At 50.1% G+C, this 57671-nt stretch carries 47 protein-coding genes, 2 tRNA genes, 3 rRNA genes, 1 other RNA gene, 1 pseudogene and 1 other annotated feature (1 of these 55 only partly in view); of the genes and pseudogenes, 33 read left to right on the forward strand and 21 right to left on the reverse strand.

The window, feature by feature from the left end; all coding sequences use genetic code 11:
* The 3 genes in view from cobU to cobT are tightly spaced (at most 31 nt apart) and all read left to right on the forward strand, a layout consistent with a single transcriptional unit that may run on beyond the window.
* Positions 1-90, forward strand: partial view of a bifunctional adenosylcobinamide kinase/adenosylcobinamide-phosphate guanylyltransferase gene (gene cobU / locus OH773_RS04810; RefSeq protein ID WP_270143515.1) — the 3' portion only. 462 nt of this gene lie to the left of the window's left edge; only the last 90 of its 552 coding nucleotides appear in the window; its start codon lies beyond the left edge, outside the window; its stop codon occupies positions 88-90.
* Complete coding sequence (gene cobS, locus OH773_RS04815) at positions 81-839, forward strand: adenosylcobinamide-GDP ribazoletransferase (protein ID WP_270143517.1); 759 nt, start codon at positions 81-83, stop codon at positions 837-839. Before cobU ends, cobS begins: the two co-directional genes overlap by 10 nt.
* A 31-nt stretch (positions 840-870) precedes the next feature.
* Positions 871-1929, forward strand: coding sequence for a nicotinate-nucleotide--dimethylbenzimidazole phosphoribosyltransferase (cobT, locus tag OH773_RS04820; RefSeq protein WP_270143519.1), 1059 nt, complete (start codon positions 871-873; stop codon positions 1927-1929).
* 23 nt (positions 1930-1952) lie between these two features.
* Here cobT and OH773_RS04825 read toward each other — a convergent pair whose 3' ends face one another.
* Together OH773_RS04825 and OH773_RS04830 are read right to left on the reverse strand one after the other, a co-directional pair.
* Positions 1953-2555 (reverse strand): helix-turn-helix transcriptional regulator, encoded by a 603-nt coding sequence (locus OH773_RS04825; protein WP_270143521.1) that lies wholly within the window; start codon positions 2553-2555, stop codon positions 1953-1955.
* A gap of 41 nt (positions 2556-2596) precedes the next feature.
* A complete protein-coding gene (locus OH773_RS04830) occupies positions 2597-3298 on the reverse strand; it encodes a flagellar brake protein (RefSeq protein ID WP_270143523.1) in 702 nt (233 codons plus the stop codon).
* Between the two features lie 634 nt (positions 3299-3932).
* On the opposite strand from OH773_RS04830, the gene OH773_RS04835 reads away from it, so the two are divergent.
* The 5 genes from OH773_RS04835 (at position 3933) to OH773_RS04855 (ending at position 9685) form a co-directional block, all read left to right on the forward strand.
* Positions 3933-4463: a fimbrial protein gene (locus OH773_RS04835; RefSeq protein ID WP_270143525.1), complete on the forward strand. Its 531-nt coding sequence runs from the start codon at positions 3933-3935 to the stop codon at positions 4461-4463.
* A gap of 58 nt (positions 4464-4521) precedes the next feature.
* Complete coding sequence (locus OH773_RS04840) at positions 4522-5208, forward strand: fimbrial biogenesis chaperone (protein ID WP_270143527.1); 687 nt, start codon at positions 4522-4524, stop codon at positions 5206-5208.
* 99 nt (positions 5209-5307) lie between these two features.
* A complete protein-coding gene (locus tag OH773_RS04845) occupies positions 5308-7833 on the forward strand; it encodes a fimbria/pilus outer membrane usher protein (protein WP_442865671.1) in 2526 nt (841 codons plus the stop codon).
* A 12-nt stretch (positions 7834-7845) separates the two neighbouring features.
* A complete protein-coding gene (locus tag OH773_RS04850) occupies positions 7846-8886 on the forward strand; it encodes a fimbrial protein (protein ID WP_270143534.1) in 1041 nt (346 codons plus the stop codon).
* 22 nt (positions 8887-8908) lie between these two features.
* Entirely contained in the window at positions 8909-9685 is a 777-nt protein-coding gene (locus OH773_RS04855; protein ID WP_270143536.1) for an EAL domain-containing protein, read from the forward strand.
* Positions 9686-9730: 45 nt separating this feature from the next.
* On the opposite strand, the gene OH773_RS04860 is transcribed toward OH773_RS04855, so the two are convergent.
* Both OH773_RS04860 and OH773_RS22400 read right to left on the reverse strand, forming a co-directional pair.
* Positions 9731-10036, reverse strand: coding sequence for a helix-turn-helix domain-containing protein (locus OH773_RS04860; RefSeq protein WP_270143538.1), 306 nt, complete (start codon positions 10034-10036; stop codon positions 9731-9733).
* Positions 10037-10103: 67 nt separating this feature from the next.
* Positions 10104-10175 carry an ash family protein gene (locus tag OH773_RS22400; RefSeq protein WP_120066499.1) on the reverse strand — a complete coding sequence of 24 codons (72 nt, stop codon included), beginning with the start codon at positions 10173-10175 and terminating at the stop codon, positions 10104-10106.
* Positions 10176-10870: 695 nt separating this feature from the next.
* On the opposite strand from OH773_RS22400, the gene OH773_RS04865 reads away from it, so the two are divergent.
* Positions 10871-12289, forward strand: coding sequence for a DUF2786 domain-containing protein (locus OH773_RS04865; RefSeq protein WP_270143540.1), 1419 nt, complete (start codon positions 10871-10873; stop codon positions 12287-12289).
* Between the two features lie 184 nt (positions 12290-12473).
* On the opposite strand, the gene ssrA is transcribed toward OH773_RS04865, so the two are convergent.
* Positions 12474-12837: a transfer-messenger RNA gene (gene ssrA, locus OH773_RS04870) on the reverse strand.
* A gap of 648 nt (positions 12838-13485) precedes the next feature.
* Between ssrA and OH773_RS04875 the strand changes: the two genes are divergently transcribed.
* Genes OH773_RS04875 through OH773_RS04890 form a run of 4 tightly spaced genes read left to right on the forward strand, consistent with a single transcriptional unit; the run spans position 13486 to position 22252 of the window.
* Positions 13486-17556: an Ig-like domain-containing protein gene (locus tag OH773_RS04875; protein WP_270143542.1), complete on the forward strand. Its 4071-nt coding sequence runs from the start codon at positions 13486-13488 to the stop codon at positions 17554-17556.
* 12 nt (positions 17557-17568) lie between these two features.
* Positions 17569-18921 carry a TolC family outer membrane protein gene (locus OH773_RS04880; RefSeq protein WP_270143544.1) on the forward strand — a complete coding sequence of 451 codons (1353 nt, stop codon included), beginning with the start codon at positions 17569-17571 and terminating at the stop codon, positions 18919-18921.
* A gap of 15 nt (positions 18922-18936) precedes the next feature.
* On the forward strand, positions 18937-21072 hold the full coding sequence (locus OH773_RS04885) for a type I secretion system permease/ATPase (protein ID WP_270143546.1): 2136 nt from the start codon (positions 18937-18939) through the stop codon (positions 21070-21072).
* 10 nt (positions 21073-21082) lie between these two features.
* A complete protein-coding gene (locus tag OH773_RS04890; protein WP_270143547.1) occupies positions 21083-22252 on the forward strand; it encodes an HlyD family efflux transporter periplasmic adaptor subunit in 1170 nt (389 codons plus the stop codon).
* A 187-nt stretch (positions 22253-22439) separates the two neighbouring features.
* Here OH773_RS04890 and smpB read toward each other — a convergent pair whose 3' ends face one another.
* Positions 22440-22922, reverse strand: a complete 483-nt coding sequence (gene smpB, locus OH773_RS04895; RefSeq protein WP_183270330.1) for an SsrA-binding protein SmpB — start codon at positions 22920-22922, stop codon at positions 22440-22442.
* A 154-nt stretch (positions 22923-23076) separates the two neighbouring features.
* Here smpB and OH773_RS04900 point away from each other — a divergent pair, with 154 nt between their 5' ends.
* Both OH773_RS04900 and OH773_RS04905 read left to right on the forward strand, forming a co-directional pair.
* Positions 23077-23514 (forward strand): type II toxin-antitoxin system RatA family toxin, encoded by a 438-nt coding sequence (locus tag OH773_RS04900; protein WP_183270329.1) that lies wholly within the window; start codon positions 23077-23079, stop codon positions 23512-23514.
* Positions 23504-23794: an RnfH family protein gene (locus OH773_RS04905; RefSeq protein ID WP_270143548.1), complete on the forward strand. Its 291-nt coding sequence runs from the start codon at positions 23504-23506 to the stop codon at positions 23792-23794. The genes OH773_RS04900 and OH773_RS04905 overlap by 11 nt, the downstream gene beginning before the upstream one ends.
* A gap of 36 nt (positions 23795-23830) precedes the next feature.
* Here the strand turns inward: OH773_RS04905 and bamE are convergent, their stop codons facing one another.
* The 3 genes from bamE to nadK all read right to left on the reverse strand — a co-directional run bounded on the left by bamE (position 23831) and on the right by nadK (position 26987).
* Complete coding sequence (gene bamE, locus OH773_RS04910) at positions 23831-24172, reverse strand: outer membrane protein assembly factor BamE (RefSeq protein ID WP_183270327.1); 342 nt, start codon at positions 24170-24172, stop codon at positions 23831-23833.
* A gap of 188 nt (positions 24173-24360) precedes the next feature.
* Positions 24361-26022, reverse strand: a complete 1662-nt coding sequence (recN, locus tag OH773_RS04915; RefSeq protein WP_270143550.1) for a DNA repair protein RecN — start codon at positions 26020-26022, stop codon at positions 24361-24363.
* An 86-nt stretch (positions 26023-26108) separates the two neighbouring features.
* A complete protein-coding gene (gene nadK, locus OH773_RS04920) occupies positions 26109-26987 on the reverse strand; it encodes an NAD(+) kinase (protein ID WP_270143552.1) in 879 nt (292 codons plus the stop codon).
* Positions 26988-27116: 129 nt separating this feature from the next.
* Between nadK and grpE the strand changes: the two genes are divergently transcribed.
* The gene (grpE, locus tag OH773_RS04925) at positions 27117-27701 is read left to right on the forward strand and encodes a nucleotide exchange factor GrpE (RefSeq protein ID WP_270143553.1); all 585 of its coding nucleotides are present in this window, start codon (positions 27117-27119) and stop codon (positions 27699-27701) included.
* A 58-nt stretch (positions 27702-27759) separates the two neighbouring features.
* Here the strand turns inward: grpE and OH773_RS04930 are convergent, their stop codons facing one another.
* Complete coding sequence (locus OH773_RS04930; protein ID WP_270143555.1) at positions 27760-29046, reverse strand: HlyC/CorC family transporter; 1287 nt, start codon at positions 29044-29046, stop codon at positions 27760-27762.
* 26 nt (positions 29047-29072) lie between these two features.
* The gene (locus tag OH773_RS04935; RefSeq protein WP_270143557.1) at positions 29073-29861 is read right to left on the reverse strand and encodes a cytochrome C assembly family protein; all 789 of its coding nucleotides are present in this window, start codon (positions 29859-29861) and stop codon (positions 29073-29075) included.
* Between the two features lie 297 nt (positions 29862-30158).
* Here OH773_RS04935 and ffh point away from each other — a divergent pair, with 297 nt between their 5' ends.
* The 5 genes and pseudogenes from ffh (at position 30159) to rplS (ending at position 33681) form a co-directional block, all read left to right on the forward strand.
* On the forward strand, positions 30159-31520 hold the full coding sequence (gene ffh, locus OH773_RS04940) for a signal recognition particle protein (RefSeq protein WP_183270321.1): 1362 nt from the start codon (positions 30159-30161) through the stop codon (positions 31518-31520).
* Positions 31521-31657: 137 nt separating this feature from the next.
* Complete coding sequence (gene rpsP / locus OH773_RS04945; RefSeq protein WP_064560612.1) at positions 31658-31906, forward strand: 30S ribosomal protein S16; 249 nt, start codon at positions 31658-31660, stop codon at positions 31904-31906.
* A gap of 18 nt (positions 31907-31924) precedes the next feature.
* Positions 31925-32473 carry a ribosome maturation factor RimM gene (rimM, locus tag OH773_RS04950; RefSeq protein ID WP_270145683.1) on the forward strand — a complete coding sequence of 183 codons (549 nt, stop codon included), beginning with the start codon at positions 31925-31927 and terminating at the stop codon, positions 32471-32473.
* A 45-nt stretch (positions 32474-32518) separates the two neighbouring features.
* A pseudogene (trmD, locus tag OH773_RS04955) lies at positions 32519-33287 on the forward strand (tRNA (guanosine(37)-N1)-methyltransferase TrmD).
* 43 nt (positions 33288-33330) lie between these two features.
* On the forward strand, positions 33331-33681 hold the full coding sequence (gene rplS, locus OH773_RS04960; protein ID WP_034457314.1) for a 50S ribosomal protein L19: 351 nt from the start codon (positions 33331-33333) through the stop codon (positions 33679-33681).
* Between the two features lie 56 nt (positions 33682-33737).
* Here the strand turns inward: rplS and OH773_RS04965 are convergent, their stop codons facing one another.
* The gene (locus tag OH773_RS04965; protein ID WP_270143569.1) at positions 33738-34109 is read right to left on the reverse strand and encodes a DUF2799 domain-containing protein; all 372 of its coding nucleotides are present in this window, start codon (positions 34107-34109) and stop codon (positions 33738-33740) included.
* A 289-nt stretch (positions 34110-34398) separates the two neighbouring features.
* Between OH773_RS04965 and aroF the strand changes: the two genes are divergently transcribed.
* From aroF to OH773_RS04980, 3 genes are all read left to right on the forward strand, one after another.
* Entirely contained in the window at positions 34399-35469 is a 1071-nt protein-coding gene (gene aroF, locus OH773_RS04970) for a 3-deoxy-7-phosphoheptulonate synthase AroF (protein WP_270143571.1), read from the forward strand.
* 11 nt (positions 35470-35480) lie between these two features.
* Complete coding sequence (gene tyrA, locus OH773_RS04975; protein ID WP_270143573.1) at positions 35481-36602, forward strand: bifunctional chorismate mutase/prephenate dehydrogenase; 1122 nt, start codon at positions 35481-35483, stop codon at positions 36600-36602.
* Positions 36603-36678: 76 nt separating this feature from the next.
* Positions 36679-37554 (forward strand): SMP-30/gluconolactonase/LRE family protein, encoded by an 876-nt coding sequence (locus OH773_RS04980; RefSeq protein WP_270143575.1) that lies wholly within the window; start codon positions 36679-36681, stop codon positions 37552-37554.
* Positions 37555-37583: 29 nt separating this feature from the next.
* Here the strand turns inward: OH773_RS04980 and pheA are convergent, their stop codons facing one another.
* The 4 genes from pheA to bamD all read right to left on the reverse strand — a co-directional run bounded on the left by pheA (position 37584) and on the right by bamD (position 40339).
* Complete coding sequence (gene pheA, locus OH773_RS04985) at positions 37584-38744, reverse strand: bifunctional chorismate mutase/prephenate dehydratase (protein ID WP_270143577.1); 1161 nt, start codon at positions 38742-38744, stop codon at positions 37584-37586.
* Positions 38745-38765: 21 nt separating this feature from the next.
* Positions 38766-38891: a sequence feature (Phe leader region), on the reverse strand.
* Positions 38843-38890 carry a pheA operon leader peptide PheL gene (gene pheL / locus OH773_RS04990; RefSeq protein ID WP_101706155.1) on the reverse strand — a complete coding sequence of 16 codons (48 nt, stop codon included), beginning with the start codon at positions 38888-38890 and terminating at the stop codon, positions 38843-38845. (Overlaps the previous feature by 48 nt.)
* 102 nt (positions 38892-38993) lie before the next feature.
* Positions 38994-39332, reverse strand: coding sequence for a ribosome-associated translation inhibitor RaiA (raiA, locus tag OH773_RS04995; protein ID WP_183270313.1), 339 nt, complete (start codon positions 39330-39332; stop codon positions 38994-38996).
* 269 nt (positions 39333-39601) lie between these two features.
* Complete coding sequence (bamD, locus tag OH773_RS05000; RefSeq protein WP_183270312.1) at positions 39602-40339, reverse strand: outer membrane protein assembly factor BamD; 738 nt, start codon at positions 40337-40339, stop codon at positions 39602-39604.
* Positions 40340-40469: 130 nt separating this feature from the next.
* Between bamD and rluD the strand changes: the two genes are divergently transcribed.
* The 8 genes from rluD (at position 40470) to rrf (ending at position 50564) form a co-directional block, all read left to right on the forward strand.
* Complete coding sequence (gene rluD, locus OH773_RS05005) at positions 40470-41450, forward strand: 23S rRNA pseudouridine(1911/1915/1917) synthase RluD (RefSeq protein WP_270143581.1); 981 nt, start codon at positions 40470-40472, stop codon at positions 41448-41450.
* Complete coding sequence (gene yfiH / locus OH773_RS05010; protein WP_270143584.1) at positions 41447-42178, forward strand: purine nucleoside phosphorylase YfiH; 732 nt, start codon at positions 41447-41449, stop codon at positions 42176-42178. The genes rluD and yfiH overlap by 4 nt, the downstream gene beginning before the upstream one ends.
* A gap of 130 nt (positions 42179-42308) precedes the next feature.
* A complete protein-coding gene (gene clpB / locus OH773_RS05015) occupies positions 42309-44882 on the forward strand; it encodes an ATP-dependent chaperone ClpB (RefSeq protein WP_270143586.1) in 2574 nt (857 codons plus the stop codon).
* Positions 44883-45354: 472 nt separating this feature from the next.
* A 16S ribosomal RNA gene (locus OH773_RS05020) occupies positions 45355-46888 on the forward strand.
* A gap of 68 nt (positions 46889-46956) precedes the next feature.
* A tRNA-Ile gene (locus tag OH773_RS05025) sits at positions 46957-47033 on the forward strand.
* A 114-nt stretch (positions 47034-47147) separates the two neighbouring features.
* Positions 47148-47223, forward strand: a tRNA-Ala gene (locus OH773_RS05030).
* A gap of 206 nt (positions 47224-47429) precedes the next feature.
* A 23S ribosomal RNA gene (locus tag OH773_RS05035) occupies positions 47430-50338 on the forward strand.
* 110 nt (positions 50339-50448) lie between these two features.
* Positions 50449-50564, forward strand: a 5S ribosomal RNA gene (gene rrf / locus OH773_RS05040).
* The 16S, 23S and 5S rRNA genes sit together here with 2 tRNA genes alongside, the layout of an rRNA operon.
* A 93-nt stretch (positions 50565-50657) precedes the next feature.
* Here the strand turns inward: rrf and OH773_RS05045 are convergent.
* The 5 genes from OH773_RS05045 to trxC all read right to left on the reverse strand — a co-directional run bounded on the left by OH773_RS05045 (position 50658) and on the right by trxC (position 56398).
* A complete protein-coding gene (locus tag OH773_RS05045) occupies positions 50658-50981 on the reverse strand; it encodes a YfiM family lipoprotein (RefSeq protein ID WP_442865651.1) in 324 nt (107 codons plus the stop codon).
* Positions 50982-51040: 59 nt separating this feature from the next.
* On the reverse strand, positions 51041-52396 hold the full coding sequence (gene pssA, locus OH773_RS05050; protein WP_270143589.1) for a CDP-diacylglycerol--serine O-phosphatidyltransferase: 1356 nt from the start codon (positions 52394-52396) through the stop codon (positions 51041-51043).
* Between the two features lie 114 nt (positions 52397-52510).
* The gene (locus OH773_RS05055; protein WP_270143591.1) at positions 52511-55171 is read right to left on the reverse strand and encodes a bifunctional acetate--CoA ligase family protein/GNAT family N-acetyltransferase; all 2661 of its coding nucleotides are present in this window, start codon (positions 55169-55171) and stop codon (positions 52511-52513) included.
* Between the two features lie 32 nt (positions 55172-55203).
* On the reverse strand, positions 55204-55905 hold the full coding sequence (locus OH773_RS05060) for a tRNA-uridine aminocarboxypropyltransferase (protein WP_270143593.1): 702 nt from the start codon (positions 55903-55905) through the stop codon (positions 55204-55206).
* A gap of 73 nt (positions 55906-55978) precedes the next feature.
* Positions 55979-56398, reverse strand: a complete 420-nt coding sequence (trxC, locus tag OH773_RS05065; RefSeq protein WP_270143595.1) for a thioredoxin TrxC — start codon at positions 56396-56398, stop codon at positions 55979-55981.
* A gap of 211 nt (positions 56399-56609) precedes the next feature.
* Here trxC and OH773_RS05070 point away from each other — a divergent pair, with 211 nt between their 5' ends.
* Positions 56610-57671, forward strand: coding sequence for a tRNA/rRNA methyltransferase (locus OH773_RS05070; protein ID WP_270143597.1), 1062 nt, complete (start codon positions 56610-56612; stop codon positions 57669-57671).

Genomic DNA, 57671 nt, shown 5'->3' on the forward strand with positions numbered 1-57671 from the left:
TCCGGCAGGGTAAATCAGAAGCTTGCGCAGGCGGCAGATGAGGTGTGGTGGGTGGTGGCGGGAATTGGGGTGAAAATCAAATGTCGCTAAACATGCTGGTCGCGACGATGCGATTTATTACCCGCATTCCGGTGCCCGAAAAGTGGGCTGATGGCGTTGAGTTCAACCAGTATGGCAAGGGCGTGCCGTATTTTCCCATCGTGGGCTGTATTGTCGGCGGGATTGCCGCGTTGGTTTCGCTGCTGGTCAGCCAGAGCGGGGGCGGCATTTATATTGGCGCGCTGACCTATGTTTTGGCCCTCGCTTTTCTGACCGGTGGGTTTCATCTGGATGGGCTGGCGGACACCTGCGACGGACTTTTTTCTGCCCGTAGCCGCGAGCGCATGCTGGAAATTATGCGCGACAGCCGCCTGGGAACGCACGGTGGCCTGGCGTTGGTCTTCTGTATTCTCATCAAAACATTCGTTGTGGTTTCGCTTTCGCATTATCCCGTTAAAGAACTCTTCGCTCTGCTGATTTGCGCGCCGGTAGCCGCCAGGGCGGCCATGGTGCTGGCGATGTACAGGCAGCGCTATGCCCGTGCCGGTGAAGGAATGGGCAATGTTTATATCGGCCAGATTAGCGGCTTTCAGGCAGCCACAACCTTGATTATTGGGGCGCTGCTGGTGGTGTTACTCGCCGGATCGCGGGGGCTTATCGCCACTCTGGTGACTTATTGTGTGGTTTATGGCGTCGCGTCATTTATTCGCCGTCAGTTAGGGGGGCAAACCGGCGACACATTGGGTGCCTCGGAAGAGGTGGGTGAACTGGTTTTTCTGCTGGCATTGCTGTGGGTTTGAATGACGCGTTAAACAATTGAGGATAAGAACGGTGCAAACATTAACGGAATTAGTGGCAAGCATCAGGCCGCTTGATGAACAAAAAATGGCGCAAGCGGCTGACTATATTGAAAGTTTAGCGAAGCCTGCAAAAAGTCTTGGACGCCTGGAAGTGATGGCCACTCAACTGGCGGGTATGCGGGGTTTGAGCCATCTGGATAATCTGCAAAAAGAAATCATTGTGATGTGCGCCGATCACGGTGTGTTTGATGAAGGTGTGGCCGTCACACCAAAAGAGGTCACCTATATTCAGGCGCTGAATATGCAGAAAGGGCTGACCGGCGTGTGCGTGTTGGCAAAAAACAGCCAGACGTCGGTTTTGCCGGTAGATATTGGCATTGATTGTGAACCCATCGCGGATATGGTGAGCCTTAAGCTGGCACGCGGTTGCGGCAATATTGCCCGGGGGCCAGCCATGTCGCGCCAGGACGCTGAACAACTGCTGCTGGCCAGCGCACAGTTGGTGAAGAAGCGTGCGGATGAAGGCGTGTCTATTTTTGGCGTCGGTGAATTGGGTATTGCCAATACCACACCCGCTTCGGCGATGATCAGCGTCTTTAGCGATTGTGATCCTCACGATGTGGTGGGGATCGGGGCCAACCTCCCACTCGATCAGTTACAGCACAAAGAGTCTATTGTGAGAAAGGCTATCCACATTAATCGGCCTGACGGCAATGATGCGGTGGATGTGTTGGCGAAAGTGGGCGGGTACGATTTGGTGGGGATGACGGGGGTCATTCTTGGGGCGGGGGCGTGTGGCCTTCCGGTGGTGCTGGACGGTTTTCTCTCCTACGCGGCGGCCATCGCGGCTTGCCAGATTGCACCTGAAGTCAAAAGCTATTGTATCCCTTCACATTTCTCGGCAGAAAAAGGCGCGCAACGCGCATTAGAGCACCTTAACCTAAAGCCGTATCTCTATCTGGATTTACGCCTCGGAGAAGGGAGTGGCGCGGCCATTGCGATGTCGATATTAAGTGCGGCATGCGCCATGTATTGCCATATGGGATTGCAAGCGAACAGCGGTTTTAGTCTGCCGGGTTCACCGACATAATCGTTAATCAATTGCCCCCAGCCTCAGAATATAAACGAACGGAATCCGCTGAGGTTTTGATAAAGCTGAGCGCTGTTGCGAAACCCCAGTTTCCGTACAGCGTTCATCTTATGACACTGCGCGGTTTTGTAGTTGATGGCCAGTTGCTGCGACACGTGGCGAATATCTGAGCCATCAAGCAGTAACCGTAGAATGCTTTTTTCCATTTGCGTCAGTTTACCGCGCTCCGTTGATCGGGTTCCCATGGAGCTAACAATGCCAGGGTTCATCACCATCTGAAGCAGCGTTAAATGCAGCTGCGCCAGCCGGGCATTGTCGGCAATCATCTGAACATGGTGAAGCAATAATTCCGGTACCAGTGATTTGTGCTGGTGTTTTAACAGCAGCGCAATCTGTTTTCCCTTCACATCTTCCACATGGTGATTAAGCCAGAGGATTTTTTCTGTGGGGGAATAACTGCTGTCCAGCAGGCTAATCAGCAGCGGTACGGTGGGATCTGCCTCCAGCACAAACTCCAGCTCTGCCGTCGTGCTCACAAAGACAGGCTTCAGTCCTGATTCGATAATGGCTGAATGCAGGCCCGCCCCCATGAAATCCATGGCGCTCCAGACGATAATATTTTTCATCGGTGTTATTTCTCTTTAAAAACGAAAAGCCAGCGGCCGCCTTATAATCGGTGCAGTCGTTTCTCTTCAAGGAGTAATTTAACAATGATATTGTCCAGTTTTCGCAGCGTACTTTCCGTCATTCGCTTGAACTGGCAGGAGAGATGAACGACGTCACGATAGCTCTCATCCTCGTCGGTTTCTATTATTGGCTCTACGTTGATCACGTGAAGATTAGAAACCAGAGTGCCTATATCATTAAAATCAAATTCAACATTGCGTAATGTCGTGCCGCAAAGTGAATTAATATGCTCATCATTTTCAACAATCAGTGCACAACCACCGTGGGAAATATCCTTAATTCTGTAGTGGTATTTACGCCCATCATTAAACTTGCCGTAGCACTGGAAGTTATGTTTGTTTGCCAGGGTTAAACGCGAATGCATTCGCCGCTGGGTCACTTTGACGCTTACGGGAAAACAGACGTATAAACAATTGACGTTATTAACGATAACGGCTTTTGCTTTTGCCGTTTTAAAATCGTATTTGCCGTTGTCATCCTGGATAACAAAATTCAAAGCATTGCGCTTTTTCGCCAATTCTTCTTCCCACGGGATAAAAAAGCCTGCGGAATCTATTTTCTGAATACGACTGGCTATAACCATGTTTTTGTCATGGATATCAACACGACTTCCCTTTTTTACTGCCTCACGCATAATCGCAATGATTTCAAACATATCCTGTTTGACGTAGGCGTCTTCCATTTTGTAATTATCCTTCTGATACGAATATCAAAGTGCTAACAGTTTGCTAATGGGGGGGAATAAGATTGTTATCTGAACCCAGAGAAGAGCCGTCACTCAGCGCTATTTAATAACAATCGTTGTATCTGCAAAGTCATTAATTTCCCACTGGGAATATAATCAATTATTACCAGAGAGTAATAGTGGCCTTGCGTTAATAATACCATGGTAAGCTTATAATCCTGTTGGCATTAAATGTAGCATAAAAATCCAAAATAAAACAAATCCTAAGATTAACTGTCTTAGTTGTCGGTAATGGTTGATTGTTCGTGTTGCAGTCAGCGAAAAACACAGAATGTAAGACTGTGAAACCAAAAAATTACTTAATTAAAACAACAACTAACCAATTTGCTTCTCATCGCCCACCAAAATATAGCCCCTGGCTGATCACAAATTCACCTCTCCAGCAAATGTAACAATCTATTAATTTCTGTTTATTAAGTCGTGAAAACAATCAATCTATGTAAATTCATGGTGTAAATTTCCCTCGCCCAATCAGTCCATCCGGACGTTGTCGATCGAGCAGTCCCATTAATAACCAGAGGCTTTTATTTGCCTCCTAATAGTTATTTTCTAATCAGTACATGGAGTCACAATGAAGAAGATTTTACTGCCTGCCGCTGCACTAATCCTGTCAGCAACAGCAATGAATGCCTATGCAGTAAATGGCAAGGTTGAATTCACCGGTGAGATCGTGAAATCCACCTGTAACGTCGTTTCTGGCGACCAGGATAAACAAGTTTTCATTGGTAAATACCCAACAACTGCATTTACCCAAGTCGGTGACGTAACGGCTTCTAAAGCATTCACCATTTCGCTTGAAAAATGTGAAGCTGGCGATTACTCCCTGCGTTTTGATGGCCAGACTGTTGCCGGTCACTCAAACCTGCTGTCTGTTAACCCGACTAAAGATTTAAAACTGGCTGATGGTGTTGGTATCGAAGTTCTTGATAACAACGAGCAAATCATTCCTGTTAACCAGTCCGCTGATGATAAAAGCCCGTGGGTCACTATCGCGGCTGATGGTACTGCCACTTTCAACCTGAAAGCGCGCTACAAATCTTTCGATACCGTACAAGCTGGTCCTGCAAACGCGAATGCCACTTTTACCATCGAATACAAATAAGCCACGGAATGTGGGATCTGGACCACGGATGGTCTGCGTGATTAATTGGATTGAGTAAATGAAAAAGCGACTGGCATCATTATTACTTCTTATATCTTTACAGGCCTCTGCGGGAATTCAGGTCGGAGAGACTCGGGTTATTTATAACGGCAACCAAAAGTCTGCCGCCTTATCTATTCACAATGACACCGATGAAACCTGGATGGTGCAGACCTGGCTTGATAACGGCGATGCCAGCAAAACGCCAGCTAATTTACCCATGCAGGTTATCCCGCCAATTTTGAAACTGGCAGGAAATAAAGACGCTATTTTGCGCTTTATTTACTCCGGCAACGGCCTGCCTACCGATCGCGAATCCGTTTACTGGATTAACGTTCAGGAAATACCGCCTTCGGCCGAACAAGAAAACGTACTGCAAATTGCGGTGCGGACTCGCGTGAAACTCTTTTATCGCCCAACCACGGTGAAAACAACGCTTCAGAAAGAAGCTGAAGCGCTCACCTGGCGCAAACAGGGCAATGACCTTGTGGTCACCAACAACGGGCCATTGCACGTCACTTTTGGGGTGCTGACCCTCAAAGGCAGTGGCGGAAAAACCTGGAAAACCGAAGCCGATATGGTGAAGCCGATGGCTTCTCTGCGTATTGCGCTACCTGCCGGCGCGTCTGCGGCCAATAGCCTGTCATTTACTTTCATCAATGATTACGGCGGTCACACAGAAATAAAAGATACACGCATTCAATAATTCAGCTTAGGAATGAACAGCATGGCTCGCAATAAACAAATGGACCTGTTACCACGGCGTCTGGCTTATCACATTCGATGCGCTTTATGTGTATCAGCAATGCCATTGTTAGTCGCGCCGTTATCTTATGCTGATGAGCAATTCAACACGTCGTTTATTCATGGTGAGGATAACGTCACGCTGGTTAAAGATCTTGCTAATGGCGATGATATTTTACCCGGGCGTTATCCGTTCGATATTTACGTGAATAAAAAGCGTGTCGATCACCGTGAAATTGAATTTAAGAAATTACAGCCCAATACCCAAGGGACGTTTTGCCTGTCCGCTGATGAATACCGCGAATACGGGATTCTGGTTGCAGATACGGCGGGAAGCAGTTCCTGTTATGACATCGTAAAAGCCATTCCGGGCAGCTCGATGAGCTGGAATGCCGCACTACAGGAACTGGATATTTCCGTTCCGCAGACCCACATGGAACCGCTCCCGCAGGGCATGATTTCACCCCGCGTGTACGAGAACGGCATCAACGCGGCCTACGTGAACTACTCGTTCAGCGGCGATCACAACCGTTTTTCAGACAACAACAACACCCGTCAGGGCGATTACTATTTCTTGTCGCTGAACAACGGCGTCAACCTTGGCCCGCTGCGTTTTCGTAATAACTCTACGCTGTCGAAACAACCGGGTGAAAAAGAGGAATGGACGCCGGTCTCTTCCTGGGTGGAAACCGATATTATTCCATGGCGCAGCCGAGTCCAGATGGGGCAGAGCAACACCAACAATAACGTTTTCGACAGTTTCCAGTTCCGCGGGATGCAGATCTCGAGCATTCCTGAGATGCTGCCAGACAGTCTGCGCGGTTATGCGCCCGTAGTGCGCGGCGTGGCTAACACCAACGCCCGTGTGGAAGTTCGCCAGAACGGTTATACCGTCTACAGTACGATGGTGTCGCCGGGGCCGTTTGCCCTTAACGATATCTATCCGAGCAACCTCAGCGGTGACCTTGATGTGACGGTTATCGAAGCTGACGGCTCGCGCCATAGTTTCAGCATTCCTTACTCTTCCGTACCGAATATGCTGCGCGAAGGGATGTGGGAATATCAGGTAACCGCCGGTAAATATCATGATGGCTCAACCAGTTATCAACCAAAATTCGTCCAGGCGACGGTTTCTCACGGTACACAATACGATCTGACGCCGTACGGCGGCCTGCTGTTGGCTGAAAATTATCGTTCTGGGGTTGTTGGGGTCGGCACCAACTTTGGCGAATGGGGCGCGGCGTCTGTGGATGCGGCCTGGTCCGACACCGATCTGGCTACTGGCGAAAACAAACGCGGCGCCAGCTTCCGCTTCCTGTATTCCAAATCTCTGAATACCCTGGGAACCGAGTTCCAGCTCGCCGGGTATCGTTATTCTACCTCTGGCTATTATGACTTCTCAGACGCAATCAATGAGCGGGCCAGTTGGGATAACGGCTTATACCACACACAGTATTACGATCAGGACAACAACCAGAACGGCGTACCGGACTGGGCAACGAACGAACGCAAATACTACGACACGCTGCGCTACAACAACAAACGCCAGCGCGTGCAGATATCGGTTAACCAGCATATCGCTGGTGCCTCGCTTTACGCAGTATTGTCGCGCCAGAATTACTGGGGCACTTCAGCCTACGACCGCACCGTCCAGACCGGGATCAGCTCCTCGTGGAAGCGCGTCAACTACGGCATGTTCTACCAGAACAGCCGCAGTAACTACGGCTATACCGACAACAGCATCAACTTCAACCTGTCGATTCCGTTCAGCGTCTTCGATGCTAACCGCGATATGACCGTAAGCTTTAACGCAACCCACAGCAAACAGAGTGGCGACGGTTTCAGCACCGGCCTGAGCGGAACGTTGCTCGATGACAACCGTATGAACTACTTCCTGCAAACCGGTCATACCGAGAATGGCGGAAGTACCAGTCTTGCGAACCTCGGTTATCAGGGCAGTTACGGCAACATCGAGGTAGGCCACAGCTACAACTCCAACTATCAGCAGACCTCGCTTAACGTGTCCGGTGGCATCGTGGCGCACTCCGGCGGCATCACGCTGTCGCAGCCGCTGCAAAATACCTTTGTGTTGGTTGAAGCCAAAGGGGCACAGGGCGTTCGCCTTGAGAACCAGCCAGGCGCGGCCATCGACACCTTCGGCTACGCGGTACAAACCTCCGCGATGCCGTATCGCCATAACCGCGTATCGCTGCGCACTTCCGACATCGGCAACGGCCTGGATATTCCGCTGGCGGCGAAAGATATCGTCCCAACGAACCGCGCGATTGGCAAAGTGGTGTTTGAAACACATCTCGGCCAGAGCCTGCTGATTCACAGCAAGTTGAATACCGGTGAGATGCCAATGATTGGCGCCAACATTTTCAACAGCCAGGGCACCAGCATTGGCGTGGTAGGAACGCAGGGTAAAGCCTACGTTTCAGGCGTTGAAAGTGGTGAAAAACTGACAATGAAATGGGGCGACAGCGCAGACGATGCTTGCATGATGACCGTGCCGCAGTTGCCGCCAATTGATACTGATAAACCGGGTGGTTATCAGGAAGTGACTCTGACCTGCAGCACAAAATAAAGGAACCTGACAATGTGCTTTTTCAATAAACTGCCCCGGGCCGGATTGATCCTTTTCTCCCTGCTGACGGCTGTGTTTTCAACAAACAGTTTTGCGCTGTCGTGTAAGGATGCTTTTACCGGCAGTGCGAAACAGATTATCGCTTTGGATCAGCCGATCAACGTGTCGACGGCCAATCTGCAGCCAGGCCAGTTGCTTTGGCGTTCACAGACTTTCTCCTCCACTTTTAAGTGCGAAGATACGGATGGTTTCCCAAAAGGGGAAAATGCTTATCTGTGGTGGGACCCGACCAAAATGGTGCAGAGCATCCACAATTCTCTGCAAGTGGGCGTCACCTTTAAAAGCGTTGACTACAATCCGGTCGCGCAACAAAACACCCTGGTCGGGCCTGGCACCACCTGCCGCCCTAACGGAAATGGCGGTTGCCGTAGCCCGGCACAGTCCCAGACGGTGAAAGTTGAATATTCGGTTTATATCAAAGCAACAGGTAACGCGCCGCCGCAAAGCGGCCAGATAACCGATAACAATCAGTATGCGTTGTTCCAGGTTGATGGTGTGGGCGGTCTGAACTCGCGCCCGGACAGTAACTTCCGTTCTTATATTACTGGGCTTGGCAACATCCGTTTTATCTCCTGTAATCCACAGATAACCGTTGTGGCTAACAATGGGAGCACCGTGAACTTCGGCAAGATCCCGGCGCGTAATGCGGTGGTGGGGAAAATCGAAAAACAGATGCCGTTCTCCGTTGAGGCCAACCTGACCGGTGCTGGCCAGGATTGCCAGGGGAAAACGCTGATGGCAAGTTTTAGCTCCACCTATCCGACGCAGGATACCACCACCATTTTACCAACCAGTGACAGCGGTTTCGGGATTGTGATTTCAAAAGCGGATGCCCCACTGACGTGGATCCCGATGAATACCCCGCAGACACTGGGTTATATCAACGGCAGCGTTATCAGCACTAATTTCCTGGCGAGCCTGAAATGGCTGAGTACCACGCCGAAAGAGGGCACGTTTAAAGCCTCTGCGAATATTGATGTCACCTTTAAATAGACCAGCGCGGTAATGTCGCAATATGACACTGATAACAACTAAACCCACCGGGATGCGCTATGTCTTTCAGCCGATGTTCGATCGCGAGGGGAAACTCATTGCGGTGGAGTGCTTATCACGGCTCAATCCGTTGCAGCATGGCCATTCTGCTAACGTGGAACAGTTCTTCAGTCATGCGCCGCTGACATTACGCACGGATATTCTGCTGGAGCAAATCGCGCTGGTGGCGCAATACCAGTCCTGGTTTCGCGCCAACAACGTGATGGTGACGCTAAACATCGACGAACAGACGCTAATGGCGCTCGATGACGAGTTGATCTCGGAGTGTGTCAATGCAACGGGTTGCCTGCATTTTGAGATCAACGAGTTCTCCCGGACGCTCACCTGCCATAACCCGACATCACTGGCATTAAGCGAAAAATACTCGCTCTGGTTAGATGATTTTGGCTCCGGGTATGCGGGATTTAGCGCTTTGTCGGTTCAGCCGTTCCGCTATATCAAGACCGACAAATGCTTGCTGTGGAGCCTGTTTGAGAAGAAGAATGGCCAGGAGCTGATGTCATCCCTGCTGAGCTATTTTAATGCGAACCATTATCTGGTGATCGTTGAAGGCGTTGAGACACTGGAGCATCGCCGGTGGCTTGACGACATGCCATGGTTCGCGCTTCAGGGTCTGTTGTGGCAAGAGTGCAGCATCAAAACGCTGATGGCCAGAGCACCGGTTTATTCATTCCTGGGGGAAGGCGGGCAGGTTTGCGGACGCTGGGAAACTCGGGAATTTTACAGCAGTAATCTTTGACGGATTAAGCGCCACCGCACTGGATGGCGCTGCAATATATTGGTTTTACAAACTTGAATCTCGTTTCTGACGAGGCGATCGCATCAGGCGCACGACGGGTTTACGTGTCTTTTCATCAAAATAGCGGCTTGGCCAGATGGTTTCGGCGGGTACGCCAATCGCAAGACTTATCAGCATTTCCCCTTTTGCCCATGGGCGCGTGAGCGCATTGGCAAGCGTCGAAGAACTCAAACCCGCAGCACGTGATTCTGCCGCCAGTGAAGTGCCTTTCTTATGCAGCGCCGCGATGATATCGGCAGTGTGCCAGTCTTGTTGAAAGGGCAGGAAGGTAGGGCTGTGTGATAGTGTCATTTTCGCATTCTCCGTTGCAAGGCGATGAATGGCTACCACAAGAGGTGCAAATCTCATTGGTGGTAGCTCAGACGGAGTTTGCACTACCGGTCACAACGGATGCCGGCCAGTCCGAAGACTGCCCCGCCTGAGCCACCATTGATATATTGCGTTATTACGTGGAATTGTAACAGGCAAAAGGTGTGCGCAAGCCTCGACATATAAACTGAATTTATAAATCGACGTTGTGATATCCGGGGTGCAAATCCCGGCTGCGGATTTTGCCGCAGCGAGGCGACTATATCGTAAATCGAAGATGTTAACCAACCCGCTAATGAACGAAATGCGAGTTGTTTTCCAAAGATATTTTTTGATTTACAGGCGTTGCAATCGAACGGGGGGAATACCCGTATTTCAGACACAAAAAACAGCATAACTTTCACTATGCGGGCTTTAATGATTCTGTTGGAAGACTCTGAAGACACCTGATACGGAATATTAGGCTGGCGGACTCTTTGTTGAAGGGTTAACGTTATGTTTTATCAGGATTAAATAGTAAGTAAGTTATTAAAATTAAATCTATTAATAATTCTGAAACAAAATATCCTCTATTTCATTATGGTTAATTTCATCTGAAATCCCGTTACTGAATATATTGTTAGAATACTGTTTATATCTGTCGGTTAATGTTGGCACTTTTGTATTATATTTTCATTTCAGCCTTCCTCTCCCTTGTTTCATTCCAGTACTTCTTTGTAGCAATTGCGGAATATCAACATTCTCATAGAGTTCAGAAGATATATTTCAGCCCTCACTCATTCAGCGCATGGATGCCTGTCTTTAGAAGATTGTCTAATGACCGACAAAGCCAAACAAATTGAAAAAATCCGCAAACTGATGGCCCTTGCAGCACAGTCATCAAACGATGGGGAATCCGCTAACGCGTTCAGCCGCGCCCGCCGCTACATGGCGAACTATGGCCTGACCATGGAAGACGTGTACGGGAAAGGGGGACCTTCATCCGGGAACTCCGCAGAAAACGAACGGTATCGCCACGATGCACAGTCCGCCCGACAGCAGGCGGAGGCTGAGCGACGTGCGCGTGAGGCCGCGGAGAAAAAGAATGCGCAGTATGAAGCGGAAGAAAAGAAGCGCCGCGATGAGGAGTACTTCCGCCAGCAGGCCGAGAAAAAAGCCAGGGAACAGCAGCGCGAAGCAGATGAAGCCTTCCAGCGCCAGGCCCGCGAGTTTGAGGCCAGACGCCAGGCCGAAGCACGCGATCGAAAGGCCGCAGCGGATGCGCAACTGAAAAGCTCTTCTGCCGTTGAGCCGCCGAAGCAGTCTGCTTCCGCGCGTTGGAATGAAGCCAGTTTCAACAAGATAATGGTGGTCTGTGCCGTTTTGGCTGGATTGTATTTCTGGAGCCAGAACAGTAAATCTGACATCGTGGCCCCTGAACCGCAGCCAGTCACGAATACGCAAAGCCCGCCTGCGCAGCCGTCTCCAGCCCCTCAAGAGATCGCACCATTAACCATCAGCGGTTATTCAATCAAAAGCCAGAGTACACGGTACTGCGTGTCAGATGACATCAGTGACCCTGATCTGTCCACAATCCGTCGCGTGCAATTCGCTAACGATCACAGCCTGCGCATTGACAACAATAACGCGATGGGGCTGAAAGAGATGTTAGGCCATGGCGTTTATCGGCTGATTAATGACAATACCATCACCCTGTCCAGCGACGCGGTGATCACTGACATCACGGAAGGCGGACGCACATTCTCCTGTTACGGCTCGCTCAAACAGGCTAACCGGGCTGCCAGGGTGTTAGAAAACAAATACCAAGCGCAGATCGCGCAGGACAGAGCACCCGTTGCACCCATCCAACCTGTTGCACCTGCTGAGCCAGTACAACCGGTTGCACCACCCCGTCCACAAGGCATCAACATTTATGAATATTCAGCCAAAAGCCGTGATACCCGGAGCTGCCTTGAAGACGGCACTCAGTCCTATGAAGGTTCCAGCGTGAATTACAAATTGCAGACATTCTTCTTTGTGAGTCCGTCAGAAATTGCTTATGGCAAAAATACATCAGGCATACGTGTTATCCAGGCGGAAGGCAACGGTATGTACAAGCTTGAAACTGGCGATGAGGTGGGCGTGGACGTGTTTGGCACTATCCAACGTTACTGGACAAAAAACATGTCATTCACATGTTTTGCCGACAGCCAGGAACTTGTGCAGTACCTTTCCAACCGGGCGCCACAGCAGTGACTCGGATTATGTTTTTATAGACAGCGTTCTGATTTTAATGGTGTTTTCTGTCGCACTTTTGCTGAAAAGGCGAATGCAGTGAAATTTACCGGACAAATCCCAAACACAAAAAAGCCCGCATAACTTTCGCTATGCGGGCTTTCGACTTCATCATGTGGCTCTGGTAACCACTGACGGAGAATTTTGGTGGAGCTGGGGGGAGTTGAACCCCCGTCCGAAATTACTACGCCGTCGGTACTACATGCTTAGTCGTATCTTTACATTCGCCGGTTAGCTGCGGATAGACACGCCACTAACAAACTATCCTGATTAGTTTTAGTGCTTCAACCCCAGGCAAGGTTTACACACGATCTCTTTTGGGTTTGACTTCTCTTGATCCCCGTCTTAAGAGCGGAAGCTAGGGAGAGAAGGCTCTAAGCAGGGTATTAAGCTGCTAGTGCGTAGTTTTCGTCGTTTGCGACTATTTTTTTGCGGCTTTTTACGAGGCAAACCGCCCCTCGGCATGCACCTTGGGTTTCGCGAATCCCGTCGAATCCAGAATCAGCCCCACAAGTGTTGAATGAAGTATAACAGAACCTGATGCTGACGCGCCAGTCCATATCTTTGATGCTTTTGTATGAGTGCGCAAGGTAGGGCGGCACGAAGGATTGATTTGTTGATGGGGTGTACATAAAACAACCGGTTGCCACAAGCATAACCCGTATTCATTATAGGGTTATGTTTGTGGTGTTCTTGATAGCCACGTTTAAATAAAGGTTTTTGCTTGCGTGACTATAAATGAAAAATTTAATTTAGGGAGTTTTAAACGACCCATCAATTTATAATTTTTAGGCGTCATCTTTTATATTTTGATGATGTCAGTTGCGCAACGCTAAATGTTCGCCTACGCCGTTTATTATACCTGTCTCGTGTAAAACCAATACCCACCTTGTCAACTTATTCTTATTTTTTGTTCTCCATTGCTGAAAAGCAAAATGTTGTTTATATATTTTTTATTACGTAATTTTTCTTCGATATTCATGTTGTTTGAAAATTAAATTAAAACAATGAGTTATTTGGTTTTATTGTCCTGGTTCACATTTTTATACACAGCGTTTTTTCTGGGTAATTTATTACCTGGGAAGAATTGAGGTACTTCACACTTTTATTAAACGCATAACAAACTAAAACAGCGATTCTGTGCGAGGAAAAGAGCAATGGCGACGCAAAATAACCTTCCCGGTTCCGTCCGTATTACTGGATTCGATAACGGTGAGCAGATCAGTCAATTCTCTGGTGGGAGCGACCGTGTCGTGAATCTCACTAAACCCAGTATTGTGCGGGTGCAGGCCTCTCCGGAGAACGTCAATTATTATGAGCGTCAGGGCGATGACCTGATTGTCCATATGAAAGATGGCAGTACCGTTCGTTACCAGCATTTTTTTACTCTTGATGCTAACGGGCACCACAGTGAATTGTATTTTGATGATCTTGCTGGAAGCCATCACGCAATATTCCCATCGGCTAATGAGGCGGGTCCTGCAACCGCTCAAACTGTCGTGCCGACTTATGCTGAGAGTCCTGTTGTGGCTGCAGCAGGCGAAGATGGCAATAACAATGCCTTGTTGTGGATTGGCGCAGGGCTGTTAGCTGCGGGTGGGATCGCTCTTGCCGCAGGTGGTGGAGGCGGTGGAGGCGGCGGCGGAGGTGACAATAATAACAACGGTAACAGCAATGGCGGAAGTGATCCCGCCGCGCAACCGAAGGTTTCCACGCTAACGCTTAATCCTTTTGCGGGCGACAACGTTGTTAGTGCGGTAGAAACTCTTGAGAGCCAGACGGTTAGCGGCAGCACGCAGGCATTTAATGCGGGTCGCACAATCAGTATCACAATAGACGGCCAGACCTGGACCGGTACCGTTAACAGCGACGGTTCCTGGAGTATTAGTATTCCAACCAGTACCTTGCAGCAGCTTGCCGTGGGTACGCATACCATGACCGTCACGATGGTTGATGTAAACGGTGTGACCCTGACGCAGAGTCAAGATTTCACGGTGGATCTCACCGTACCCGCGCCGACTATTGATACCCCATTTGGCGACGGTTTTTTAAACCTTGCAGAGCAAGGGCAGAACCAAACTATTACCGGTAAAACCGGGATTACTGGGCCAGGTCAGGCTGTTGTGCTGGAATTTAATGGCCAGTCTTACACCGCGACGGTGGATGAAAACGGCAATTGGCAGGTCACTATACCCGCCAGTGCGCTGCAAGCGGTGCCGGATGGTGTTGCCCAGATGACCGTCACCGTCGTGGATGCCAATGGAAATACAGCCGAACAAAGTGTCGATGTTACGGTGGATACCGTCCCTCCTGCGTTGCTGATCAGTGACATTGGTAATAACGGCATCATTGATGGATTGATGGTTAATAGTGGTCAGGATCAGATTGTTCGCGGGACTTCAGACGCGAAAGAAGTGGGCGATAAAGTCACTGTTACCTTCAACGGCAAAACGTATGAGACAACTGTCGATCAGAATGGGAACTGGCAGGTCAATATTCCTGTGGCAGATTTAGCCGGCAAAGAGGGGAGTAACAACGTTAGCGCGGTGATTACCGATCCAGCAGGAAATACCACCGCAGCCAGTAAAGACTTCTCGCTTACATCCTCTGTTATCACCATCAATAATTTTGCTGGTGACAACGTGCTGGATGGCGCAGAAATGCAAATCAACCAGATACTCAGTGGCACAACTCAAAACATTCCGGTTGGGACGACCGTCGTTATCAATTTTGCAGGAACGACATTTAACGCTTTGGTGGAAACGGGTGGTGTCTGGCATTTAGATCTCACGCCTGCGCAATTAGCCTTAACGGATGGGTCATATACCATTTCTGTGACGGTTCCCGGCTATGTTATTACTGCCGTTAGCGAAAGTTTCACGGTGAATACCACGCAACCTGCTATTGCGATTGCGATTATCTCCACCGACGATGTTCTGAACGCCACTGAAATTCAGCAGCCGATTACCATCAGCGGCGTCACCACGCTCTTGGGCGCAGGCGTTATCGTCACATTCAATGGTAAAACTTACCCCGTCACCGCAGATGGAGAGGGCAAATGGAGCACTCAAATCCCTGCGGAAGATTTAGCAGGCCTGAAAGATGGCCCGTTTGATGTGCAGGCTCAGGCAACGCTTGGCGGTCAAACCGCTAACGTGTCTCACACATTTGTGGTTGATACCACTGCGCCGGTTATCACCTTTGATGCGGTCACGGCTGACAATATCGTTAACGCAGCGGAAGCCGGTGCGGCACTGACTATCACCGGTAAGATCTCGCCACTGGATGCAAATTTCATACACCAGGTCACGGTGACTATTAACGGCAAATCTTTCACCGGCAATGTGCACAGCGATGGAACCTGGAGTGTCCAGGCCGACGCAAATGTGCTCAATGGCGTGCAGGATGGCAATGTCACTATCCAGGCTTCGGTTAATGATGCGGCGGGAAATACGGGGTCGGCCAGCCATTTATTAACGCTGGACACCACGCCGCCAATACTCACTGTCGACAGCGATTTCTTGCAGGATGGCAAACTCAATTTTAGTGAATCACAAGTTGCCCAGATATTGAGTGGCCAGAGTGACGCAGGGGCGAAGGTGTCGCTGGTGATTAATGGCAAAACAATTCAGACGCTGGCTGATGGCAGTGGCCACTGGTCGATGATGCTGCCATCTGGCGACTTAAAAACCCTGAATCAAGGGGTAAACACGCTTGATCTAACGGCCACGGATGTGGCGGGAAACAGCTTTAAGGGCTCTGTTTCGATTGATGTCAAAACCACCGGGTTGCCGACTCTGGCGTTCGACACTCTTTTTGGCGATGGCGCGGTTAACGCATTCGAGGCTTTAGGTGGCGGGCTGATAACAGGAACCGCACATAACCTGCCTTTGGGGGCAGTTGTCACGGTGGTGATTGGTAGCTCGCCAGATACAGTTACGGCAACAGGTGAGGTTGATGCCTCTGGGCACTGGAGTGCCACAGTGTCGCCAAATGACATGAAAATACTGTCTGACGGGCTGTGTAGCGTGATCGTCACTGCTTCAGACGCTTACGGCAACGTCGGCACTGCAAGTGGATCGATGGATATCTTGATTCATCAACAACCGCACGCGGTGTTAACAACGCCATTGTTTGTTGATGGTTCTCTAAATCTTGCTGAGGCGCAGGCAGGTCAGGCTCTGACCGGAAACTCAGGAATAATAGGCAGCGGGCAATTCGTGTCTGTGCTGATAAACGGTAAGACCACAGTCAAAGGCGTTGTGGATAGCAACGGTAACTGGACCGTCCATCTTCCACCTAACGTGCTGCTGGCGTTGGCTGATGGCACCAACACCATTAGAGTCATGCTGACCGATCGCGCATCGAATCTTGGTGTTAGCCCTGATTATAGCTTCCAGGTTAGTACGCTTGTTTTACCTCTTTCCGCACTTGATACACTGGTTGGTGTCGGCGCGCTGAGCTACAACGAAACTCAAGCCGTGGGCGGGCAGGTGATTGCCGACAGCACAGGAACCTCAGCTGAAGGGCAAAGTGTTCAAACTATGCTCAACGGCGGGCTGGGTGGTGACATTATCTCCACCACACCACCTGTGGCACCAATGATGATGACGGCTTCAATGTCGGAATCCAACACTACCGGTGATGAAACCAGTACCACTCATTCCACTTCTACAACCAGCAGTAACACGACGGAACCCACTGAACATCTCGCTGACACAAGCGGCGATGCGGCGGCTTATACCATCGGCGGTTTGAGCATTGATCTCGCTGACGGCACCACCGTTAGCGGCGACACGCTGCATGGCAGCACCGGTAATGACATCGTTCATCTTTCAACGCTTGGTTTTGTGCAGATTGATGGTGGTGCAGGCACCGATACGCTGGTGCTGGATGGCGTCAACATGACCCTCGACCTGGTGGCGGAAGGCAGCAAAATCCAGCATATCGAAATCTTCGATTTGGGGCTTTCCGGCACCAACTCGATAACCCTTAACCTCAACGAAGCGCTAAATATCACCGATAAACCGGAGGACGACCTGCTGATTAAAGGGGCGAAAGGTGACCAGGTGAATTTGGTTCATGGCACAGGCGATGTATGGGAAGTCGCCGGGCAGCGGGAAATCAACGGTGTGGAATACGACGTTTATCACAACAGCTCACAGCTCAGCAGCAACACGCTGGGTGATGTGCTGATTCAGCAGGGGTTGCATGTGAATCTGGTTTAATGAGGCAAGATTATGGGGCGAAACGCTAAAAGGCAGATGGGGCCAGCACTGGCGATTATCGCCAGTTGCCTGGCAAGTGTGCCGCTCATGGCCGCCGAGCAATATAACTGGCAGGCCGCACCGAGCGAGCAATTACAGGCCCAATTAACCATTAAAGAGGCGATTTTGCGGGCGTTTGCCCGCAATCCTAAAATCGCACAGGCGGCGGCACAAATCAGCGTCGGCAAAGCGAATCTCGATGAAGCGCAAAGCGCCTGGTTTCCGCAAATTGCATTACAGGGTGGCTTTGGCCGCTCACATACCACGGATTCTGCCGGGTCATTAAACAGCAATGCCTCGGCAGGGGTGAATCTTAAACAGCTGCTGTGGGACTTTGGCAGAACGGGCGGCAGCGTCGACGAACAAGAGAATTTGTCGGATGCTTACCGCTTCCAGCTTTACGACACGCTCAACAGCGTGGGGCAACAAACGCTACAAACCTACCTGCAAGTTAAACGTTATCAGGCGTTGTCAGCAGCCGCTGAGCGCAATGTGCATTCACTCAATAGCGTGCTGGAGATGGCGAACCTGCGTGCGAACGCGGGGTTAAGTTCGCAGTCGGATGTTCTGCAAGCGCAAAGCCGGATTGCTGGCATGAACGCCTCGCTTGAGCAATATCGTGCGCAAACGCGCTCGGCTCAGGCGGCACTCAGCGTGCTAACCGGCGTGGTGTCCGACAACCTTCCCGACTTACCAGAAGATCTTTTGCGACAAAAGATTTCTCTGCAATCCCTTCCGTATGAACAAAACAGCGCAGTGCGCAGCGCACAGGCGAAACAGTTGGCGGCAGAGCAAAAAATCCGCCAGGCCCAGGCGCAGCACTACCCGACATTCTCTGTGCAGGCCGGGCGCACACGTTATGAGAACGACCATGGAGATTACTGGGATGACCAGGTGCAGCTCGTCGTTGATGCACCGGTTTACCAGGGGGGAGCCGTGAGCGCCCGAGTGGATGCGGCTGAGGGGGAACGCAGAAATGCTCAGGCCGAAGTGGAAGCCAGCAAGCTCGATGTGAACCAAAAGGCAGCGACGGCGTGGGCAGATTTGACCGGCGCACAACAGCGCCAGCAGGCGGGGGAAATGCAGTTTGCGGCAGCGGGTCGAGCGCGTGAGGTGTATGGCGATGAGTACCGGTTAAGCAAACGCAGCCTGAATGATTTATTGAGCGTCGAACAAGATGTATTCCAGGCGGATAGCTCGTCAATTACCGCCCGGTATGACGCCTGGGATGCAGCGGTACGTTACGCAGGGGCCGTAGATAATTTATTGAATATGCTCGGGATTGAGCGGCAGCAACTCACTGGGGATACGTTACCAGCACTTTAATAAAAGGGGTATTGCATGTCTCAATTGCCTGATACTGAATGCTGGATTGCCGCGATGGTGCGTGCCGCAGGGCGTTTTGGTTTACCTGCGGATGCGCCGGCGGTGCGTCAACAAATGCGCTGGTTTGAAAATCTTCCACTGCCTCATCGCCTGGAACGGTTAAGCGGGCTGATGGGACTGCAAATGCGCATCATGCCGAAAGAAAAAGTGCGCTGGCATACGCAAACGCTGCCCGTCATTGTGCAACTCGATAGCGGCGCACTGATTCTGTTGGAAGCATTAAGCGCGGAAGGGACGGTCAGCTACTGGCTGAGCGATGGGGGCGATCTGGTACGCGAAGAGTCGCTGGAAACCTTGCTGGCGCGGGTGGAAGCGGACGTGGTGTTATTGGGCATCGCGGCGCGTAGCAGTGATGCCCGCATAGATGACTTCACTAAGCCCTGGGAGCCACACTGGTTCTGGCAGCATTTCCGTCATGCCGGTCGCAAGCTGGTTGAGATTTCCCTCGCGTCGGTAGTGGGTAATGTGCTGGCACTGGCGGGGATTCTGTTTTCGATGCAGGTCTATGACCGCGTGATCCCTGCGCAATCTATCCCGACTTTATGGGTGCTGTTTTTCGGTGTGTTGTTTGCCGCTTTTTTGGAGTTTTTCATCCGTCTTTCCCGTACCCATATTTCCGACATTATGGGCAAACACATCGATCTCCACGTTTCCTCTCTGTTCTTCGCCCGGGCAATGGCGATTAAAAACGATGCCCGCCCGAAATCGACCGGATCGTTTATTTCCCAGTTGCGCGAAATTGATCAAGTGCGTGAGTTACTGACCTCCACCACCGTGGGGGCAGCAATGGATATGCCATTTGTACTGCTGTTCCTCGGGATCATGGCTCTGGTGGGTGGTGAACTGGTGCTGATCCCTTTACTGGCGATCCCGCTGATCGTGATTCCAGGCATTCTGGTGCAGTGGCCGATGGCAAAACTGGCTAAAGAAGGGATGCGTGAGAGTGCGGTGCGTAACGCGGTGCTGGTGGAATCCATCGAAGGGGTGGAAGACATCAAAGCCTTGCAGGCGGAGCCGTATTTTCAACGCCAGTGGGAACACTCTCATTCGGTTGGCGCGAATATCGGTATGAAGCAGCGAATCTGGGGCGCACGGCTGAGTGGTTGGGCATCGACGGTGCAGCAAATTACTTACGCCGGAATGTTGGTGTTCGGCAGCTATCTGGTGCTGGCAGGGGACATTACCACCGGGACGATGGTCGCCTGTAGTCTGTTATCTTCCCGCACTATCGCGCCATTGATGCAACTGACAATGGTCTTTTCCCGCTGGCAGCATGCCAAAACGGCGATGACAGGGCTGAATGAGTTACTTAAGAAACCCCTCGATAAAGATCCTCAGCGCAAGATGGCCCATTGCCCAGTGCTGGCGGGCCATTACCAGTTCCAGGATGCGCAATACAGTTACGATGTTGAAAAGGGCGAACAGGCGCTGGCGATTTCTTCTCTTGAAATTAAACCCGGTGAGCGCGTGGCAATACTGGGCAAAGTGGGCGCGGGGAAATCGACGTTACTGAAATTACTTTCCGGCCAGGCTAACACCAGCAAAGGCAAGCTGGTTATTGATGGCGTGGATATTGCCCATATCGACCCGGTGGATGTGCGCCGCCAGATTGGTTTTCTTTCTCAGGATTCGCGTTTGTTCTTCGGCACGTTGCGCCAGAATTTGATGCTTGGGCACCCGCATGCCAGCGAAAGTGAGTTACTCCAGGCGCTGCGCATTAGTGGCGCGTTGTCGATGGTGCAACAAGATGCGGCCAGTCTTGACCGAATTATCAACGAAGGCGGGCGAGGGTTATCCGGCGGGCAACGGCAAATGGTGCTGCTGAGCCGCCTGATCGTGCGCAATCCACAAATCGTTTTGTTAGATGAACCGACGGCTTCTATGGATGAGCAACTCGAGGCTTATGTGATTCGGCAACTGCAAAACTGGCTGGTAGGGCGCACCCTGGTGCTGGTGACGCATCGCCCGGCGTTGCTGAAATTGGTCGACCGAATTGTGGTGATGGAGAACGGTAAAGTGGTGGCCGACGGGCCGCGCGACACCATTCTTAATCAGGCTCAACGCAACAGCAATGTGGCTTCTATCGCCTGAGGAGTTTCCCATGAGTCAATTAAGTCTTCAGGATGATCTCGCTCGCCAGGGACGCTTTTATTCATCGGTGGTGTGGTTAACGTTGCTGGGATTGTTGGGTTTCGCGGGTTGGGCGTGGTTTGCCACACTCGATGAAGTGACGGTAGGAACCGGGAAAGTGACGCCATCGAGCCATGCGCAGCTGATTGAAAGCCTGGACGGTGGGATTGTTAGCGCGTTATTGGTGCATGAAGGCGATATCGTCAATAAAGGGCAAATGCTGGCGCGTCTCGATCCGACTCGTTTTCAGTCTAACTACGGTGAAGCCGCCGCCAGGGCGCTGGCTCTGCGGGCATCCTCTGAACGTTTGCGTTCTGAGTTAAGCGGTGAGCCGCTGCGCTTTAGCGCAGAGTCACTGCGTGCGCCTGATTTGGTGGCGCGTGAAAAGCAACTCTACGATTCACGGCGTCGGAATCTGGATGAAACCGTCGCCAATTTGCAGAGTTCTTACAAGCTGGTGATGGAAGAGTTGAGAATGACGCAACCGCTGGTGGCGAAAGGGGCGGCGGGGGCTGTAGAGGTTATCCGCTTGCAGCGCCAGGCGACCGAGTTGAAAGGCAAAATCGACGATGCGCGTAACCAATTTGCAGTGCGCGCTCGCGAAGAGCAGGTGAAGAATAACGCCGAGCTGGATGCGCAGTTGCAAGTGATGGCGGGTAAAGCGGATCAGCTGGACCGCGCGTCACTCTTTTCCCCAGTACGTGGGGTAGTGAAAGATGTGCAGGTAACGACCGTCGGCGGCGTTTTGCCTCCGGGCGGCAAACTGATGGAGATTGTGCCGCTTGAAGATCAGTTACTGATCGAAACGCGTATCAACCCACGAGATATTGCCTACATCAGGCCAGGACTTGCGGCGACGGTGAAAATCACCGCTTATGATTCATCAATCTATGGAAATTTACAGGGAACGGTAGAAGTGGTTTCGCCGGATACCTTGCAGGATGAAGTGAAGCGTGACCAATACTATTACCGGGTTTATGTTCGCACCCAAAACGCAGAGTTGCACAATCGTAGCGGAAAACGCTTCCCTATTTTGCCGGGCATGGTGGCAAGTGTAGAAATCAAAACTGGGCAAAAAACGGTAATGGATTATCTGGTGAAGCCGTTGAACAAGGTGAAGGAATCACTGCGCGAGCGGTAGCTTGAGGAAATAGTTTGGGGGCTTTAGTGGATGGCGTGTTGCCATCCATCAAATATTTATACCCAAAATAATTCGAGTTGCTTAAAGGCGGCAAGGCCGTAAATCCCCAGGAGCTTACACAAGTAAGTGACTGGGGTGAGCGGGAGTAGCCAACGCATAAGCAGCTTGAAGTATGACGGGTATAAGCTTAACGACCTGCGTGTTTCATGATACGGGCTTTATCAACCGCCCATTCTTTGTCTTTCACATCATTACGCTTGTCGTGCTGTTTCTTACCTTTCGCCACGCCGATTTTCACTTTGCACCAGGCATTTTTCCAGTACATCGACAAAGCGACAACGGTGTAGCCTTCACGGTTAATACGCCCGTACAGGTTATCAAGCTCACGCTGGTTAAGCAGAAGTTTACGGGTGCGCGTTGGGTCGCACACGACATGACTTGAAGCCACGTTTAATGGGGTAAAGTTGGCACCAAACAAGAACGCTTCGCCATCGACCAAAATGACGTAGCTATCACCGATGTTGGCCTTCCCGGCACGCAGAGATTTTACTTCCCAGCCTTGTAGCACGAGTCCCGCTTCAAACTCATCTTCGATAAAGTATTCATGGCGGGCGCGTTTGTTTTGCGCAATGGTGGCTGAACCTGGTTTGTACGCTTTTTTCTTTGTCATAGTGCTGCTCAGTATAAGTAATCCAGGAGTTCAAATACACCCCGCTTCGCTGCGAGGATGAAGGCATATCTTAGCACGGCTCTGGGCTAAGAGTTTTTCTTTGCATGATGATAAATGGTATTATTTGCGTGTTTTGTGACTCTCAGGAAATGCTATGCCTCAGATTACCCGTACTGCGCTGGTGCCTTATAGCGCGGAGCAGATGTATCAATTAGTTAACGATGTGAAATCCTACCCTGATTTTTTACCGGGTTGCACTGGCAGCCGGATCATTGACGCGTCGCATGATCAGATGACGGCGGCGGTAGATGTTTCCAAAGCGGGGATCAGCAAAACGTTCACCACGCGTAACTCGCTTACCAGCAATCACAGTATTCTGATGCATCTTGTCGATGGGCCATTTAAGTCATTGATGGGAGGCTGGAAATTTACACCACTGAGCGCGGAAGCATGCCGTATCGAGTTCCAGCTCGATTTTGAGTTTACGAATAAACTTATCGAGTTGGCTTTTGGTCGTATCTTCAAAGAGTTAGCGGGAAACATGGTTCAGGCGTTCACCGTTCGTGCCAAAGAGGTCTACAGTGTCGCCTGATATCACGGTTGAAGTCGTTTATGCGCTGCCGGAAAAGCAGTATTTGCTCAAAGTCAGAGTTGCAGAGGGCACAACGGTTGAGCAGGTAATTACCAAGTCAGGCATTCTTGAACTGCGTACGGATATCGATCTGGCGAAGAATAAAGTTGGCATTTTTAGCCGTCCGGTAAAATTGACCGACACGGTTAATGAGGGGGATCGGGTGGAAATTTATCGCCCACTGATTGCCGATCCTAAAGAGCTCAGACGCCAACGAGCAGAAAAATCCGCTAAGAAGTAGCCAAAAAAAAGGTGCCATCGGCACCTTTTTTGTTGGTTATTCGTTTTCCAGCTTCGGCTTGTTGTCGATGTTGGTCAACACACCGCTGCTGTTGAAAGTCAGCGTCAGCGTTTGCTGAGTCACTTTTTCATGGCCTGGTTGCTGGCGGAAGACATAGAACCAGGTACTTGTACCGAATGGATCAGTCATCATTGGCGTACCCAAAGCATACGCAACTTGCTGTTGAGTCATGCCAGTACGGATCTTTGACACATCGTTCTGTGTCAGGTAGTTCCCCTGGTTAATGTCGGGGCGGTAAACCACTCGCTCCAGAGTGGAACAGCCTGCGGTCAGCATAAGAAGAACCGCTGCGGCAGCAGTCAGCGTTTTACAGCGCATAGTGATTTGATTCCTTTTCGGGCCCGAGCAGCACATGGCTCATTCATAATATGCCGATGATAATAAACCTTTACGCAGTTTAAAACATTAAGGCGCTTAACTCTGACCCTGGTACGGCAAAAAAGTTGGCTTAAAACATGCTCAATTAACAATATGCTGACTGAGCGATTGTTTTTTGAACGATAAAGTTAAGCCGCCAGCAACTCTTTTGCGTTGGCAAGCGTGTTACGAGTGACTTCGCTCCCTCCAAGCAAACGGGCTAATTCTTGCAGGCGTGAGCGTTTGTCTAGCGGCTGCATGTGAGTTTCAGTCATCTCACCATCGGTTTCTTTACTGACAAAGAAGTGATGATGGCCGCACCCGGCAACTTGCGGCAGATGCGTTACGCACATGACTTGGGTGGACTCACCTAACTGACGTAATAATTTACCGACAACGGCTGCCGTTGGGCCGCTGATCCCGACATCCACTTCATCGAAAATGAGTGCAGGTGTTTCCATTTTGCGCGCGGTGATGACCTGAATGGCGAGGGCGATACGTGAAAGCTCGCCGCCGGAGGCCACTTTTGCCAGTGGCTGTAATGGTTGTCCTGGGTTAGTACTGACGCGGAAGTCGATGCGGTCAGCCCCTTCAGCGGTCAGATGGTTTTCATTAAATTCAACATCAATGGCTAGCTTACCGTGTGGCATCGACAACGAATGCATACTTGCGGTAATCAATTGGCAAAGCTCTGCTGCATAATGCGCACGGCGCTGATGCAGCTCCTGCGCGATGCTCAGTGCTTGTTGGTGATGGAGTGTTACCGCCTGCATTAATTCATCTTGAGAACTGGCTTGATCATCAAGCTGTTGTAGCTCTTCGAGGAGCTGTTGATGGAACAATGGCAGTTCTTCCGGCGAAATGTGGTGTTTACGGGCCAACGAGATTTGCCTGGAGATGCGTTGTTCCAGTTCATACAGACGATTAGGGTCAAGATCCAGACGGTCACAATAATGACGCAGTTCATCGCTGGCTTCCGTAATCTGAATAGTGGCCTCTTCAAGCATGTTTAAAACACCTGAAAGTTTGCTATCCATCCCAACCAGTTCTTCCATTAAATGACGCGCGGTATACAGCTGGCTTTGCAGATTGTTATCTTCGCCATCAGCGAGGATAGCTAACGCTTGCTGGCTGACGGAGATCAATTGCCCACTGTTCGCCAGGCGTTTGTACTCTTCATCAATCTGCTCAAATTCACCGGCAATTGGCGAAAATTCATTGAGTTCTTTCAGTTGATACTGAAGCAGTTCAGTACGCGCTGCACGTTCCTGAGCCAGTTGCTGATGTTGCGCCAGCGAGCGACAGCTTTGATGCCATTCGCGGTAGCTTTCTGCCATTTTGGCAAGCAGAGCCGGTTCACCCGCATAACCATCCAGCAGATTTTTTTGATGTTCTGGTTTCAACAAAAGCTGATGTGCGTGCTGGCCATGAATTTGAATCAGCATCTGACCGAGGTCGCGCAACTGAGAAAGGGGAACCGCCGTTCCGTTGATGAAGCCGCGTGAACGTCCATCGCTGCTAATGACGCGGCGCAGCAGACATTCACGTCCATCATCCAGCTGGTTTTCTTCCAGCCAGCGCAGGGCGGCAGGGGTATCTTTAAGTGAGAATCGGGCACAAAGATCGGCACGGCTGGCACCCTGGCGAACCATATCGGCTTCCGCACGACCACCGAGGCACAACCCTAAGGCATCAATCGCAATGGATTTACCGGCACCTGTTTCACCGGTAATGGCGGTCATGCCGTGGTGAAAATCAATTTCCAGTTCACGAACAATGGCGAAGTTACTGATGGTGAGTTGTGCCAGCATAATTGCTTTCCTGTATGAAAAGACATGACTGTGTTTTCATACAGTATAAACTGGTTTTATATACAGTAAAGAGGTTGGACTACTTTTTAGAACAATTTTTTTGACCAGCCGAGTTTTGAGCTCAATGTATTGAAATAGCTGTAATCTTTTGGATGAATAAGATTGAGGTGGTAATCGCAGCGGCGGATCAATACGTCTTCACCTTCCTGAATCGGTAGCGCAATCTGGCTGTCACAACTGATTTCCAGATCGTTACGCATATTTGAAAAGCGCAGGCGAATGGTGCTGCTGCTGTTGATGACCAGTGGGCGCGCAGACAACGTGTGTGGGAACATCGGCACCAGGGTGATGGCATCAAGCGATGGAGTAAGAATTGGTCCGCCAGCGGAGAGCGAATAGGCGGTAGAGCCGGTCGGCGTCGAAATAATCAGACCATCGGAGCGTTGCGAAAACGCGAATATCTCATCGATATAGACTTCGAATTCAATCATGTGCGCCACTTTGCCTGGGTGTAGCACCACTTCGTTAATCGCGGTACTCAGGCGCGTTGGGGTATCCTGTTGGCACACCTGGGCTTCGAGCAAGAAACGGCGCTCGGCAATGTAGTGTCCTTCAAGCACATCTGCGAGTTGCTGCTGTGCGTTGTCTGGGTCAAGGTCGGTAAGAAAGCCGAGATTGCCGCGGTTGATGCCAATGACTTTGATATCATAACGAGCAAGAACGCGGGCTGCGCCAAGCATATTGCCGTCACCACCAACAACAACCGCGAGATCGGCCTGTTGGCCTATTTCCGCCAGCGTGCCGGTTTTCACGTTATTGAGGTTAAGTTCCTGGGCAATTTGCTGCTCGACAATGACGTCGTAGCCTTTGGTGCAGAGCCAGCGATACAGCATTTCATGCGTGGTTAGGGCTGTAGGGTGACGCGGGTGCCCGACAATACCAATGCAGTTGAAATGTTTGTTCATTATGCTGATGGTCCTTATGCGCAGTGATGCAGTCGTTTATGACAATATGTCACGTTCCCTTGAATCCCGGAAACTGATCCCCATAATAAGCGAACCAGCGAGATGAATGCTAAAAACGCGGAGAAATTCATGAGTAGTAAAGATCAGAAAACACCAGACGAGCAAGTCTCGGACGAAATTGCAATGGAAAGCCACGAAGAAGTCGAGGCCGTAGAGGGTGCCGAAGTGGTTGATCCGCGCGATGAAAAAATTGCCGATTTAACAGCGCAACTGGAAGAAGTTCAGCAGCGCGAGCGTGACAGCGTGTTACGCAACAAAGCGGAAATGGAAAACCTCCGTCGCCGTACTGAGCTCGATATCGAGAAAGCGCACAAGTTCGCTCTGGACAAATTTGTCAACGAGCTGCTGCCGGTGATTGATAGCCTGGATCGCGCTTTGGAAGTGGTAGACAAGTCAAACACCGACTTGGCCGCCATGATTGAAGGCATCGAATTAACTCAGAAATCGATGATTGATGTGGTGCGTAAGTTTGGTGTGGAAGTGGTTGGCGATACCAATGTGCCGTTCAACCCGGATGTCCACCAGGCGATTGCCATGGTTGAGTCTGAAGATGTTGCTCCAAACCACGTGCTGATGGTGATGCAGAAGGGTTACACCCTGAATGGTCGCACACTGCGTGCAGCCATGGTTTCTGTGGCTAAAGCAAAAGCGTAATTTGATTTAACCGCTTGAAATAAAAAGCCAGCCGTGAAGGCTGGCTTTTTTGTATCAGTTATTCTTCAACACTTTGGCGAAGTGGTGTCACAGGCGTCACGCGCACTTGCTTAATCATGTTGTCTTGTACGTCGAGAATATCGATGTCGTAATGGCTCAATCGCACACGCGTGTCGATGGCTGGGATCTCTTGCAGTTCTTCAAGCAGCATACCGTTTACGGTGCGCGCTTCGTCTTCTGGCAGCGTCCAGTTAAATGCTTTGTTGATTTCACGCACATTGGCGCTGCCTTCAATAATGACGGAGCCGTCATTTTGCGGCGTCACTTCCTCGGCAAGCGTTGGCGACATCGATGTCGTGAAATCGCCAACAATCTCTTCAAGAATATCTTCAACCGTTACCAGCCCTTGAATATCACCATATTCATCAACGACCAGACCGACTTTCTTTTTGTTGCGCTGGAATTTTACCAACTGAATACTGAGCGGCGTCCCTTCAGGCACAAAGTAAATTTCATCAGAGGCACGCAGCAGCGTTTCTTTGGTGAACTCCTGTTTTTCCGTCATTAAACGGTAGGCTTCACGCACACGCAGCATGCTGATGGCATCGTCCAGCGTGTCGCGGTACAGCACAATGCGGCCATGTGGGGAGTGTGTCAGCTGGCGAACAATTGATTTCCAGTCATCGTTGATGTCGATGCCCACAATTTCGTTGCGCGGCACCATGATGTCGTCAACGTTCATTTTTTCGAGATCCAGCACCGATAGCAGCATGTCCTGGTTGCGACGGGAAATTTTTGTGTGTGACTCATGCACAAGGGTACGCAATTCATCTTTGTTTAATGCGCTACTTACGGTACTGACGTTTTTGATACCCATAAGACGCATCAACATGCGCGTGATGATGTTGAGCAGCCACACCAGCGGCATCATCAGTATTTGCAATGGCCCGAGCAGGAAGCTACTTGGGAAGGCGACTTTTTCCGGATACAGTGCGGCAATGGTTTTTGGCAGGACTTCAGCGAACACCAGTACCACGAAGGTGAGAATACCGGTGGCGATGGCGACACCTGCGTCACCGTATAAACGCATGCCTACAATGGTGCCAATGGCTGAGGCCAAAATGTTGACCAGGTTATTGCCGATGAGCACGAGGCTAATCAGGCGGTCTGGTTTGCGAAGGAGTTTTTCGACCCGTTTGGCCGAGCGATTGCCCTGTTTGGCAAGGTGGCGCAGCTTATAGCGGTTAAGCGTCATCATGCCGGTTTCTGAACCGGAGAAGTACGCCGAAACCACCACCATGATGATCAAGGTAACGATCAGCGTGGTGGTTGAGATGTGTTCCAAAAGGAGTGTCCTTTAATAATGCAAAATTAGCTGACGAATTGTTGTAGAACCCGGCTACCGAAGTAGGCGAGCGTCAGAATCGCGGCGCCTGCAACGTTAAACCACACGACACGGCGACCACGCCAACCCTCATGATAGTGTCCCCACAGCAAAACGATGTAGACAAACCATGCGAGAATCGACAAAACCGCTTTGTCGACGTTTTCCAGACTGAAAAGATTTTTCAGATAAAACAGGCCGGTACAAAGGGTTAACGTCAGCAGTACCACGCCGACCTGGGTGATGTGAAACATTTTGCGCTCAATGCTCATCAACGGTGGCATTTCAGCACGGAAGGCAAGTTTCTTATTCTTGAGCTGATAATCAATCCATGCCAGTTGCAGCGCATAAAGTGCCGCAATGATAAGCGTAGCGTAGGCAAACAGCGACAAGCCAATGTGCACCATCATACCCGGCGTGGCTTCAAGATGGGTGATGAATTCGTTGGGCATGAAGGTCGCCAGCGCCAGATTGATTAAGGCGAAAGCGTAAACAATCGGTAACAGTAGCCAGCCGCGATTTCGCGAAGCCACGATAGTCATCACGGTGCAGATCATCAAACTGACTAACGACCCGACGTTAAGCAGGCTGAGGTTCTGACCGCCGTCGGCGGTAAAAATACGTGCTTCAAGTGCCAGACCGTGGCTTACAAGCGCGATAACGGCGGATATGATAGCGAAACGACGCCATCCGCTGTTCTTTGTCAGCAGACTGGGGATAATCAGCGCGAGGCTGCTGGAATAGGCTACAAGCGCAAGGATTGCGAAAACAGGCATATAAAGTGTCGGTCAATTAGCCAGAGATGAAAAAAAACAGTATAACGTTACCTGCCGCCTGCTCCAACTCTAACCGTTGCATCACACCAAAGGCGGCTTCATGTTATATACCCGTCATACTACAAGTTATGGGGGTGTTGGCTGCACTCACTTACCCCAATCACTTACTTTAGTAAGCTCGTGGGGATAAGCTCCCTTGCCGCCTACCCACAACTTGAACTATTTAGGGTATAATCCGCCAAATTCTGTTTTGTGTCGCAAGCTGCGGCCCTAAGTTACCACGTTAGGCAAAAGACAATGTTTGATAATTTAACTGACCGTCTGTCGCGCACACTGCGCAATATCAGCGGCCGCGGGCGGCTGACTGAAGAGAATGTAAAAGAAACTCTGCGCGAAGTGCGCATGGCACTTCTGGAAGCGGATGTTGCGCTGCCGGTGGTGCGAGACTTTATCAGCCGCGTGAAAGAAAAAGCGGTTGGCCACGAAGTTAACAAAAGCCTGACCCCGGGCCAGGAGTTCGTCAAAATCGTTCGTGCCGAATTGGTCGCGGCGATGGGCGAAGAGAACGCGAGCCTGAATCTTGCTGCGCAACCGCCAGCCGTAGTGTTAATGGCGGGTCTGCAAGGTGCGGGTAAAACGACAAGCGTAGGTAAACTGGGTAAGTTCCTGCGTGAAAAGCACAAAAAGAAAGTGCTGGTCGTTTCTGCCGACGTTTATCGTCCGGCGGCGATAAAACAGCTGGAAACGCTGGCTGAACAAGTTGGTGTTGATTTCTTCCCTTCCGATGTCGGGCAAAAACCTGTCGATATCGTTAATGCTGCGCTGAAAGAAGCGAAGCTGAAGTTCTTTGACGTGTTGCTGGTGGATACCGCTGGTCGTTTACACGTTGACGAAGCGATGATGGATGAAATCAAACAGGTTCATGCTGCGATTAATCCAGTTGAAACTCTGTTTGTTGTAGACGCCATGACGGGGCAAGATGCGGCAAATACCGCAAAAGCTTTCAACGAAGCGTTGCCACTGACGGGCGTCGTGCTGACGAAAGTCGACGGTGATGCGCGTGGTGGTGCGGCACTTTCTATTCGTCACATCACCGGTAAGCCAATTAAGTTCCTGGGTGTAGGCGAAAAAACCGAAGCGCTGGAACCTTTCCACCCTGATCGTATTGCTTCTCGTATTCTGGGGATGGGCGATGTTCTCTCGCTTATCGAAGATATTGAGAGCAAAGTCGACCGTGCTCAGGCTGAAAAGCTGGCAAGCAAGCTGAAGAAGGGCGATGGGTTTGATCTCAACGATTTCCTCGATCAGCTGAAGCAAATGAAAAACATGGGCGGCATGGCGAGTATGATGAGCAAATTGCCAGGTATGGGGCAATTGCCGGATAACGTTAAGTCGCAAATGGATGACAAAGTCCTGGTGCGTATGGAAGCCATTATTAACTCCATGACGCTCAAAGAGCGCGCGCAGCCAGAGATTATCAAAGGTTCACGCAAACGTCGTATCGCGATGGGGGCGGGTATGCAGGTGCAGGATGTCAACCGTCTGCTTAAGCAGTTCGACGACATGCAGCGCATGATGAAGAAGATGAAGAAGGGCGGAATGGCGAAAATGATGCGTGGCATGAAAGGTATGATGCCGCCAGGTTTCCCAGGTCGTTAATTTCTGCAATTTTTGTTTCGCCAGCAAAACAAAAATTGATTTCCGCTCAGGAATGAGTACAATTTTCGGGCTTTTAATATGACACCGGGCTCCGTCCCTCGACGGGGCCCGGTGTTTTATTCACTAAAGAGGATGTTATGGTAACTATTCGTTTAGCACGTCACGGCGCAAAAAAGCGTCCGTTCTACCAGGTTGTTGTTACTGACAGCCGTAATGCACGTAACGGTCGCTTCATTGAGCGCGTTGGTTTCTTCAACCCTATCGCTAGCGAAAAAGACGAGGCTACTCGCCTGGATCTGGATCGCATCGAGCATTGGGTTGGCCAAGGCGCAACCGTTTCTGATCGCGTATCTGCGCTGATCAAAGCAGCAAAAAAAGCAGCTTAATCTGTCACGGTGGTCATGATGAGCAATCAAATCTCCGCAAAGGCACCTGTTAATCCAATCGTATTGGGTAAGATGGGATCCTGCTACGGTATTCGTGGTTGGCTCAGAGTGTTTTCCTCCACCGAAGACGCCGATAGCATTTTTGACTATCAGCCCTGGTTTATCCAGAAGGCGGGTCAGTGGCAGCAAGTACAGCTGGAAAGCTGGAAGCACCACAATCAGGATCTGATCATCAAGCTGAAAGGTGTTGACGATCGGGATGCCGCGAATCTTCTCACTAATTGCGAAATTGTGATTGATTCGACGCAATTGCCTCATCTCGGCGAGGGTGACTACTACTGGAAAGACCTTATGGGTTGCCAGGTAGTGACGACTCAGGGATATCAGCTTGGTAAAGTCATCGACATGATGGAAACCGGCTCAAATGACGTTCTCGTCATTAAGGCAAACCTGAAGGATGCGTTCGGTATCAAGGAGCGGCTGGTTCCGTTCCTCGATGGGCAGGTTATCAAGAAAGTCGATCTCGCTACTCAAACCATTGAAGTAGATTGGGATCCTGGTTTTTAAAACCTCCGGATTAACGGTAAAAGACGGCGTAATGGGGATTGGCTTGTGTTTATTGGTGTAGTTAGCCTGTTTCCAGAGATGTTCCGCGCAATTACCGACTTCGGGGTAACTGGCCGGGCAGTAAAAAATGGCCTGCTGAGCATCCAAAGCTGGAGTCCACGTGACTTCACTTATGACCGGCACCGTACCGTGGACGATCGTCCTTACGGCGGCGGACCGGGTATGCTTATGATGGTAAACCCTTTACGGGAAGCCATCCACGCAGCGAAAGCAGCGGCAGGGGAAGGTGCTAAGGTTATCTATCTTTCACCTCAGGGGCGCAAGCTTGATCAAGCAGGCGTCAGCGAACTGGCAACAAATGAGAAGCTAATTCTGGTTTGTGGTCGGTACGAAGGGATAGATGAGCGCGTAATCCAAACCGAAATTGATGAAGAATGGTCAATCGGCGATTACGTTCTCAGTGGCGGTGAATTACCCGCAATGGTGCTGATTGACTCAGTTTCACGGTTTATTCCGGGAGTTCTGGGACATCAGTCATCAGCAATCGAAGATTCGTTTGCTGATGGATTGCTTGACTGTCCACACTATACTCGTCCTGAAGTGTTAGAAGGCATGGAAGTTCCGCCAGTTTTACTGTCGGGGAACCACGCTGAGATTCGACGTTGGCGCCTGAAGCAGTCGCTGGGCCGTACCTGGCTTAGAAGACCTGAACTTCTGGAAAACCTGGCTCTGACTGAAGAGCAAGCAAGGTTGCTGGCGGAGTTCCAACGGGAACACGCAAATACAGCAACATAAACATGATGGGCATGGTTAATACCACCCAATACATCAGTTTACCCAGGATAAGAGATTAAATTATGAGCAACATTATTAAGCAAATTGAACAAGAACAGATGAAACAGGATGTACCTTCATTCCGTCCGGGTGATTCCGTGGAAGTGAAAGTATGGGTCGTTGAAGGTTCTAAAAAACGTCTGCAGGCATTTGAGGGCGTGGTTATCGCTATCCGTAACCGCGGTCTGCACTCTGCATTCACTGTTCGTAAAATTTCCAACGGCGAAGGTGTTGAGCGTGTATTCCAGACTCACTCCCCAGTAATCGACAGCATTACTGTTAAACGTCGTGGTGCCGTTCGTAAAGCTAAACTGTACTACCTGCGTGAGCGTACTGGTAAATCTGCTCGTATCAAAGAGCGTCTTACTAAGTAAGATTTCGCTAACGCGACATCCATGTAAAGGGCTGCCATTTGGCAGCCCTTTTTTGTTTAACGCATCAAAGATTCCTGCAATCCTTCACGGCTGGCTTTTTCCCATATTGCGCGGCGTTCAGCTACATCTGGCAGCGTTTCACAACTGGAAGGGAATGATTTGCCGCTTTGTCCCTGAATGGCTAAAAACTTCGGATCACAAATCCTCTGCTGACCCTCTGCATATCCCTTTAACCATTCTTCTCGATCCACATTTTCATCGTTATGCAGATGCGCAATGACGGGGTTACTTCTTACAGGCTGCCCAGACATCGCATCATCCCAACCTGCCTGGTACCAGTCGGTAGGTGCCGGAGTTGGAGCGTGCGTGTAGGGATCAACATAACAAGCAGACAGTAACAGGATCGGAATCAGGGCCAGGTAGCGCATAGTGGGGATATCCATTTCAAAGCGTATTATCTGAGCATAGAGCGCTTACGGCATTGCAGTGCGCTATTTTTACAGAGTGCATGATTGAGCATGAAATAAGCGTTGTTATGCAGTGATGTATATTTAAGTTTACACTAATCGTGATTTAATGTGCCTTAATCGGCATTTATTTTCTTTGTGTAATTTATTGTTTACGCATTATGGATTGCATTCTTTACTAAAGATGGTAAGGTAGTGCCATCCTCACTGAGGAAACGACTATCGCAAACGAGCTAACAGGATCGCCATCATGCAAAAAGACGCGCTGAACAACGTTCATATTTCTGACGAACAGGTATTAATCACTCCGGATCAACTGAAAGCGGAATTCCCGCTGACTGCAGCTCAAGAAGTGCAGATTGAACAGTCCCGCCAGACGATTTCCGATATTATCGCTGGCCGCGATCCTCGTCTGTTGGTGGTGTGTGGACCTTGCTCGATCCACGACCCTGAAACTGCGATTGAATATGCTCGTCGTTTTAAAACGTTGTCTGAAGAAGTTAGCGATAGTCTGTACCTCGTGATGCGCGTCTATTTTGAAAAGCCACGTACTACCGTCGGCTGGAAAGGGCTGATCAACGATCCACACATGGATGGCTCGTTTGATGTTGAAGCTGGTTTGAAAATTGCTCGTCACTTACTCGTAGAATTGGTCAGCATGGGTCTGCCGCTGGCGACAGAAGCACTTGATCCGAACAGCCCGCAATACCTGGGCGATTTGTTCAGCTGGTCCGCGATTGGTGCACGTACCACTGAATCCCAGACCCACCGTGAAATGGCTTCGGGCCTTTCAATGCCTGTTGGATTTAAAAATGGGACTGACGGTAGCCTTGGAACTGCGATCAATGCGATGCGTGCCGCATCTATGCCGCACCGTTTCGTTGGTATCAACCAGGCAGGCCAAGTTTGCTTGTTGCAAACTCAGGGGAACCCTGATGGCCATGTGATTTTGCGCGGAGGCAAAGCGCCAAACTACAGCCCGGCAGATGTCGCACAGTGTGAAAAAGAGATGGTGCAGGCGGGACTCCGTCCAGCCTTGATGATAGATTGCAGCCATGGCAACTCAAACAAAGACTACCGCCGCCAGCCGGGTGTGGCTGAATCAGCTGTCGCTCAAATTAAAGATGGTAACCGTTCGATTATTGGTCTGATGATAGAAAGTAATATCCACGAAGGTAATCAATCATCAGAGCAACCACGCAGTGAAATGAAGTACGGTGTTTCTGTAACGGATGCTTGCATCGACTGGGAAACGACGGAAACCTTACTGCGCGAGATTCATCAGGATCTGAACGGCACGCTTGCGGCGCGTAAGGCATAAGAGGTTTTACTATGGTGGCTGAATTGACCGCGCTGCGCGATCAAATTGATGAAGTGGATAAGGCGTTGCTGGGGTTGCTGGCACGCCGCCTGGAATTGGTAGCGGAAGTTGGCGAAGTCAAAAGCCAGTACGGTTTACCGATTTATGTCCCGGAACGTGAAGCTGCAATGTTAGCTTCACGCCGCAAGGAGGCAGAAACGCTGGGTGTTCCTCCTGACTTGATTGAAGATGTGCTGCGCCGGGTCATGCGCGAGTCTTACTCGAGCGAGAATGACAAAGGGTTTAAAACACTGTTTCCTGCGCTGCGTCCGGTGGTTATTGTCGGCGGCGGCGGGCAGATGGGGCGTCTGTTTGAAAAGATGCTCACCCTTTCTGGCTATCAGGTGCGCATTCTGGAAAAAGAAGACTGGGCGCAGGCTGCGGAATTGATGGTTGATGCGGGCATGGTGATTGTCAGTGTGCCGATTCATATTACCGAGCAAGTTATCTCCCAACTTCCACGTTTGCCTGATGACTGTATTCTGGTTGATCTGGCGTCGGTGAAAAATGGCCCGCTGCAAGCCATGCTGGCCGCGCATCAAGGTCCCGTTCTTGGGTTACACCCAATGTTCGGCCCAGATAGCGGAAGTCTTGCGAAGCAGGTCGTGGTCTATTGCGATGGCCGTCAACCGGAAGCTTATCAGTGGTTCCTGGAACAAATCCAAGTCTGGGGCGCTCGTTTGCACCGTTCCACCGCTGTTGAACACGATCAGAACATGGCATTTATTCAGGCGTTGCGCCACTTTGCAACCTTTGCATATGGTTTGCACTTGGCTGAAGAGAATGTTCAGCTCGAACAGTTACTTGCGCTTTCATCACCCATTTATCGCCTGGAACTGGCGATGGTAGGTCGATTATTCGCCCAGGACCCACAGCTTTACGCCGATATTATTATGTCTTCCGAAAGCAATCTGGAACTTATCAAGCGTTACTACAAGCGATTCGGTGAGGCAATTGGCTTACTTGAGCACGGTGATAAGCAAGCTTTCATCGACAGCTTCCGTAAAGTCGAACATTGGTTTGGCGATTACGCACAGCGCTTCCAGAGCGAAAGTAGAACGTTGTTACGTCAGGCAAATGATAGCCGACCGTAATTTCAATAAAGGTTTTATACTCAAAAGCCATCAGGGAAACCGGGTGGCTTTTTTCATGGCTATAAAGGATAGAGAAATGGCGCAGCCGCAAGTTCTGTTCGATTACACTGGTCATTTACCTGAATGCCCTACGTGGAGTGCAGAGGAAAATTGCCTGTACTGGACGGATATTCTTGAAAATGAAATTCATCGTTACAACACGATAAACAGTAAACACGATGTGATTCAATTTTCCGAAGAAGTCGGCTGTTTTGCTTTGTGTGAAACAGGGGGCTTTATTGTCGCGTTGCGAAGTGGAATTTATCTCACTAATCGCACAGGCCTTATCACTCGCAAAGTCTGTGACAACCCGAGTAACCCCGCTTTCGCTCGTTTCAATGATGGTGGAACTGACAGAGATGGACGGTTTTATGCCGGAACATTTTGGGGACCAGGTGACTACAATGGGGCATTATTATGCCGCGTAGATAACGATCTGACTGCGCATGTTATCCAACATGATATTCATGGCGCCAACGGCCTGGCATTCAGTGAAGATAAAAAATGGATGTACACATCGGATACACCTAACCGCGTGATTTATCGAACCCCTCTGGACGAAAATGGTGAACCGGGCAAGCGTGAAGTGTTTAAGCGCTTTGAGCCGGGGCAGGGGATACCCGATGGTGCTGCGATTGACGAAGAAGGTTGCTACTGGACGGCGTTGTTTGATGGCTATCGCATTGCGCGTTTATCGCCTGCTGGCGACGTTCTGGAAGAACATCAGTTGCCGGTACGCTGCCCAACGATGGTCTGTTTCGGTGGCGATGACATGAAAACGTTGTTCATTACGACGACGCGAGAAAATATGGGTGATACTGAAGTTGCTGAAAGACCGCTTTCTGGTGCGATTTTTACACTTCAAGTCGCGGTTGCAGGGATGCCGAAACTGAAATTCAAAGTGAGCCAGTAAGCCAGCTTGACGCTGGCTTACTGTCAGTATCAAGCAGGGTCGACAGGGACAACGTTTTCACTTGGGTAACAGCCAAGCACTTTCATCGAACGAGTGATTTCACCCAGCTCGCGTAGCGCTTTGCGCATTGCTTCATCATTCAGGTTTGCCTGAACATCCAGATAAAACATTTCTTCCCACGGGTTGCCGTTTATCGGGCGCGATTCCAGTTTTGTCATAATCAGATTGTGATTTCGCAACACCAGAAGGGCTTCTACCAATGCGCCAGCTTGCTGACCTGTCGCCATGAGTAATGTCGTTTTGGCTGGGACCTGGTCGGTCACTTCAATCGATTTGCGAGCCAGTACGATGAAACGGGTAATGTTTTGCGTCTGGTTAGCCAGATTACGTTCCAGAACTTGCAAGCCATATAACGCCCCACCGGCTTCATTGCCAAGCGCTGCGACGTGTGGCGAGTTGGCCTGAGCCACTTTTTCCATCGCCGCAGACGTGCTTTCGCAGTATTCGATTTTCCAGTTCGGATAACGGTTAATGAATTGGCTGCATTGCTGGAAAGGCTGCGGATGGCTGTATACCGTATGGATTGTGTCTAAATCTGTCGTACCGTTGACAAGCACGCAGTGATCGATTGGCACGGTCATTTCGGCAACAATGGACAAGCTCGTATGCTGCAACAAATCGTAGACATCGTTTATCGCACCGGAGCTGGTGTTTTCTAGCGGCACAACGGCGTAATCCGCCTGACCAGTTTCAACCTGGTTAAAGATGTCATGGAATTTGGCACAGCCACTTTCAATGAATTGCTCGAAGTGGCGAGCAGCATACTGACGTGCGGCCAGGTGCGAGTAAGAACCTTTCGGACCAAGGAAAGCAATTCGAGCCGATTGCGGATTGGTTTTATTAAGGTGTTGCTGTAATAACGCTTGCTGCGTCAGAACTGAATCTTCAATGATCAATTGAAACAGGCGCGTAATATAATGAGCATCCAGATTATGCGCTTTACCGAGGTTGATCAGACGCTCCAGCAAGTCACGCTCACGGTCGATATCACGTACCGGGCGGTGAGTTGCGAGCTTGGCTTTTCCGACTTCTACAGCCAATAAGCGACGCTCTGCCAGCAATGCCAGCAATTTTACATCCAGGGCGCTGATTTTATCGCGCAGTGCCAGCAATGGGTTTGTCTCACTCATAACGCTACCTTTTCGAAGTCCATAAAAAAGGCCTCCCGCTTGGGGAGGCCTGTTTGTTCGTCTTCGCATTCTTTATCACACGACGAATTGCCTCCCATTTAGGGGAAGGTAAAAAAGAATGCGAAGAAAAACGGAATTAATTTCATGGTTGGTTCCTGATAAGTCAGACAAGTAAGGTACTCGCTCTGTTTTCGCTCTGTCAATAAAAAACGCGCCCGGAGGCGCGTTGAGTGTAACAAAGCTAATTCATTACTCTTCTTCAACTTCCGCGATAGCAACGTCTTTCACTGAACCTGCTGTGCGACGCGCTTCACCCTTGTGTTGCACTTTATTCAACTGCCGCTCCAGTTTGTTGATCAAATCGTTGATAGCCGTATACATATCATCGTGTTTGGCGCTCGCTACGAGCTGGCCGTTTGGCGTATTAATGGTGGCATCAGCCACGAAACCTTTCGGTTCTTTGGACAAAACAATATGTGGGTTAATTAGATGAGTTTGCCACTTGTCCAGTTTAGAGAGACGGTCTGCGACGTGCTGACGAATAGCTGGGGTGATTTCCATTTGCTTGCTGGTAATGTTCATTGTCATAAAGTTACCTCTTGTCTTTCCCGTCTTGGTAACTCCAGCATACCTTTCTGAATGTCAAAATGTGTGATGTAAATCACATTGTTTTGTCGCTTTTTGTCAACAAATCCTTTTTGTGAGGCAGGACAGGATCTCTGTTTTTAGCGCTTGTGGAACGGAGAAATAGCGTCCATATTTGATTGGATGACCTGACGCTAAACCGTTTCAGGATGGTGTTTCAGGCAATAAAAATGGCAGCCATGGGCTGCCATTTTGTTTTTAAAATCGGTCTATCAAGTATTGCTGCCGTTGGCCGCGATAATTTTTGCAACTTTTTCGGCTTGAGCCGGCATTTGCAGTTCACGATAGGCATTTTCCATCAGCTTCAGACCATCACGGGTGGCTTGAGTATCAGGGAAATCACGCAACATTCCTTCGACACGGTTAACTACTGCAACCCATGCGCCGCGTTTAGTGTAGTATTGCGCCACGGAAAGCTCATATTTCGCTAAACGATCTTTCAGGAATACCAGACGCTTTGTGGCATCGGTGACATACTGGCTTTTCGGGTAACCTCGAACCAGCTTAGAGAAATCGTTGAATGCGTCACGCGCATGAGCAGGATCGCGGTCAGAACGATCTACGCCAAAGAAACCTTGTAATGCGCTATCATCCAGTGCCATGTCCGTCAGACCACGCATGTAAAGTACGTAGTCGATGTTTGGATGGGTAGGATTTAGACGCATAAAGCGGTCAATAGCTGCCTGAGCCAGTGGCAAGTCAGCATTCTTATAGTAAGCGTAAATGAGATCTAACTGCACTTGTTGCGAGTAAGGCCCGAACGGATAACGGTTATCCAGCGCTTCCAGTTGCGTTATCGCCGCTTTAAAGTTACCGTCCTGCAACTTTTGTTGGGCAGTCGCATAGATCTCAGAAGGTGGACTATCAGGAACCTCATCCTTGGAACTGGAGCAACCAGCCAAAGCCAGGCTCAACGTGGCTGCTGCCACCAGATATTTCATACGCGTCATGACGTTTTGACTTTCCTCAGAATGTTATCCGGGAGGCTCACAGTACCAGCTCCCGATAAAGACCAGCTACAATAGCACACTATATTAAACGGCATTGCCGTAAAACCCAACGTTAACGAAGAAGCTGTCTATGGCACAACTAGTACAACTCAACGCAACAGTATCCGAATCTCAACTCGGTCAACGCTTAGATCAAGCTTTGGCCGAATTGTTCCCGGATTATTCACGTTCGCGTATAAAAGAATGGATTCTTGATCAGCGCGTGCTGGTCAATGGCAAAATCAGCGACAAACCGAAAGAAAAAGTATTGGGTGGAGAAAGCGTCACTATCAATGCTGAAATCGAAGAGGATGTGCGCTGGGAACCACAAGATATCCCGCTCAATATTGTCTATGAAGATGACGATATTCTGGTGATCAACAAACCGCGTGATTTCGTTGTGCATCCTGGTGCGGGTAACCCTGATGGGACCGTACTAAATGCACTGCTGCATTATTATCCGCCGATTGCCGATGTACCACGTGCTGGCATCGTGCATCGTCTGGATAAAGACACGACAGGCTTGATGGTCGTGGCGAAAACCGTTCCTGCGCAAACTCACCTTGTTGAGGCATTGCAGTTACGTGAAATCACGCGTGAATATGAAGCCGTTGCAATCGGTCATATGACTGCCGGTGGCACAGTGGAAGAGCCAATTAGCCGCCATCCGACCAAGCGTACTCACATGTCTGTACATCCGATGGGTAAACCAGCGGTCACGCATTATCGAATCATGGAGCACTTCCGTGTGCACACGCGTTTGCGTTTGCGTCTGGAAACGGGCCGTACGCACCAGATTCGTGTTCATATGGCGCATATTACTCATCCATTAGTTGGCGATCAGCTGTACGGTGGCCGTCCTCGCCCACCTAAAGGTGCGTCAGAAGAGTTTGTAAATGTACTGCGCAAGTTTGACCGTCAGGCTCTACATGCAACGATGCTTCGCCTTCATCATCCAATCAGCGGTATGTTGATGGAATGGCATGCGCCAATTCCTCAGGATATGGTTGAGTTGATTGAAGCGTTGCGTGTTGATACAGAACTCCATAAGGATCAACTGGACTGGCTATGAGCAAATTGATCGTCCCGCATTGGCCACTTCCTAAAGGCGTTGCCGCTTGCAGTTCGACACGTATTGGCGGCGTTAGTCAGCCGCCTTACGACTCGCTGAATCTTGGGGCTCACTGCGGTGATAACCTGGGTGATGTCGAAGAAAACCGCCGCTTGTTCTACGCTGCTGCCAAATTGCCTTCGAAACCTGTTTGGTTAGAGCAAGTGCATGGTACAGATGTGCTAAGACTTACCGGTGAACCGTATCTGTCAAAACGTGCAGATGCTTCTTATAGTTCGACGCCGGGTACGGTTTGCGCGGTAATGACAGCAGATTGTCTGCCAGTGCTATTCTGTAATAAGGCAGGCACCGAAGTTGCGGCTGCTCATGCAGGATGGCGTGGCTTGTGCGAAGGCGTGATTGAAGAAACCGTAGCCTGTTTTAAAGACGCGCCAGAAAACATTATGGCGTGGCTTGGCCCGGCTATCGGTCCTGAAGCGTTTGAAGTTGGCCCTGAAGTGCGCGAAGCATTCATGGCTAAAGATATACAAGCTGAAAGCGCTTTTCGCCCTTCGGGGGAAAAATACATTGCTGATATCTTTACCCTGGCTCGCCAGCGTTTGTCTGCCGTTGGGATCAACCATGTCTATGGTGGTGACCGTTGTACTTACAGCGAAGCGGGTGATTTTTTCTCATATCGACGCGACCGAACCACAGGCCGTATGGCAAGTTTCATTTGGCTGATATAACCTATTGAATCAAGACGATCCAGTGCGGGTAACTAAAGCTTCAAATATTTCAGGTCATTAACCTTGAATAATTGAGGGATGACCTCATTTAATCTCCAGTAGCAAATTTGACCTGTATATGGGAGGAGTTATGCGTCTGGATCGTCTTACTAATAAATTCCAGCTTGCTCTCGCCGATGCCCAATCCTTAGCTCTCGGGCACGACAATCAATTTATCGAACCCCTTCACTTGATGAGCGCACTGCTCAATCAGGAAGGCGGATCTGTGCGTCCTTTACTGACTTCAGCTGGCGTAAATGCTGGCAAGTTGCGTACCGATATTGAGCAAGCTTTAAGCCGTTTACCACAAGTTGAAGGCACTGGCGGTGACGTCCAGCCTTCGCAGGATTTAGTCCGGGTATTGAACCTGTGTGACAAACTGGCACAAAAACGAAATGACAACTTCATTTCGTCAGAGTTATTTGTTCTGGCAGCACTTGAATCACGCGGAACATTAACTGATGTACTGAAATCAGCGGGTGCTACCACGGCAAATGTGACCGCAGCAATTGAGCAAATGCGTGGAGGCGAAAACGTGAATGACCAGGGTGCCGAAGACCAACGTCAGGCATTGAAAAAATATACTGTTGATCTGACCGAACGTGCGGAGCAGGGCAAGCTCGATCCCGTTATCGGTCGTGATGAAGAAATTCGTCGCACTATCCAGGTTTTGCAGCGCCGTACTAAAAATAACCCGGTACTCATTGGTGAACCAGGGGTGGGTAAAACCGCCATTGTTGAAGGCCTGGCCCAGCGCATTATTAATGGCGAAGTCCCTGAAGGTTTGAAAGGGCGCCGAGTATTATCGCTGGATATGGGGTCACTGGTAGCGGGTGCAAAGTATCGTGGTGAATTTGAAGAGCGCCTTAAAGGTGTGCTCAATGACCTTTCTAAACAGGAAGGGAATGTCATTCTATTTATAGATGAATTGCACACGATGGTTGGAGCGGGTAAAGCCGATGGTGCAATGGACGCGGGCAATATGCTCAAACCTGCGTTGGCGCGAGGTGAGCTGCATTGTGTAGGGGCGACCACGCTGGATGAATATCGTCAATATATAGAAAAGGACGCAGCACTTGAGCGTCGTTTCCAAAAAGTATTTGTTGCCGAGCCTTCAGTGGAAGACACCATTGCTATTTTGCGTGGGCTGAAAGAACGGTACGAATTGCACCACCATGTGCAAATCACTGACCCGGCAATCGTTGCAGCAGCAACGTTGTCGCATCGTTATATTGCCGACCGTCAGTTGCCGGACAAAGCCATCGACTTGATTGACGAGGCAGCTTCCAGCATTCGTATGCAGATTGACTCGAAGCCAGAAGAACTTGACCGTCTGGACCGTCGAATCATCCAGCTCAAACTGGAACAGCAGGCATTGAAGAAAGAGTCTGACGAAGCCAGCCAAAAACGCCTCAGTATGCTGGAAGAAGAGTTAGGTCAGAAAGAGCGGGAATATTCAGTACTGGAAGAAGAGTGGAAAGCTGAGAAAGCTTCACTTTCTGGTACACAAACTATCAAAGCTGAGTTGGAACAGGCAAAAATTGCGATTGAACAGGCTCGCCGTGTTGGGGACCTGGCGCGTATGTCTGAGCTGCAATACGGGAAAATACCTGAACTCGAGAAGCAGCTTGCGGCTGCAACTCAAAGTGAAGGTAAAACAATGCGTCTGCTGCGTAACAAGGTCACTGACGCAGAGATTGCGGAAGTCCTGGCACGCTGGACGGGGATACCTGTGGCTCGCATGCTCGAAGGTGAGCGCGATAAACTTCTACGTATGGAACAACAACTTCATACCCGTGTAATTGGGCAGAATGAAGCAGTAGAGGCCGTATCGAACGCTATCCGTCGTAGCCGAGCAGGATTGGCCGACCCGAATCGCCCAATTGGTTCCTTCTTGTTCCTTGGGCCAACGGGTGTGGGTAAAACTGAACTGTGTAAAGCGCTGGCAAACTTTATGTTTGATAGCGATGACGCCATGGTGCGCATCGATATGTCTGAGTTTATGGAAAAACACTCGGTCTCGCGTCTGGTCGGTGCGCCTCCTGGATATGTGGGTTACGAAGAGGGGGGCTATCTGACAGAAGCCGTTCGCCGTCGTCCTTATTCAGTCATTCTTTTGGATGAAGTTGAGAAGGCTCACCCAGACGTATTTAACATTTTATTGCAAGTGTTGGATGATGGGCGACTGACTGATGGGCAGGGGAGAACAGTCGATTTTCGTAATACGGTTGTGATCATGACATCTAACCTCGGTTCTGATTTGATTCAGGAGCGTTTCGGCAAGTTGGATTATGGTCATATGAAGGACATTGTTCTCGGTGTCGTTAGCCAGAACTTCCGTCCAGAGTTCGTTAACCGTATAGATGAAGTCGTAGTGTTCCATCCTTTGGGTGAAAAACACATCGCTTCTATTGCGCAGATTCAGTTGCAGCGTTTGTATAAACGTCTTGAAGACCGTGGCTATGAAGTCACTATCTCTGAAGAGGCGTTGAAACTGCTTAGCGCGAATGGTTACGACCCGGTTTATGGTGCAAGACCTTTGAAACGCGCTATTCAGCAGCAAATTGAGAACCCACTTGCCCAGCAAATCCTTTCCGGTGAGCTGATTCCTGGGAAAGCAGTGCATTTAGAAGTAAAAGATGACCATATCGTGGCAGTGCAGTAAATCACAAAAAAGATAAAACGAGCCCTTCGGGGCTCGTTTTTGTTTAAAAACCAGGCGATATTATGCTTTGTGATAGTGGTTTGCCTGGAAAGTGAGCGAACGGTGATTTTTTTGCATTTTGGTACTTGCCAGCTTCCAGAAAATCCCTATACTGCGCCTCCACTGACACGGCACAACGGCTTACAAACCGGCCCGTCAGTCAGACGAAAAGCGAAAATAAACGCTTGACTCTGAAAGAGGAAAGCGTAATATACGCCACCTCGAGTTAGCAAGCGAAAGCGCGTAACTCACTGCTCTTTAACAATTTATCAGACAATCTGTGTGGGCACTCGCAGGATTGATATCTCAGATACCTTCGGGTATCAAAAAATATCAAGTCTTGAAGAGTGACCAAGCAGTAATTCATTTAGTTGAATTATTACGAAAGTTAATTTTTGAGCACCGCTTCACGAGTTGAAGCAAATCAAGCTTTTAATTGAAGAGTTTGATCATGGCTCAGATTGAACGCTGGCGGCAGGCCTAACACATGCAAGTCGAGCGGTAGCACAGGGAGCTTGCTCCTGGGTGACGAGCGGCGGACGGGTGAGTAATGTCTGGGAAACTGCCTGATGGAGGGGGATAACTACTGGAAACGGTAGCTAATACCGCATAACGTCTTCGGACCAAAGTGGGGGACCTTCGGGCCTCATGCCATCAGATGTGCCCAGATGGGATTAGCTAGTAGGTGAGGTAATGGCTCACCTAGGCGACGATCCCTAGCTGGTCTGAGAGGATGACCAGCCACACTGGAACTGAGACACGGTCCAGACTCCTACGGGAGGCAGCAGTGGGGAATATTGCACAATGGGCGCAAGCCTGATGCAGCCATGCCGCGTGTATGAAGAAGGCCTTCGGGTTGTAAAGTACTTTCAGCGAGGAGGAAGGCGCCAAGGTTAATAACCTTGGCGATTGACGTTACTCGCAGAAGAAGCACCGGCTAACTCCGTGCCAGCAGCCGCGGTAATACGGAGGGTGCAAGCGTTAATCGGAATTACTGGGCGTAAAGCGCACGCAGGCGGTTTGTCAAGTCGGATGTGAAATCCCCGGGCTCAACCTGGGAACTGCATTCGAAACTGGCAAGCTAGAGTCTTGTAGAGGGGGGTAGAATTCCAGGTGTAGCGGTGAAATGCGTAGAGATCTGGAGGAATACCGGTGGCGAAGGCGGCCCCCTGGACAAAGACTGACGCTCAGGTGCGAAAGCGTGGGGAGCAAACAGGATTAGATACCCTGGTAGTCCACGCCGTAAACGATGTCGACTTGGAGGTTGTTCCCTTGAGGAGTGGCTTCCGGAGCTAACGCGTGAAGTTGACCGCCTGGGGAGTACGGTCGCAAGATTAAAACTCAAAGGAATTGACGGGGACCCGCACAAGCGGTGGATGATGTGGATTAATTCGATGCAACGCGAAAAACCTTACCTACCCTTGACATGGTCGGAATCCTGCTGAGAGGCGGGAGTGCCTTCGAGAACCGGCGCACAGGTGCTGCATGGCTGTCGTCAGCTCGTGTCGTGAGATGTTGGGTTAAGTCCCGCAACGAGCGCAACCCTTGTCCTTAGTTGCTACGCAAGAGCACTCTAAGGAGACTGCCGGTGACAAACCGGAGGAAGGTGGGGATGACGTCAAGTCCTCATGGCCCTTATGGGTAGGGCTTCACACGTGCTACAATGGCGCATACAAAGAGAAGCGACCTCGCGAGAGCAAGCGGACCTCATAAAGTGCGTCGTAGTCCGGATCGGAGTCTGCAACTCGACTCCGTGAAGTCGGAATCGCTAGTAATCGTAGATCAGAATGCTACGGTGAATACGTTCCCGGGCCTTGTACACACCGCCCGTCACACCATGGGAGTGGGTTGCAAAAGAAGTAGGTAGCTTAACCTTCGGGAGGGCGCTTACCACTTTGTGATTCATGACTGGGGTGAAGTCGTAACAAGGTAACCGTAGGGGAACCTGCGGTTGGATCACCTCCTTACCTAATAGATACAACCCGCGTAGTGCTCACACAGATTGTCTGATAGAAAACGAGCAGTAAAACCTTATAGGCTTGTAGCTCAGGTGGTTAGAGCGCACCCCTGATAAGGGTGAGGTCGGTGGTTCAAGTCCACTCAGGCCTACCAAATTCTTTGCTATCCTGCGTTACAACACCACTCACATACTTAAGTATGCTTCGTGGTGCTGCGCCTTGACTAGCTAAGAATTAAAGGTAAATCAAAAGGTTTTACGAAATCGATGGGGCTATAGCTCAGCTGGGAGAGCGCCTGCCTTGCACGCAGGAGGTCAGCGGTTCGATCCCGCTTAGCTCCACCATTATTTCATGCTCGCTCAATACTTCTAAGTGTACTGTTTAACAGTGTGCTGAGAAGTATTTGCTCTTTAAAAATCTGGAACAAGCTGAAAATTGAAACGACACACTGTTTCCTTTCTCCGTAATAAGAAAGGATGTATCGGTGTGTTCGAGTCTCTCAAATTTTCGCAACCTCGATTGTGTCTCACGAGACATCTTCGGGTTGTGAGGTTAAGCGACTAAGCGTACACGGTGGATGCCCTGGCAGTCAGAGGCGATGAAGGACGTGCTAATCTGCGATAAGCGTCGGTAAGGTGATATGAACCGTTATAACCGACGATTTCCGAATGGGGAAACCCAGTGCAATTCGTTGCACTATCGTTAAGTGAATACATAGCTTAACGAAGCGAACCGGGGGAAACTGAAACATCTAAGTACCCCGAGGAAAAGAAATCAACCGAGATTCCCCCAGTAGCGGCGAGCGAACGGGGAGCAGCCCAGAGTCTGAATCAGTTTGTGCATTAGTGGAAGCGTCTGGAAAGTCGCAGGGTACAGGGTGATACTCCCGTACACAAAAATGCACTTGCTGTGAACTCGAAGAGTAGGGCGGGACACGTGGTATCCTGTCTGAATATGGGGGGACCATCCTCCAAGGCTAAATACTCCTGACTGACCGATAGTGAACCAGTACCGTGAGGGAAAGGCGAAAAGAACCCCGGCGAGGGGAGTGAAACAGAACCTGAAACCGTGTACGTACAAGCAGTGGGAGCCTCTTTTATGGGGTGACTGCGTACCTTTTGTATAATGGGTCAGCGACTTATATTCTGTAGCAAGGTTAACCGTATAGGGGAGCCGCAGGGAAACCGAGTCTTAACTGGGCGTTAAGTTGCAGGGTATAGACCCGAAACCCGGTGATCTAGCCATGGGCAGGTTGAAGGTTGGGTAACACTAACTGGAGGACCGAACCGACTAATGTTGAAAAATTAGCGGATGACTTGTGGCTGGGGGTGAAAGGCCAATCAAACCGGGAGATAGCTGGTTCTCCCCGAAAGCTATTTAGGTAGCGCCTCGTGAACTCATCTTCGGGGGTAGAGCACTGTTTCGGCTAGGGGGCCATCCCGGCTTACCAACCCGATGCAAACTACGAATACCGAAGAATGTTATCACGGGAGACACACGGCGGGTGCTAACGTCCGTCGTGAAGAGGGAAACAACCCAGACCGCCAGCTAAGGTCCCAAAGTCATGGTTAAGTGGGAAACGATGTGGGAAGGCACAGACAGCCAGGATGTTGGCTTAGAAGCAGCCATCATTTAAAGAAAGCGTAATAGCTCACTGGTCGAGTCGGCCTGCGCGGAAGATGTAACGGGGCTAAACCATGCACCGAAGCTGCGGCAGCGACGCTTATGCGTTGTTGGGTAGGGGAGCGTTCTGTAAGCCGTTGAAGCTGGACTGTGAGGTCTGGTGGAGGTATCAGAAGTGCGAATGCTGACATAAGTAACGATAAAGCGGGTGAAAAGCCCGCTCGCCGGAAGACCAAGGGTTCCTGTCCAACGTTAATCGGGGCAGGGTGAGTCGACCCCTAAGGCGAGGCCGAAAGGCGTAGTCGATGGGAAACAGGTTAATATTCCTGTACTCGGTGTTACTGCGAAGGGGGGACGGAGAAGGCTATGTTAGCCGGGCGACGGTTGTCCCGGTTTAAGCATGTAGGCGGAGAGTTTAGGTAAATCCGGACTCTTGTTAACGCTGAGGTGTGATGACGAGGCACTACGGTGCTGAAGTAACAAATGCCCTGCTTCCAGGAAAAGCCTCTAAGCATCAGGTAACATCAAATCGTACCCCAAACCGACACAGGTGGTCAGGTAGAGAATACCAAGGCGCTTGAGAGAACTCGGGTGAAGGAACTAGGCAAAATGGTGCCGTAACTTCGGGAGAAGGCACGCTGTCGGTAGGTGAAGTCCCTCGCGGATGGAGCTGAAGGCAGTCGAAGATACCAGCTGGCTGCAACTGTTTATTAAAAACACAGCACTGTGCAAACACGAAAGTGGACGTATACGGTGTGACGCCTGCCCGGTGCCGGAAGGTTAATTGATGGGGTTATCCGTAAGGAGAAGCTCTTGATCGAAGCCCCGGTAAACGGCGGCCGTAACTATAACGGTCCTAAGGTAGCGAAATTCCTTGTCGGGTAAGTTCCGACCTGCACGAATGGCGTAATGATGGCCAGGCTGTCTCCACCCGAGACTCAGTGAAATTGAAATCGCTGTGAAGATGCAGTGTACCCGCGGCAAGACGGAAAGACCCCGTGAACCTTTACTATAGCTTGACACTGAACATTGAGCCTTGATGTGTAGGATAGGTGGGAGGCTTTGAAGCGTGGACGCCAGTCTGCGTGGAGCCAACCTTGAAATACCACCCTTTAATGTTTGATGTTCTAACGTAGACCCGTGATCCGGGTTGCGGACAGTGTCTGGTGGGTAGTTTGACTGGGGCGGTCTCCTCCTAAAGCGTAACGGAGGAGCACGAAGGTTAGCTAATCACGGTCGGACATCGTGAGGTTAGTGCAAAGGCATAAGCTAGCTTGACTGCGAGAGTGACGGCTCGAGCAGGTGCGAAAGCAGGTCTTAGTGATCCGGTGGTTCTGAATGGAAGGGCCATCGCTCAACGGATAAAAGGTACTCCGGGGATAACAGGCTGATACCGCCCAAGAGTTCATATCGACGGCGGTGTTTGGCACCTCGATGTCGGCTCATCACATCCTGGGGCTGAAGTAGGTCCCAAGGGTATGGCTGTTCGCCATTTAAAGTGGTACGCGAGCTGGGTTTAGAACGTCGTGAGACAGTTCGGTCCCTATCTGCCGTGGGCGCTGGAGAATTGAGGGGGGCTGCTCCTAGTACGAGAGGACCGGAGTGGACGCATCACTGGTGTTCGGGTTGTCATGCCAATGGCATTGCCCGGTAGCTAAATGCGGAAAAGATAAGCGCTGAAAGCATCTAAGCGCGAAACTTGCCCCGAGATGAATTCTCCCTGAGACCTTGAGTCTCCTGAAGGAACGTTGAAGACTACGACGTTGATAGGCTGGGTGTGTAAGCGTAGCGATACGTTGAGCTAACCAGTACTAATGATCCGTGAGGCTTAACCTTACAACACCGAAGGTGTTTTGGTTGAGAGACAGACAATTTTCAGCTTAATTCCAAGATTTTAAGTCGATGGTTACAGGTGAAACTGTGACGGTTGATGAAAACAGAATATGCCTGGCGGCAGTAGCGCGGTGGTCCCACCTGACCCCATGCCGAACTCAGAAGTGAAACGCCGTAGCGCCGATGGTAGTGTGGGGTCTCCCCATGCGAGAGTAGGGAACTGCCAGGCTCCAAATAAGTGGAAAGCCCTGTACTGACGTACAGGGCTTTTTGCTGTCTGCGATTTGATATGAGCAACATTTAGCACAAATGGAATCAAACTCTAATATCTGGCGAGTTGCCAGAGAGCGTAGCCGGTGGCGGCACCGGCTACATCCCATGTGAAATCTTTCCAGCTCCATCCACTTCCAGTTGTTCGGCTATCCCAGAGTTCTTTCGTCGCTCCAAGACTGACAGAAAATAAGAAACCAAAATTTGCACTGCGAGTATCTCTCCATCCTTGATGTTGGCCATACTCATTACCTGCAGCAGATAAAATTGCTGATGCCATGAAGTGCTGCGCTTTATCTTGGCCATGCCATTGGTCTTGAGCCATATGGCTGCAACCGCTGAGAATTAATATTGAGGGAAGTAAAAGACGCAGCATTCATGATCCTCTGGCTACAAAAAAGCCCTGCTTGCAGGGCTTTTCAGTATAGCGATGAACTACAGAATACGACTTATCAAACGATCGATGCGGATACGACGAAGTCGGCGAATAAGCTTACGCACTTTATCAGGGTAATCTGCGATGCTCTGTAAATCATGATAGTGTTGAACTACCGTTGTGTGAGTACGGATCAAGCCTAACTCGTGGTTACGCTGAACTGCCAGTTCTTGTTTAGGATCATGAATAAGAAGCGCATTCTCCAGATCCAGTCGCCATGCTCTCGGATTAAGGTTATTGCCTGTCAACAACATCCATTCATCATCAATCCACATCCCTTTGAGGTGGTAGCTGTTATCGTCATCTTTCCACAGACGTACAACCAACTGGCCGCTGTCAACGTAGTATTGTAAGCGGCTCAGGAATCGGCGAAGATTAATTTCATAGAGATAAGGTAACGCACCAATTATTTTAAACGGTTGATCTTCTGGAATATAAAAGTCATTCGCTGTTTTATCACCGACGATAATCTCAACTTCTTTCCCTTCGCGTAACAGTTGGATAATACTGCGCACCAGCACCGCTGGCAGGTTGAAATAAGGCGTGCAGATAACCAGTTTACGCTCGGTACACGGCATTAAATGATAGATAGTTTTATTCAACAGACTGCTTTTGCCCAGGCCTACTAGCGGCGTAACGGCTAGTTGCTCGTTATCAGCATTACCCTGGAAATGGAAACTGGCATCGCGTAACTCCTGACGGAATAGGCGAATGTCGTTTTTGATTTCTGGGCTTTTTGGCCTGTGTTGTCTGTCTAATCGATGTACCGCGCGGCCACGAACCAGATTGTCTTGCATCCAGTTATACATGATGTCGGAAAGCTGAGGGTTGCAAATAACCTGATAACGATCGTAACGATATTTATCCTGCTGATGCAGGTAAACATCATTAATACTCGCGCCGCTATAAATCACGCAATCATCAACTATGAAACCTTTGAAATGCAGCACGCCCAATGCTTCACGCGTATTTACTGGTACGCCATAGACCGGGATATCTATGCCGGAATACTCCTCGGTCATACGATGATACCAGTCGGCATTGGTGTTAGTAGCAGCTGCACCAATACGGCCTCGTTGAGCACGATGCCAGTCAACCAGAATGGTTACTTCAATCTCCGGACGCAGTTGTTTTGCCTGATATAGAGCATGAAGCACTGCTTTACCGGCATCATCCTGCTCAAGATACAGTGCGACGATACAGATGCGGCGAGTTGCACTGGCAATTTTTTGCAGCAGAGCTTCACGGAAATCCGCTGGGGAGAAAAGGGTCTTTACATCATCAACTGACTGAGAAAGCTTCGGCAATTGGGCAAGGTGTTGTTGATGTTTATTACGTTTAAATTTAGACAACATCACAGTGCGTATCTTCTCTATTCATTGGATGGCCTTCTGCAAAATCCAGACGTCAGAACTTGCTGATAATACCACTACTGACCCGTAAAGTGAGTAAGTTTTCCAGTACCTTACTCACGAATCTATGCTTTTTATCAATGGAAGAGTGAGGCTTACGATGCCATCTTCTAATTGTATATCGACATTAAATCCAAGCTTTCGAGCTAAAGACACCATACCGCGGTTATTTGGCATAGTAATACCATTCAACCTTTGCAGGCCATGATCGCCGGTGTAACTAATCAGCTTTTCCAACAAACGCCGCCCGAGCCCGAGTCCTTTCAAATCGGAACGAACCAACACGGCAAACTCGGCATCAATATTGTCTGGATCTGAGATTGCGCGTGTGACACCAATTATCTCCTGTGATCCGTTTTGTTCACGGACAGCCACAAAAGCCATTTCTCGATCGTAGTCGATCTGGGTCATATTGGCTAAATCTTCGTGGGTAAATTCGTTGATCTCACTGAAATATCGATAGTAAAGATCCTCTTTGGTGACCAGTGAAATAAACTGCTGTAACAACGGTTCATCTTCCGGGAGGATAGGACGGAACAAGCATCGCTCACCATTCCGGAGAATGATATTTTCTTCCAGTTGATAGGGGTAAGGGCGTATTGCAAGGCGGCTTTCCGGATCGCCCTCAAACTTATCGAGCTGTAAAGTGACGTCCAGCAGCGTGAACTCATTACCCGAAGCCAGAAGGGGATGAATATCGAGGCGGTGAATTTCCGGACAATCTACGATTAAGTTTGAAACCTGAACCAGGATCTGACTAATACCGGGAATATCCAACGGACGTAATGCGCTGCGCCCACGAATCTTACCGCTTTTGATTGCCTGAATAACCAGGTAGCGGGCGAGATTCATATTGAGCGGCGGCAAAGCCACGACAGCCTGCTGGTCTGGTCGCCATTCAACACCACCTTCGCCTAACATAATGAGTGGGCCAAATACCGGATCGTGTTCAACGACGATTCGGAGTTCCTGAGCACCTGCACGGTTAGCCATGCTTTGTACTAGCAATCCATGAATCCGTGCTTGTGGCCACGCCATTTTCACGCGATCTATAATCGCATCAGCAGCTTGCTGAACCTCCGTGGCGGTTCTCAAATACAACATAACCCCTTGAACTTCAGACTTATGTGGAATATCCGGGGATCGTAATTTCAGCGCGACGGGATAGCCGATTTGTTCGGCAATATGCACGGCTTCCGCACTATCGCCCGCAATCCAGGTTGGAAGTGTATTCAGCCCATACGCCTGCAAAATAGGGCGTACTTCATGGGTATCGAGCGACGTTGCACCATCGCTTAATGCCTGCTGGAGAAGAAGGTGAGCCTCGCTGGCATTGGCTTTCAAATTGGTGGGTAATGCCGGTGTTTCACGCAGTTGTTTCTGGTTTCGGCGATACTCCACCATGTGCATAAAGGCGGTTACTGCACCTTCAGGCGTGCGGTAAGTGGGAATACCCGCTTCGCTGAATAATCGTCTCGATTCCAGGGAAGAGAATTCGCCGCACCAGTTGGTGATTAACGTGATGTATTTGCTGCGCGGGTGCCGACGTAAAAGCTCAATTAATGCGGTGGCACTTTCGGTTCCGGGTGCTGCGGCACTCGGCGCATGAATAATCATTAATGCGTCAAAATTCTGGCAATCAAGCAGGATTTCCACTGCACGTAGATAACGCTCTGGCGTCGCATCGTCGCGTAAATCTAACGGGTTGCCACTTTCAACACTGATTGGCAAAGCACTCTTTAGCTTATTAAGAGTTTCATCACTCAGAGTCGCGAGCTTACCGTTTCGCAACCACAACTCATCTAGTGCCAGGGCGGCGGGCGCCGCGCCATTGCTAATAATCATCAAGCGTTCACCACGCAGTGGGCGCATATGGCTCAGGGTTTCTACAGCCGAAAAAAGTTCGTGAGTGTCCTGCACGCGTAACAAACCGGCACGTTGAATGGCTGCGTCCCACGCGGCATCAAGCCCGAGATGTGTTTTAAGCAGTTGCTGGGCTTTAGCACTGCGCCCGCTTTTAATCACCAGAATAGGTTTGTTACGTGAAGCACTTCGGGCAGCTGAGACAAAACGCCGTGCGTCGCTCAGGTGTTCGAGGTAAAGCAAGATGGCGCTCGTTTTTGTATCGCGAGCCAGATAATCCAGCAACTCATCAACATCAATATCGAGACTATCGCCCAGAGCGATAAACCATGAAAATCCCATTTCTCGTTGCTGCGCCCAGTCGAGAATCGTGTTGGATACTGCTGCTGATTGCGAAATAAATGCCAGTTTCCCTTTCTGAATCGGTACGGGTGAGAAACTCGCATTAAGGCCTTGCCATGGCGCAAGCAAACCAAGGCTGTTTGGCCCAAGTAGACGTATTTGCCATTGGGTGGCTGTAGCCAGTAATTCGGGGAGTTGCTCTGGTGGAGCAGAGAGAATAATGCAGGCTTTACAACCTTTCTCACCAAGTGATTGCAGTAACTCGAGGTTTCTTTTTGAGTGGGTACAAATTATTGCCAGATCGGGTGGGAAAGGAAGGCTTGCGATGTCAGGCCAGGCAAGAACACCGCATACCGCTTTATGGCTTGGTGTCACGGGCATTACCGGGCCATTGAAGCCTCCCGCCAATAGATTGCGCATCATCAGATAACCGGCACGATCTGTTTTCGCAGAAGCTCCGACAACAGCGATTGATTTGGGACGCAGTAGCGCCTCCAGCCCACGTTGACTCATTGCTCTCTCCCCTGAGAATTAACCCGGTGAGTTTAAACGCTTTCTGTCTCTTCTGCTGTGATGCTGGATTGATGATGAGGTTTACCCGCCAGATATCGCTCCCGGAACAACGTGAAATGCTCTGTCAGACCCATCGCTGCGTTTTCATCATCGGCAAGTGCGAGCAACGCGGCGGCCACTTCGGCTGTGCAGTATTGTCCATCTGCATGTGCTTCACGTAAGCGATAGGCAGAGACAATACTCAAATCCACTGAAATGACGGGCAGTTGATCCAGATAAGGGCTTTTGCGGAACATCTTACGTGCTTCAGTCCAGGTGCCGTCTAACATAATAAACAGCGGTGGTTTGCCACTTTTGGGCGGCATCGTCAGCACTTCACGCCCAGCGCTTGCATATGAAGCAGGGAATACAACCATCGCTTGATAATCAGGAGAGCTGACTAAATCGAGCAGGGCCTTTGGGGGCTCGGTACGTGACCACTGGAATGCTTCGGTATCTGGAAGAATATCTGCAATCAGTCTGCCGGTATTACTTGGCTTCATCGGTTCAGTGTCGAACATGACTAAACAGAAACGGCTGCGCGCATTTTGTGGCTGAAGGGTTTCACATAAACACTGTTTTATCGGCAGTAAGCAACGCTGACAACGGCGGATGCGGTTACCACGAGCAAGGAAAGGGCGAGTTGCACGCGCCAGGCGTTCGGCACGAAGACGTAAGACGGCGTTTTCAGTCATCAGATAAACAAGCTTAAAAACGCCATTCTAACGTAGATGAAGCGTACGGGTACAAAGAAACGTACCCGTGAACTTAGAGATTTTCGTTCAGCCAACTATCAAACGGTGCTTTCGGCATTGCTCCGTTGAGCATGTCGACCATCTCACCTTTTTTGAACACCATAATAGTGGGAATACTGCGGATGCGGAAACGTGCGCTAAGCTCTGGTTCTGCTTCAGTATTCACTTTAACAAAGCGTACTTTACCACTGCGTTCTTCCGCAACATCTTCGAAAATTGGCGCGAAGTTAACGCAAGGGCCGCACCATGGCGCCCAGAAATCCACTACCACTGGCAAGTCGTCCTGCAGCAGTTTATCCAGGGTTTTGCTGGTGGCATTAATGACATCACCATCAAAAAGATCATGACCACAACGGCCACATTTGGCACCGTCGTCAATGCGCTCATCAGGAATGCGATTAATTGCCTGGCAGGCGGCACAAACGGTATTCATAGCTAACCTCTAATAGATCTGTTGTCTGGAAATGGTGAAAAAGATAAATGATGTTTCTTATATGTTAAATATTATCAGCGATTAATTGAGTGTCAGCCAAGTGATTTATTCGATGAATATAATAGTTATTGGCTTTTGACCAAAGTTAATGGCTAACCAGTGCCACATCGGGTAATCTGCGCGCCACGCGCTCAGCCAGGTGGAGAAAAGCATGAACGACGAATTTAAAGGTAAAAGCGGCAAGGTCAAAGTGATGTATGTCCGCGGTGACGATGACAGCGAAAAACGCAGCCAAAACCCGCGTACAGGTAAAGGCGGTGGGCGTCCTGCAGCACCGTCACGGGGTGAGGGCCGTCGTGGTCCACGTCGCGATGATAAACCTGACGCAGGGCGCGAGCGGAATCGTAGTGACGATCGTGACGATCGCGGTGATAACCCGTGGAGAACGGTTTCACGGCCACCAAGAGAAGAAGTAGTTGAAGCAGGCGAGCAAATGGGTGCCAATGGCAGACCTATTGTTGACCCTGAAGTGATTCGCCGCCAACGTGCGGAAGAAACGCGTGTTTATGGTGAAAATGCTTGTCAGGCTCTTTTCCTGAGCCGTCCTGACTGCATCGTACGTGCCTGGTTTGTCCAGAGTGTGACGCCGCGTTTCAAAGAAGCATTGCGTTGGATGGCAGCAAACCGCAAAGCCTACCATGTGGTCGACGATGCTGAATTAGTTAAAGCATCTGGTACAGAACACCACGGTGGCGTGTGCTTCATCATCAAAAAACGTCGCGGTATTACTGTTCAAAGCTGGCTTTCTAAAGCCGGTGAAGAAGATTGTGTGCTGGCGCTGGAAAACGTCGCTAACCCACACAACCTCGGCGGCATTATGCGTAGCTGCGCGCACTTCGGTGTGAAAGGTTTGCTGGTGGAAGATGCAGCAATGCTGGAGTCTGGCGCTGCGGTTCGTACTGCCGAAGGCGGTGCGGAGCACGTTGAAGCCATCAGCGGTGAGACTTTCGAAGAAGGTCTGGAGCAATTCCGCAAAGCAGGTTATGCGATTGTCACCACATCAAGCCATAAAGGGACTCCGCTTTTCAAAGCTGAGCTGCCGAAGAAAATGGTTCTGGTGTTAGGTCAGGAGCGCGAAGGCGTTTCCGATGCGACCTTTGAAAATGCCGACATGAGCGTTGCCATTGATGGTACCGGTAATGTCGAAAGCCTGAACGTATCTGTCGCGACAGGTGTGTTGTTGGCTGAATGGTGGCGTCAAAACAAAGCGTAA

Origin of the sequence: Buttiauxella sp. WJP83 (assembly GCF_027594725.1) — a bacterium.
GTDB lineage: Bacteria > Pseudomonadota > Gammaproteobacteria > Enterobacterales > Enterobacteriaceae > Buttiauxella > Buttiauxella selenatireducens.

Excerpts from the sequence above, each read along its gene's own strand:
- cobS (WP_270143517.1), top strand. The coding sequence starts at position 81 with ATGTCGCTAAACATGCTGGTCGCGACGATGCGATTTATTACCCGCATT.
- OH773_RS04825 (WP_270143521.1), bottom strand. The coding sequence starts at position 2,555 with ATGAAAAATATTATCGTCTGGAGCGCCATGGATTTCATGGGGGCGGGC.
- OH773_RS04830 (WP_270143523.1), bottom strand. The coding sequence starts at position 3,298 with ATGGAAGACGCCTACGTCAAACAGGATATGTTTGAAATCATTGCGATT.
- OH773_RS04835 (WP_270143525.1), top strand. The coding sequence starts at position 3,933 with ATGAAGAAGATTTTACTGCCTGCCGCTGCACTAATCCTGTCAGCAACA.
- OH773_RS04840 (WP_270143527.1), top strand. The coding sequence starts at position 4,522 with ATGAAAAAGCGACTGGCATCATTATTACTTCTTATATCTTTACAGGCC.
- OH773_RS04845 (WP_442865671.1), top strand. The coding sequence starts at position 5,308 with ATGCCATTGTTAGTCGCGCCGTTATCTTATGCTGATGAGCAATTCAAC.
- OH773_RS04850 (WP_270143534.1), top strand. The coding sequence starts at position 7,846 with ATGTGCTTTTTCAATAAACTGCCCCGGGCCGGATTGATCCTTTTCTCC.
- OH773_RS04855 (WP_270143536.1), top strand. The coding sequence starts at position 8,909 with ATGACACTGATAACAACTAAACCCACCGGGATGCGCTATGTCTTTCAG.
- OH773_RS04860 (WP_270143538.1), bottom strand. The coding sequence starts at position 10,036 with ATGACACTATCACACAGCCCTACCTTCCTGCCCTTTCAACAAGACTGG.
- OH773_RS04865 (WP_270143540.1), top strand. The coding sequence starts at position 10,871 with ATGACCGACAAAGCCAAACAAATTGAAAAAATCCGCAAACTGATGGCC.
- OH773_RS04875 (WP_270143542.1), top strand. The coding sequence starts at position 13,486 with ATGGCGACGCAAAATAACCTTCCCGGTTCCGTCCGTATTACTGGATTC.
- OH773_RS04880 (WP_270143544.1), top strand. The coding sequence starts at position 17,569 with ATGGGGCGAAACGCTAAAAGGCAGATGGGGCCAGCACTGGCGATTATC.
- OH773_RS04885 (WP_270143546.1), top strand. The coding sequence starts at position 18,937 with ATGTCTCAATTGCCTGATACTGAATGCTGGATTGCCGCGATGGTGCGT.
- OH773_RS04890 (WP_270143547.1), top strand. The coding sequence starts at position 21,083 with ATGAGTCAATTAAGTCTTCAGGATGATCTCGCTCGCCAGGGACGCTTT.
- smpB (WP_183270330.1), bottom strand. The coding sequence starts at position 22,922 with ATGACAAAGAAAAAAGCGTACAAACCAGGTTCAGCCACCATTGCGCAA.
- OH773_RS04900 (WP_183270329.1), top strand. The coding sequence starts at position 23,077 with ATGCCTCAGATTACCCGTACTGCGCTGGTGCCTTATAGCGCGGAGCAG.
- bamE (WP_183270327.1), bottom strand. The coding sequence starts at position 24,172 with ATGCGCTGTAAAACGCTGACTGCTGCCGCAGCGGTTCTTCTTATGCTG.
- recN (WP_270143550.1), bottom strand. The coding sequence starts at position 26,022 with ATGCTGGCACAACTCACCATCAGTAACTTCGCCATTGTTCGTGAACTG.
- nadK (WP_270143552.1), bottom strand. The coding sequence starts at position 26,987 with ATGAACAAACATTTCAACTGCATTGGTATTGTCGGGCACCCGCGTCAC.
- grpE (WP_270143553.1), top strand. The coding sequence starts at position 27,117 with ATGAGTAGTAAAGATCAGAAAACACCAGACGAGCAAGTCTCGGACGAA.
- OH773_RS04935 (WP_270143557.1), bottom strand. The coding sequence starts at position 29,861 with ATGCCTGTTTTCGCAATCCTTGCGCTTGTAGCCTATTCCAGCAGCCTC.
- ffh (WP_183270321.1), top strand. The coding sequence starts at position 30,159 with ATGTTTGATAATTTAACTGACCGTCTGTCGCGCACACTGCGCAATATC.
- rpsP (WP_064560612.1), top strand. The coding sequence starts at position 31,658 with ATGGTAACTATTCGTTTAGCACGTCACGGCGCAAAAAAGCGTCCGTTC.
- rimM (WP_270145683.1), top strand. The coding sequence starts at position 31,925 with ATGAGCAATCAAATCTCCGCAAAGGCACCTGTTAATCCAATCGTATTG.
- rplS (WP_034457314.1), top strand. The coding sequence starts at position 33,331 with ATGAGCAACATTATTAAGCAAATTGAACAAGAACAGATGAAACAGGAT.
- OH773_RS04965 (WP_270143569.1), bottom strand. The coding sequence starts at position 34,109 with ATGCGCTACCTGGCCCTGATTCCGATCCTGTTACTGTCTGCTTGTTAT.
- aroF (WP_270143571.1), top strand. The coding sequence starts at position 34,399 with ATGCAAAAAGACGCGCTGAACAACGTTCATATTTCTGACGAACAGGTA.
- tyrA (WP_270143573.1), top strand. The coding sequence starts at position 35,481 with ATGGTGGCTGAATTGACCGCGCTGCGCGATCAAATTGATGAAGTGGAT.
- OH773_RS04980 (WP_270143575.1), top strand. The coding sequence starts at position 36,679 with ATGGCGCAGCCGCAAGTTCTGTTCGATTACACTGGTCATTTACCTGAA.
- pheA (WP_270143577.1), bottom strand. The coding sequence starts at position 38,744 with ATGAGTGAGACAAACCCATTGCTGGCACTGCGCGATAAAATCAGCGCC.
- raiA (WP_183270313.1), bottom strand. The coding sequence starts at position 39,332 with ATGACAATGAACATTACCAGCAAGCAAATGGAAATCACCCCAGCTATT.
- bamD (WP_183270312.1), bottom strand. The coding sequence starts at position 40,339 with ATGACGCGTATGAAATATCTGGTGGCAGCAGCCACGTTGAGCCTGGCT.
- rluD (WP_270143581.1), top strand. The coding sequence starts at position 40,470 with ATGGCACAACTAGTACAACTCAACGCAACAGTATCCGAATCTCAACTC.
- yfiH (WP_270143584.1), top strand. The coding sequence starts at position 41,447 with ATGAGCAAATTGATCGTCCCGCATTGGCCACTTCCTAAAGGCGTTGCC.
- clpB (WP_270143586.1), top strand. The coding sequence starts at position 42,309 with ATGCGTCTGGATCGTCTTACTAATAAATTCCAGCTTGCTCTCGCCGAT.
- OH773_RS05045 (WP_442865651.1), bottom strand. The coding sequence starts at position 50,981 with ATGCTGCGTCTTTTACTTCCCTCAATATTAATTCTCAGCGGTTGCAGC.
- pssA (WP_270143589.1), bottom strand. The coding sequence starts at position 52,396 with ATGTTGTCTAAATTTAAACGTAATAAACATCAACAACACCTTGCCCAA.
- OH773_RS05055 (WP_270143591.1), bottom strand. The coding sequence starts at position 55,171 with ATGAGTCAACGTGGGCTGGAGGCGCTACTGCGTCCCAAATCAATCGCT.
- OH773_RS05060 (WP_270143593.1), bottom strand. The coding sequence starts at position 55,905 with ATGACTGAAAACGCCGTCTTACGTCTTCGTGCCGAACGCCTGGCGCGT.
- trxC (WP_270143595.1), bottom strand. The coding sequence starts at position 56,398 with ATGAATACCGTTTGTGCCGCCTGCCAGGCAATTAATCGCATTCCTGAT.
- OH773_RS05070 (WP_270143597.1), top strand. The coding sequence starts at position 56,610 with ATGAACGACGAATTTAAAGGTAAAAGCGGCAAGGTCAAAGTGATGTAT.